A 54,812-nucleotide genomic window follows, 5' to 3' on the forward strand; every position below is an offset into this window, starting at 1 on the left:
CGACTTTTAGTTAAATGCGGATTAAGTTCGGGCAGATGTGAGGCATCGGGTTAACGCTGTCCCATTTCGAGAAAAAGGCCCGCAGAATTACGGACTTAGGCGAAGCTGTTAACCATAATTCTCGCCCGGTTCAGCACGGTCAGCGGACGTCTCCGGCCGCATCTCTAAACGCACCAACCAAGTCGTTTTCGTGGTCTTCGATACCCGGACGATAACGGGGAAGCATTGCGTGACGCTGGTGCGCAATAGCCTCCCTCCACCTCTCGAGGCACGCGTGGCGGGCCACTCACACACCGCACGGGGCGCTCACGCCGTGCGGCGCCGTGAGTGAAAGTTGATCGCGCCGGTCTGGAAAATGCCGCAGCGAGGAAATAGCTGCGGAAGCGGCACTGTTCAGCAGCCTCTGCGTGTGATACGGTACCGTATCAACATCGCCTTGAACTGTGCCGGGCACGCTAACGGAGGCTGGCATGAGAGAGTTCGCGCGCGCAGGGTTTTTCGCTCTGGCGGGGTCGTTTCTGTTGATCGGACATGCGATTGCCCAGCCTGCAGCCAATGTGGGCTGCACGGCGTCGCCGTCTGCCGCCGGAACGCAGACCTGGCGCTGCGACAACGGCATCACGATCGTTGCCGAAAGCGGCGCCAGATTTGAACTTAAGGACGCCAACCGCGACGGACATATAGACTCCGTGGAGTTGAGCAGCAGAGCGCTGCTGGTCGAGGTGCCCAAGAAGCCCGGCGGCAACCGCTTCAAGGTCCTGACGCCGCAAGCGATCGCCGCGGTGCGCGGCACGAAATGGGCGATCGATGTCGCGGAGGCCAAGACGTCCGTGTTCGTCGCCGACGGCCGCGTCGGGGTGAGCCGTAGGGCTCGTGGACGCGGCGTCGTTTTGGGCCCCGGCGAAGGCGTCGATGTCGAGGCAGCCGGCCCGCTGACCGTCAAGACATGGGGCCAGCCGCGCGTCGACGCGCTGATGGCAAGACTGGGCCAGTAAAACTTGGCCGGTAAGACTGGGCCAGTAAGACCAGGCCAGTCAGGCGGGGTCAATAAGGCCCGGACGACAGCATTTGGACGATAGAAGAGATTGCAAAACGACCGCATGAGTAGCCGACGCGTTCAGATCCTGGTGGCACTCGTCCTCACCGCGCTGTGGGGCGCGGGCATTTATGCCGGCCACGCCAACGGCCATCTGCGCTTTCTCGATCGCCTCGAGGCAGCACTGACTGATTGGCGGACGCAGGTCCGCGGCGTGCAGGCTCCGCCCGATCTCGTCACCATCGTCGCGATCGACGACACCGTCGTGAAGCGCGGCGGCAGCTATCCGCTGCCGCGCGCCGATCTCGCCCGCGTCGTCGACACCATCGTGCAATTCAAGCCGAAGGTCGTCGCGATCGACCTGCTGCTGGTCGACCGCAGCGCCGCGATCGGCGACGCCACGCTCGCCAACACGCTCGCCACCGGCCCCATGGTCCTCGCCGCCGCGGCGATTTTCCCGTCGGCCAGCGAAACGATAGAGCCCGGCAGCCAGGGCGCCCTCGCCGCCCTGCCGCAGGCCGAGCGCTTCCTGCTGCCCCTGCAGGCCTTCGCCGACCATGCCGAGGTCGGCGTCGTCAACGTGGCAACCGGACAATCGGGCTCGCCGCTCTCGGTGCCGATGCTGTTCCGGACACGCGACAAGCTCGAGCTGTCATTCCCGTTGCGGGTCGCGGCGCGCGCGCTCGACAAGCCACTGACGATCGCGCCGGATCACCTGATGCTCGGCGACCGCGCGGTGCCCACCGATACCGACTTCGCGCTGCCGATCACCTATTACGGCCCGCGCCGCACCATCCGCACCGTCAGCGCGCAGAGCATCTTCGACGGCACGCTCAATCGTGCGGCGATCGAGAACCGGATCGTCGTGATCGGCGCCTCGGTCGCGGGCGGCGGCGACTTTTATCCGACGCCGTTCGATTCCCTGATGCCCGGCGTCGAGGTGGTCTCGACCGCGATCACCCATCTCGTCGCCGGCGACAGCATCGTGCGCGACCGCAAGGTCCACATCGCCGACGCGCTCATCGCGATCCTGTTGCCGATGCTGCTGGTGGGCCTGCTCGCCTGGCGGCGCAGCGCGCTCGGTATCATGGCCGCGGCGGCGGTCATGATCGCCTGGGCCGGGTTCAATCTGTTCGCGTTCACGCACGGCATCTGGCTGAACGGTGCGACCACGCTCGCTGCAGCATTGCCGCCGGTTGCGGTCTTTGCCGGCGTGCAGTTGTGGGCGGGAGGCCGCCGCACGCAATATTTCGCAGACAAGAGCCGGTCGCTCGCACAATTCCAGGCGCCGGCGGTGCAGGAGTGGCTGGCGCGTGATCCGAATTTCCTGTCCAAGCCCGTCCGGCAAGATGCCGCAATCGTCTTCATCGACCTCTCCGGCTTCACGGCGCTCAGCGAGCGGATCGATCCAAACCAACTCCAGGACGTCCTGAAGGCGTTTCACGCCCTGATCGACAAGGTCGCGGTCGATTGCGGCGGCATGATCACCGGCTTTCTCGGCGACGGAGCCATGATCCTGTTCGGCCTGCCCGGCGCGATGCCCGATGACGCCGCACGCGCGCTGAAATGCGCGATCGACCTGCATCGCGGCATCGAGCGCTGGATCGTGTCGCTGCCGTCTGCGGTCAGGGATCAGCTCGGTTTCAAGATCGGCGCGCATTTCGGTCCGATCGTCGCCTCCCGCCTCGGCGAAAGCCATCAGCACATCACGGCGACGGGTGACACCGTCAACGTCGCGAGCCGGTTGATGGAGGTCGCCGTCCAGAACGGCGCGCGGCTCGCGCTCAGCGATACGCTGCTGGATACGGCCGACTTCCACGGCGCGCCCGACGGCGTCCTGTCGGGCCCGCTGCTCACGCAGGTCCGTGGCCGCTCCGGCGTCGTGACCGTCTGGTTCTGGCGTGACCGGAACAGGCCAAGCCAGGCCGCGACCAAGGCCGAGATGATCGACTAAGACGTCTACTCATCAACGTCGGCCCTTGCCTCAAAAACGGAAGTCTCCCGCTCTCGGCGTTATCGGCGCTTGTGACCTGGAACAGACATCGGATCGGAAAACCAACCGAGCGCATCCACCTCACAGCTACGTCGATGCTTTTGCATCCGGTCGCCTTGCGACGAGAACACTGCCGACGCACTGCAGCACCGACTCTCGTCTTTGGTTGTGCAGGTGGACTTGGACGCGAAGGATTCCCGTATCGGGTCTCGACTTCGACTCGCGCTTCTCTAGGACAGTCGACTCATAGTCGAGTTCGTCGCCCGGGCGTACCGCATTCGGCAGCCTCAGCTCTTCCCAGCCCAGTCCGGCAAGTGCACGGAGCGGAGGCTGCCCTTTGTCGGTTAGAAAGATGAAGATCGCGAACGTGTGGGCGGCAGATGCCGACAGTCCTCCAAAGACGGAACGAGTGGCAGCTTCCTCATCGATATGGAAAGGCCGGGGGTCGTACTGCTTGGCGAACTGAATGATTTCAGCCTTGGAGACTAAATAGGGACCAGCCTTGCGGCTATCGCCGACTTCGAAATCTTCAAAATATCCGCTGGTCATCGGGTCAATCCTCCACGCGGTTTAACGAAGGGGACGGCATGAAACGGCTGACTTTCGGCCACTATATCCAGTGCCGATCAATATCACCACGTCCCCTTCTGGCACGAACCGTCAAGTTTGCGCGGTGCAAGGCCACGTCCGCAGTTGGGGGCAAAGCCGATCTGCCGGTTGAACGCCCAGACTCATCACTCTGACCCGCAACGGACATCTATCAAATCGTCCATTTCTGCCTTGACCCCTTCTGGTATTGTCTGTTGACCACAGCCGGTGGAGGCATCGATGGCCAACCTCTATTTCGAAGAACTGCAGATCGGAGGCCGCAGCACGGCTGGGCCCTATCTGGTCTCGAAGGAGGGTATTATCCGATTTGCGAAGGAATATGATCCGATACCCCGTCACGTCGACGAAGAAGTCGCCGCGCGCTCAGCCTTCGGAGGGCTGACTGCATCAGGTTCACATACCTTTGCGATTTACATCCTTTTGACTGGTCAGCTTCAACCGCATTTTCAAGTGCTCATGGGATTGGGTTGGGACGAGGTAAAACTGCCGAACCCGGTGCGCCCGGGTGATGAGCTCGATTTGGAAATGACGGTTCTGGAGATACGCGAATCGAAATCCAGACCTGATCGAGGGATCGTTCGAAACCGAAATATCTTGCGCAACAAAAAGCGCGAAACCGTTCTCGAATGCATCTCCAACATATTCGTTGAGCGGAGACCGAACGCGAGTGTGTAGGACTCGGTTGCACAGGGCGACTTCTGCTGATTGGCCCAACGCGGAAGTCCCGCTATGCCCGCTTTCCCGCCGTTGTCAGGGGCATAGCAGACATCAAGCGGCGTCCCCTGCTTGTGAGTACACGCCCTAGCCGCGGCTGCCCGCCCAATAGTCGCTGCCGTTCCAGCGAACGCACGCGTTCGCTGGAACAACGAAGAACTACCGCGCTTCCGGCGGCGGCGAGCGGTCGAGGACGTCGCCGTTGGGATGTTCGAGCAGATCGATGCCGTAGGTCTCGACCACCAGCGGCCCGCGCTTGCGCTGCAATTGTGCGATTCGCGTCACCTTCGCAAAGAGGTCGTGGACGGCGGGACCGCCGTCGCTGCGCAGCTCGTCGACATAGAGCAGCTTGCCCGCAAGCAGCTTTGGATCTGGCTCGGGCATGTTGACCCAGCGGATGCGCTGGTTCTGCTGCACCACGCAGGTGCCGCGCGGCAGATAGAAAGCGAGCCAGCCGGTGGTGCCGTAATCCGGCGCAAGTACGCAGGTCGCACCGTTGCGCGCGCGGACCGCTTCGATCTCCGCGGCGAGCTCGCGCCAGCCGACGCCGACGCTGCGCACGGTCGCATCGCGGCGGTACCCAGACAGCCAGCCGGTGTTGGCCTGCACGATCAGCGCTGCGAACATCACGATGCCGACCGGCGCGGCCCAGCGCAGGCAGAAGTCAGCGAGGCGCCGCTGGCGCGGCTTCCACTGCACGAGATTGGCGGCAGCCGCCGCGGCGACCACGAAGGGCGGATAGACCGGCGCGAACCAGTTGGCCTCGACGCGCGCATGCAGCGAATGCCAGATGAAATAGGCGACGATGGTCCAGAACATCGTCTCGATCAGCACGCGCGAGGCCAGCGCGCCGGCGCGGCGCCAGGTCAGCGCGTGCAGCCCCATCGCGCCGAGGATGAAGACCAGCGGCGTTGCGAACGCGATCTGGGTCGGCACCAGTTCGGCGATGAAGACCGGACGGAAGTCCTCGATCCTTGCCCGCCCGAGCTGCTTTGCGAACGAAACCCATTGATGATCGGCATTCCAGAGGATCACCGGCGCGAACAGCGCGAGCGCAACGAGGCCGCCGAGATATGGCCAGGGCGAGAGAAACCAGCGCCGCAGTTTCGGCACGGCCGCGAGCCAGATCAGGATCGCCGGGCCGAAGAACATCGCAGTGTATTTCGACAGCAGCGCCGCACCGACGGCCGCGCCGACCGCGAGCCACCAGACGCCGCGGCCGGTCTCCAGCACTTTTGCGAGCAAGAACAGCACGAAGCTGGAGGCAACGAGCAGCGGCGCGTCGGGCGTGACGATCAGCGTGCCGACCGAGGCCATCATCGTGACATTGAGCAGGATGGCGCTGGTCGCCGCCACGCGCGCGCCGCCGAACAGGATCGCCGCGGAGCGATAGACCGCATAGCTCATCGGCAGCGCGAGCAGGATCGAGACCAGGCGGACGCCGAACTCGGTGTCGCCGGCGATCAGGGTGCCGGCGCGGATCACATAGGCGACCATCGGCGGGGGGTCGTAATAACCGCCCGCCAGATGCTTCGACCACATCCAGTAATAGGCTTCGTCGAAGGTGATCGGCGTGAACGCGGCCGCGACCAGCCGCAGCACCACGAGAGCAACAATCACCAGCGCGGTGTTGCGGACGATCCGCGCGTCAGCCCCGCCCATCGTGGGTTATTTCTTGCGCCAGACGAACAGTCCGGACATCGCGTAGTTCCACACCACGCCCATCAGCGCACCGGCCATGCCGGCCAGCCACCAGATCGGCTCCTGGTCGTAGACAGAGAAGGCGACGCCGACATTGGCGAGCAGGCCGACGCTGCACACGATGTAGAAGGCAATCAGGCCGCCCAGCAGCGCAAAGCCCTTCAGCCGCTGGTCGCGATAGGTGAGAAAGTTGTTGAGAACGAAATTGCTGGTCATGGCGACGACGGCGCCGGCGGCCTGCGCCTCCGCGAACGGCGCCTTGAACAGCTGAAGCGCGATGAAGAGCGTCGTCAGATGCACCACGAGGCCGATGCTGCCGACCATCGCGAACAGCAGGAAGCGCAGCGAGACGGCATCGTTGGTGAACTTCGCCAGCACCAGGCCGAGAAAATCCAGCGCGACCATGGAATCGAGCTTGCTTTCGCCGTGCTGGCGCTCGCCGAACGTGTAGGGGATTTCGACGGCGCGCAGGCTGCCATGCGCACTCGCGACCAGGTCGAGCAGGATCTTGAAGCCGTGCACGGAAAGCTTCGGCGCGAGCTGCTCGAAACGATCGCGGCGAACCATGAAGAAGCCGCTCATGGGATCGGCGATCTCGACCCGCAGCATCTTCTTGGCGACCTCGGTCGCCAGCGCGCTGGCGCCGGCGCGCTGCTTGTTGAAGCCTTCGCTCTTGTAGCCCTCGATGTAACGGCTGCCGACGACGAGGTCGGCCTGCCCGCTTGCGAGCAGCGAGAGCATTTTCGGCAGCTGCGTCTCGTCATGCTGGAGGTCGGCGTCGATCACGGCCGCATAGGGCGCACTGGAGGCCAGGATGCCCTCGATACAGGCGCCCGACAGGCCGCGGCGGCCGATGCGACGGACACAGCGCACGCGGCTGTCGCGCTGGGCCAGCGCGCGCACGACGTCCCAGGTGCCGTCAGGCGAATTGTCGTCGACGAAGACGACCTCCCAGGCTGTGCCGGCCAGCGCCGCCTCCAGCCGCCGGTACAGCACCGTGACATTGTCACGTTCGTTGAAGGTCGGGACGACGACCGACAATTCCGCCGACGGGGACGCCGCCTGCGGGGCTTGCGGCGGGTTGTCGGAGCCCGGTCTGATCGCTTCATTCATGACGGCAGCGTATATCCGTCGCGTGCTGCGCTGCCAAGTTCTTGCGCAGCCAGGATCTTGTGCCGACGATTCGGGGGCGGGGAACGGCCCAAAGGGGCCCTAAAATGCCAACGACCCCGGAACGGCGGACCGCGCGTACATCCGGCGCAGGCCATCTATTCCAAGGTCGTCCCAGCGCCGGAGTTTTTTGCTCAACGTCGCCGTTAAAAGTTAGATAGGAACGACAAAGCCGCATCGCAAGGGGCGAAAGACGCCTTTTCAGCCCCTATTGGTTCGGGACTTCCTTGATCACCGGCCCTCGGGGCGCCGGGGCTGCGGGCACCGCAGCGGGCGCCGGCTCGACCTTCGCGGGCTTGGGCGGCTTGCCGTACTGGCCGATCGGCCCGAAGACGACGGCGACCGCAAGCACGATCGCCGCGACGATCGCCCCCAAAATGCCACCCACCGACTCAGACGACATCGAAGCCCGTCCCTGTTCCCGTTGCGCCCAGTGATATCACGGATGAGCGCGGAGCCGGAAGGGCCTGCCGAACCGCAACGGTCAACGGGGGCTATTTCTGTGGCGGCCTGTGCTTGACGAAAGCCGTCACGATGTCCTTCTGCGCCGACTCCACCGCCCTGTTCGCAGTCGCGAGATGGGCGTCGGCATCGATGGCCGGATATTGCGTGGTGAGATAATCGAGCAACGCCACCCGGTAATATTGTCGCTCCGAGGGACAGGCGCCCGCGACCGAGCGGCCGAAGTCCTGTTCCGACAGACCCTGATTGCTGTCGCGCGAATATTCCCGCGCCAGGCAATGCCAGTAATCGTCGCGGCCCTGCATGGCGAGCTTCTGCGCGCCCTTGGAATCGTCGTCATCCGCCATGACTGAAGAGGTCATGGCAGCAGATGTCATCATGAAGAGCGCCGCTCCCAGCATCACCATCCGCATCTTGTTCTCCTTTTTCGCGGGTCCCGCCTGCGAGCTTAGACGGGACGTCGCAACTGGCCAATCACAACTGGTTTGATTAGGATCAGGGCCTCCCCTCCTCGTCGATGCGAGATTCCCCGTGGCCAAAGCAAAAACCGCGTCCAAAAAATCCGGCAACATCTTCATCGGCATCGGCGGCTGGACGTTCGAGCCCTGGCGCGGCGTGTTCTATCCGGAGAAGCTGACGCAGGCGAAGGAGCTGTCCTACGCCGCCTCGAAGCTGACCTCGATCGAGATCAACGGCACCTACTATGGCTCGCAGAAGCCGGAGAGCTTTCGCAAATGGGCGAGCGAGGTGCCTGATGGTTTCGTGTTCTCGGTGAAGGGGCCGCGCTTCGCCACCAACCGCCGCGTGCTCGCCGAGGCCGGGGATTCCATCAAGCGGTTCTATGATTCCGGCGTGCTGGAACTCGGCGATCATCTCGGGCCGGCGCTGTGGCAGTTCGCGCCGACGAAAAAGTTCGACGGCGCCGATTTCGGCAAGTTCCTCGAGCTGTTGCCGCGCAAGCTCGACGGCCGCGCGCTGCGCCATGTCGTCGAGGTTCGCCACGACAGTTTTTGCACGCCGGACTTCGTCGCGCTGATCCGCGAATTCGAGACGCCGGTCGTGTTCGCCGAGCACGGCAAATATCCGGCGATCGCCGACGTCGCCGGCGATTTCGTCTATGCCCGACTGCAGAAGGGCGATGACGAGATCAAGACCTGCTATCCGCCGAAGCAGCTGGATGCCTGGGCCCGACGCTTTCAGGACTGGGCCTCGGGCAGTGAACCCGACGATCTTCCGAAGGTTGACAACACCAAGCCGAAGAAGGAGCCGCGCGACGTGTTCGCGTATGTCATCCACGAGGGCAAGGTGCGGGCGCCGGCCGGCGCCATGGAACTGATCGCACGGGTGAGCTGAGGGTCGCTCATGGCAAAGGCGAAGAAGCTCTTCACCATCGGCTACGAGCAGACGCCGCCCAAGGCGGTGCTGGACGAACTGGAGCAGGCCGGCGTCAAGCTCGTGGTCGACGTGCGCGCGGTGACGTCGTCGCGGCGGCCGGGCTTTTCCAAGAAGCAGCTATCCGCCGGACTCGACGAGCGCGGCATCGCCTATGTCCATCTCGCCGCGCTCGGCACGCCGAAGGAAGGTCGTCTCGCCGCGCGCAGCGGGCAATACGACGTGCTGGAGAAGATCTACGCACGGCACCTGAAGACGCCGCAGGCCAAAGAAGAGATGGACGAACTCTCGGCGCTGGTGAAGCAGGCCGGTCCCGTCTGCCTGCTCTGCTACGAGCGCGACCACACCCACTGCCACCGCCAGATGATCGCGGAGGTCATCGAGGAGCGCGATGGCGTGGCGGTGAGGAATCTTGCTGGGCGGCAGGTCTAGCCTACCCTTCCCCCGCCAGATTGAACGTCCCCTCCATCATCTGCACGCAGCTGCCGCCGACATGGGCCGAGACGATCTTGCCGTCCTGTTTGCGCGCGCGGGTCAGCAGCAGGCTCGGCCGGCCCATGTCGAAGCCCTGGCCGACCGTCAGCTTCAATTCGCCATCGCGCGTGGGATCGAGCTCGGCGAACAGCGCGGCGGCGGCGACCGTGGCGCTGCCGGTGGCGGGATCCTCGATCAAGCCGCTGGCGCCGGGGAAGAACATCCGCGCCTGGCGCTCGCATGGCGCCTCCACCGAAGGCACGTCGCGCGTGTAGAAATAGACCGAGAAGGCGCCGTCCCGCGGCAATACCCTGCCGAAAGCGGTCGCATCGGGCTTTGCGCGTCGCACGGCATCGCGAGAGCGCACTTCCGCCACCACGAAAGGCGTTCCGACGCCGACGACCTGCGGCGCGTGGTGGTCGGTCACGATGTCCTCCGCAGTCAGGGAGATGCAGGCCGCGACCTCGGCGGTGGAAAGCTGCGCAAGCCGCGACAATTGCTGGGGCGCCGTCAGCTCCGTGCTGACCACCCGGCCCTGCACCCTCACGATATCGACCGGCACGAGCCCGGCCTTCTCCTCGAACAGCAGGCGCGGCTTCGGTTCTTTCGCGAGGCTCGCCAGCACGAAGGCAGTACCGACATTGGGATGGCCGGCGAAGGGCAGCTCCCTCACCGGCGTGAAGATGCGCACCTCGGCGTCATTGGCCTTGTCGCGCGGCGGCAGCACGAAGGTGGTCTCGGAATAGTTGAACTCGATCGCGATCGCCTGCATCTGCGCGGTCGAAAGCCCGCCGGCATCGAGCACGACGGCGAGCTGGTTGCCGCCGAAAGCGCGGTCGGTGAACACGTCGACGGTGATGTAGCGGCGCTGCATCGTTCGCTTCCTCTTCACACAAGTCGCGGCCACGAGCGCGCCGCATCGCCGGCACTCTACAGGCCGTCGACATCGCTCGTCATGCCCCAAAATTCGGAGCAATCGGAGCAATCGCGCAAAGCGAAATTCAGAAGCGGAAGAGCGGACGCGGCGACGCCAGCACTTGCGCGCGCTCGCTTTGATCGGCGATCAGCGCGTCGAGAAATTGCCGGTTATTCGCGTAAGCCTGCGACGCCTCGAACTGCGTGTGCGGCCAGTCGCTGCCCCACAACAGGCGATCAGGTCCGTAAGCGTCGCGCAGCAGCGGATAGGCCGCCTTCGCAAGGTCTTCGCCGGCCGCGCCGTTGCGATACGGCGCGGAAATCTTGACCCAGACGTTCCGCGTCGCACCGAGCTTCAGCACCGAGCGAAAGCCGGAATCGTCGACGCCGAGCTTCGGATCGGGCAGCGCATAGTGATCGAGCACGACGGAGACGCCGCGATCGAGAAGCTGCGGCGCGAGCACGGCGAGATCGGTGGCATTGCGCTGGATTTCGACCTGCCAGCCCATGGTTTTCACCTCTGCCAGCAGCGCCTTCCATTCGGCAGCGCCTAAATCCGGCAGGGGCTGGCCGACGAGATTGAGACGGATGCCGACCACGCCGGCGCGGTCGAGCGCGCGCAGTTCGTCCGCGGTGATCGTGGGATCGATCACGGCGATGGCGCGCAGGCGGCCCCCCGCCTGTTTCAGACATTCGACCAGGTAGGAATTGTCGGTACCGAGAAAGCTCGGCTGCACCAGCACGCCATGGGTCATGCCGTTGCGGTCGAGCTGCTCCAGATAAAGCGCGAGCGGCGCGTCGTAGTCAGGCGCATAGCGCCGGCCCGGCGCGAGCTTGAGGCCGCGATGGAAGGCATGGGCGTGGGTATCGATCGTCGGCAAGGCCGCCTTACTCCTGGGTGTGGTCGCGGCCATCGTCACGAGCGATGCGAGGCCCGCGGCAAACCGGCGGCGCGTGAGGTGGCGCTGGCCGAGTGCCATGGCAGATCCTCCCCATTCCGCGTCAGGCGCGCGTCGCGGCGGTCTGTTCAAAGACCTTGCCGCGGGTCTCGGGCAGCAGGACCACCGCGATCAACACCAGCGAATAGGCGAACGCCGCATCGATGCCGATCGCCGGCCCGAGCCCGATACGGTCGCTGAGGAAGCCGACCAGGAACGGGAACGCGGCGGAAACGATGCGGCCGAAATTGTAGCAGAAGCCGACGCCGGTGCCGCGCACGCCGGCAGGATAGAGCTCGCTGAACAGCGCGGCCATGCTCGCCGGGATTCCGGCCGAGAAGAAGCCGAGCGGAAATCCGAGCACCAGCATCTCGCCGTTGGTCAGCGGCGCGAAGATATAGACCAGCACGGTGACGATGCAGGCGCTGGCGAACAAGGCGACATTGGCCCTGCGGCCGATCCGATCGCTGACGATTCCGCTGGTGACGCAGCCGCAGAAGAAAGCGACGATGATGACGGCGAGATAGCCGCTGGAGCCCAGCACCGACAGATGCCGCACCTCGCGCAAGTAAGTCGGCAGGAAGGTGGTAAGCGCAGCGTAGCCGCCATGGGCACCGATGCCGAACAATCCGCCGATCAGCGTCGCGCGCAGGACGTCGCGGTGGAAGATACCCGACAGCGTGGCGAAGAACGGCGTTTTGTCGGCTGCGACGGCACGTGGCGGCTCCTTCAAGCCGCGACGGATGAAGATGATGAGGAGCGCGGGCAAGAGTCCCAGCGCGAACAGCAGCCGCCAGCCGATGTCGGCCGGCGCATAAGTGAAGGCCAGCGCCGACAGCAGCACCGCCGCGCCCCAGCCGACCGCCCACGCGCTCTGCACCGAGCCCAGCGCCTTGCCGCGATGCTCGGGGCGGATGATCTCGGCCATCAGCACGGCGCCGCAGGCCCATTCGGCGCCGAAGCCGAGCCCCTGGATCGCCTTCAGGACCAGCAGCTGGGTGTAGGTCATCGCGAACGCGCAGGCGAAGGTCGCGAGCGCAAAGGTCAGAACCGTGATCTGGAGCGCCTTGACGCGGCCGAAGCGGTCGCCGAGTGCGCCGCCGAGCCAGCCGCCGAACGCGCCGAAGAACAGCGTGACCGAGCCGAGCAGGCCCGCATCGGCCTTGCTGATGCCGAACGCCGCGATCAGCGCGGGAATGGCGAGGCCGAACATCTGGACGTCGAGCGCATCCAGCGCCCAGCCGCCAAAGCTTGCCCAGAACGTGCGCCGCTCCAGCGGCGAGCTTTCGCTGTACCAGTTTGACATTGTTTCCCCCTGTACTCGTTTATTTGTTGATGTGGTTGAAAGGCCGCTTCACCTGATCTCGGCGTGGTAGCGGAAGCGGTCGGCCGGCCCGCGCGACCGGCGCCATTCGATCGGCCGTCGCTCGAGGTCGAGCGCGAGGCGCTCGATCACGATCAGCGGCGCATGGGCCTCGAGCCTGAGCAGGCGCGCCTGCATCTCGTTGGCGGTCTCGACCGTCAGAATTTCCTCGGCGGAGACAACGATCTCGCCGCAGCGCTCCTCGTAGAGCGGATACAGGAGGTCGCCGAATTCGGCGGTGTCGATCTGAAGGATCGGCGCGAAGCGCGACTGCTGCAGCCATATCTCTTCGGCGAGCAGCGGCACATCGTCGATCAACCGCAGGCGCGACAGGCTGATCACGGGCTCGCCGACCGGAATGCGCAGCGCGGACGCGACAGCCGAGGTCGCCGGCACGCTCTTGCGCCTGATGATGCGGCTCTTCGGTACGCGCCGCTCGCCGCTTTCGGACTGGAAGCGGAAGAAGCGGAACAGCGAGGAGTTGAAGCGCGCGCGGCGCACGAACGTGCCGCGGCCCTGCTGCCGTTCCAGCACGGTATCCGCGACGAGCTGGTCGATTGCCTTGCGCACGGTACCGATCGCAACGCCGTAATGCGCAGCCAACTCGGCCTCCGACGGGATCGGCTCGCCCGGCCGCCATTCATTGCGGTTGATCCGCGCGGCGAGGTCGTCGCGCAGGCGCTGGTAGCGTGGCAGGCGGTCGTCGCGCGGAGCTGAATTCATATAGTCATATAGATGACTAGATGACAACCGAGTCAAGCGCTACGTAAATACCTCCGGCGGACGCCGGACCGGCGAACTTCACCAGCCCGGCGTCGTCTGCCCCGATCGTTAGTACGCGTACGAGTACGTCGTGCTCGGCAGGCAAGGCGGCTGCTTGTAGGGCGCAGTGGCATACGCGCCCACCGCCGGAGCTCTGACGCAGTCCGCCATCGCCTGGGTCGCGGCACGCCGCGGGGCGATGTCGCGCGCGGCTGCGGCCTCGGTCTGGGTGACGGCGGCGGCGATCAGGGCGGCCGCAATAAAGGGCAATCTAGTCATTGGCTTTCTCCAGGTGACAAAGGGACGCCGAGACGTTTCGGCTTCCACAGTGCAAGACGCCAAAGCTAGCAGGGATATTTCATCACGCGCCTTCAACGGAACGCGACCTGCTTCAACGAACCGCGACTCGCATTTGAACGCGCGCTACCCCAGTTGAAACACCGCGACCTTCTGCTCGTAGCCGCGCACCTCGACCTCGCCCAGCGCGACGGCATCCTTGCCGTCGTCGCCCAGCACCTCGCGCACCGACGCGGAGATCAGGAACTGCGAGCCGAACTCCTTGTTCAGCGCCTCCAGCCGCGAGGCGAAGTTCACGGTGTCGCCAATGACGGTGTATTCCTTGCGCCGGGGCGAGCCGATGTTGCCGGCGACGACCTCGCCGAAATGAATGCCGATGCCGATTCTGAGCGGCCAACTCGTCTTTGCATTGATGCGATCCATCGCGGTCAGCATCTCGCGGCCCGCGGCGACCGCGCGATGCGCGGCATCGGAGGCCTCCAGCGGCGCACCGAACAGCGCGAGGAAGCCGTCGCCCAAAAACTTGTTCACGATGCCGCCCTGGCGGTCGAGGATGTCGACCAGCACCGCGAAGGCGCCGTCGAGCCGGTCGACCACCTCCTGCGGGGTGCGCGACTGTGCGCCGGCGGTGAAGCCGCGAAAATCGACGAACATCACGGCGACGCGGCGCAGGTCGCCGGCCGCGCTGGTGCCCGCCGCCATCAGCCGCTCGACCACCTGAGGTGAAACGTGCTGGCCGAACAAGTTCGTCACCCGGTCGCGCGCGGTGGCCGCGGCAATGCTCGCCGCGAATTGGCGCCGGAGTTGCGCGCCGACCGCGCCCGCGAGCACGCCGCAGACCAGGATGATGGTGCTGCGCACCGCGTGGAAATAGGCCTGCGGCTCGCCGGCGCCGCTGGCGGGATCGTAAATCAGCGCCACGACGAGCAGTTCAGCCGCGGCGATAAAGCCGGTGAAGGTCGAGAGCCGAAAATCGAGTCGCAGGGTCGAGAGAATAATGAAGATGAAGTACATCAGCGGTACGGCGAAGCCGAGCGCCTGGCTCGCGCCGATGGTCCGGATCTGCAGGATCAGGATCACCGTCGGCAGCGACGTCTCAATCAGCGCACCGATATAGCGCCGGGTCACCGGCAGGTCGCGATCGAGCCGGAGGTTCTTCCTTATCTGAGTGTGGACCCAGACCTCGAACAGGATGAAACCGACGAGCAGGCCGTAGACCTCGGCAAGCCCTTCCGTCCCGCGCCAGACCCGGTTCACGACGACTGGATCGATCAGATAGATGGCGGTGAGAGACACGGTCATGACGCAGCCCGTCAGGATCAGCGTCCGCACCCGCAACAGCTCGGTGCGAAGCACTTCCCGCGTCAGCTCGCGCTCGAAATCGCCCGATAGCACGGCATGCTGCCGCGTCTTCCTGCTCGCAAACCTGGCCATCTGCCCCTCGATTCCGGGGGCATCTTGCCTCAATCCAGCGTGCGGCGGAAGCGCGTCACGGCGACGGTCATGGCGAGCAGCATCAGGGTCGCCAGCGCCAGCGTGTCGAACTGCAAATTCTGCATGCCCGCGCCCTTCAGCATGATGGCGCGGACGATGCGCAAGTAATGCGTCAGCGGCAGGCATTCGCCGAGATATTGCGCCCAGGCCGGCATCCCCGCGAACGGGAACATGAAGCCGGACAGCAGGATGCTCGGCAGGAAGAACATCATCGACATCTGCATGGCCTGGAGCTGGTTCTGCACCAGCGTCGAGATCGTGTAGCCGATCGCCAGGTTGGTGGTGATGAACAGGGTCGAGAGCAGCGCCAGCAGGAACAGGTTGCCGAGCACGGGCACGCCGAACAGGCCGACGCCGATGCCGATGATGAGGAACGCCTGCAAGAAGCCGACCAGCACGTAAGGGATGATCTTGCCGAACATCACCTCGACCGGCCTGATCGGCATCGACAGCAGGCTCTCCATGGTACCGCGCTCGATCTCGCGCGTGACCGAGAGCGCGGTGAAGATCAGCATGGTCATGGTCAGGATGGTGCCGACGAGCCCAGGCACGATGTTGAGGCTGGAGACGGCGGCCGGATTGTAGCGGGCATGCGCGCGGATCTCGAAGGGCATCTCCGGGGGATCGCCGATATAGAGATCGTGCTTGAGCGCGGTCTGCACCAGCATGCCGAGCGATCCCATCGCCGCGCTCGCCGCGACCGGATCGGTGGCGTCGGCCGCGACCAGCAGCGCCGGCTTGTCGCCGCGCCGCACCGCCCGTTCGAAGCCGCGCGGAATCTCGACGCCGAACAGCACCTTGCCGGACTTCAGCAAATTGTCGAAATCGTCGACGTCGTGCACCTCGTAGATGAAGCGGAAATAGGCGGTGTTCTCCAGCGCCTTCAGGATCGAGCGGGCGAGATCGGAGTCCTCCTGGAGCAGCACCGCGCTGGGCAGATTGTGCGGCGTGGTGTTGATGGCATAGCCGAACAGGAGGAGCTGCATCACCGGCAGCATCACGATCATCGCGAACGACACGCGGTCGCGCCTGAGCTGGATGAACTCCTTGATCAGCATCGCATAGGAGCGCTTCCAGAAGCCGAAACGCTCCCGGAGCTCGTGCAATGGAGAGGGACGATCGACGGCGCTCATTGGAAATTATCCTTGGAACGGCTCATCAATTCGATGAACACGTCCTCCAGTGACGGCGACGTCTTGTGCCAGTGCAGCCCGCTTTTCTCGCGCCATGGTGCGATGCTGGCTTCGAGCGCGGCGACGTCGCGTCCTGAAACGTGCAAGGAGGTGCCGAACGGCGCGACCATGTCGACGCCCGGCTTGCCGGTGAGCGCGGCGGTGAGACCGTTCAGATCCTCGCCCGTCACGGTGTAGGTCGTCAGCGCGGATTTCGCGATCACCTCCTCGACGGTGCCGTGCACCAGCAGATGGCCATAGGCGATATAGGCGATCTCGTGGCAGCGCTCGGCCTCGTCCATGTAGTGGGTCGAGACCAGCACGGTGAGACCGTCGGCGGCGAGCGCATGGATCTCGTTCCAGAAATCGCGCCGCGCCTTGGGATCGACGCCGGCGGTCGGCTCGTCCAGCAGCAGCAATTTCGGACTGGGCAGCGTGCATGCGCCCAGCGCCAGCCGCTGCTTCCAGCCGCCGGAGAGTTCGCCCGCAAGCTGCTCCTCGCGGCCCGAGAGCCCGAGCCGTTTGATCATGTCGCGCGCGGCGCCGCGCGCATCGGCCAATCCATAGAGTCGCGCGACGAATTCGAGATTCTCGCGGACAGAGAGATCCTGATAGAGGCTGAAGCGCTGGGTCATGTAGCCGACCTGGCGCTTGATCTTCTCGGCATCACGGCGAATATCGTAGCCGAGGCAGGTGCCCTCGCCGCTGTCGGGCGTGAGCAGGCCGCAGAGGATGCGGATGGTCGTGGTCTTGCCCGAACCGTTCGGGCCGAGGAAGCCGTAGATCGAGCCGCGTTTCACCTGCATCGACAGATCGTGCACGACCTCGCGGCCACCGAACGATTTGGTCAGGCCCTTGACGTCGATCGCGATGCCGTTGCCGCCGTTCATCGCTTGTCCGCCACCGGAGTCTTTGGATTGAGATGGACGTCGATCGGCTGTCCCACCCGCAGGGCGTCCGGGCGCGAGGGTCGCGCCTGGATCAGATAGACGAGCTTGCTGCGTTCATCGAGGCTGTAGATGACAGGCGGGGTGTATTCGGCCGAGGTCGCGATGAAATAGATCTTTGCGGTGAGATCGGCGGCGCAATTGTCGCAAACGACCCGCACCGTGTCGCCGATCGCAAGCTTCGGAAGCTCGGTCTCGGGCACGAAGAAGCGCAGCTTCATGTTGCCGGGCGGCATGATCGAGAGCACCGGCCGCTGCGCCGCCACCATCTCGCCCTCGCGGAAATAGATCTGCTGGATGGTACCGGCGACGGGCGCAAAACCCTTGCGCCGCGCCATCCGCGTCTCCGAGGTCGCCACCCGTGCCTCGGCAACGCGCAAGGCCGACACCGCGGAATCGAGATTGGCCTGGGTGCCCGAGCCGGTCTTGCTCAGCGAGGCCGCGCGGTCATAGGTCTGCTGCGCATTCGCCAGCGTCGCCTTGTTCTGGTTGAGGTCGGCGAGTTGAAGATCGTCGTCGACGGAATAAAGGTTATCGCCGACCTTGACCTCGTCTCCTTCGCGGACGCCGAGCTTCGTCACCCGGCCCGATTCGTCCGGGCTGACATAGATCATGTCGGCCTCGACCCAGCCCTGGAAACCGGCATCGCGCTTCTCCTTGCAGCCGGCAAGGCCGGTTGCGAGCACCAGAACCACGATCGAACAGAGGCGCGGCAGATACTGCTGTCGAACCCTCACCCTGAGGAGCCGCAAAGCGGCGTCTCGAAGGGCGAGGAGCCGCAGCCGGGCCTGCAATCTTCGAGACGCGCGTTCCGCGCTCCTCAGGATGAGGTGAGAGATGTTCTGCGACGGCGTCATGTCGTGCTCCGTTCGCCAAAGATCAAATCGAGATGGACACGCAGCATGTCCTGCGCGTCGAGCGGCGCGTGCCGCTCGAACAGGCTCTGCCAGATCACCGCGATCATCGCGGGCGCGACCAGGATCTGCGGATAGCGCGCGAGGTCCTTCTCGCGGATCTCGCCGCGGGCAATGCCGAGCTCGATCAGTGCGCGCATGCCGGCGATCCCGCGCGAGACGACCTCGCGGTAGTAGAAGTCGGCCACGGACGGAAAGCGCGGCCCCTCCGCCACGATCAGGCGCACGAGATCGCCGCGCCTTGTGCCGATCACCTCTTTCAGGAAGTTGCCGGCAAACGCCTCGACGAGATCGCGCACCGAGCCCGCCGGCAGCGGCAGTGCATTCAGCTTCTCCACCACCGGCACGATCACCGTGCGCACCAGCTCCTCGAACATCGATTCCTTGTCCTTGAAGTGCAGGTAGATGGTGCCCTTGGCGACACCGGCGCGCTTGGCGATGTCGTCGAGCCGCGTCGCGGCAAAGCCGCGCGCGATGAATTCCTCCATCGCGGCGTCCACGATCGCCGTGCGCCGCTCCGCTGCGCGAATGGCGCGGTTCGAGGCGGGGGCGGCAGCCTCCCGGTCAGCGTCGGGCGAACGGTCCCTTGCAGGGGGCGTGACGGGCTTCTTTGTCATTTCTCATATCTGACTGACTAGTCAGTCATTGTCAATTGCAGAATCGGATATCCGAAGACTGAGACGAATTAGCATTGACTAATGCATTAGCCTTCGCTAATTTGTTGACATGATCGAAGCAGCCCCGAATGCCGTCACCACCGTGATGCGCGCCCTCGCCGATCCCACCCGCCGCGCGGTGTTCGAGCGCGTGTTCGAGAGCAAGGAGATCAGCGTTGCCGAACTGACGCGCGGCAGCGGCGTGACCCAGGGCGCGATCTCGCAGCACCTGAAGTCCCTCAGGCAGGCCGGCCTCGTCGCCGAGCGCGCCGAGGGCCGCAATGTCTATTACCGCGCCGCGCCGCAAGGACTTGAGCCTCTGGTCACCTGGATGGACCATTACGGGGTGTTCTGGCGCGAGCGTTTCCAGAATCTGCGTGACCTCTTGAAGGAGATCGATCCGTGAGTGCAGCCGAATTGAAAGCCGAGACCCAGGAAAACTTTCGCGACATCGTCATCGACGAGGTCTTCCCTCACGCAACGGAAACGATCTGGAAAGCGCTGACCAGCGCCCAGCTCGTTGCGCGCTGGCTGATGCCGCCGTCCGGTTTCGAGGCCGTCGAAGGCAACACTTTCACGTTCAAGACCAATCCGGCCGGCGCATGGGACGGCACGATCCATTGCCGCGTTCTGGAGGTCGTACCGAACCGGCGCCTCGCCTACGCCTGGAAGGGCGGCGACGCGGGCAATACCGGCTACGGCTCGGCACTCGACACCGTCGTCACCTGGTCCCTCACGCCGGTCGAAGCAGGGACGCGCGTGAGTGTTGTGCATTCGGGCTTCGTAACGCCGAAGAACGACACCGCTTATCAAAACATGAGCGACGGTTGGGTCAAGGTGATGCAGCGGCTCGATGCCGTCACCGGCGAAGGCAAGTGAGGAGGCGTCACGATGGACAAGCCCTATACCGGCGGCTGCGCCTGCGGCACGATCCGCTATTCGATTGCCAGTGAGCCGCTGTTCAGCAATCACTGCCAGTGCCGGGACTGCCAGCGGGAAAGCGGCAGCGGCCACGGCTCGTACATGACCTTCGCGCGCGCCGGTGTCACGGTGACGGGTGAGGCCAGGCACTGGGACATGGTCGGCGACAGCGGCAACGTGAAGACGCGCGGCTTCTGCATTCAATGCGGCCTGCCGGTCTATATGACCTTCGCCGCAATGCCAGACATCTTCACGATCCGCGCCGCAAGCCTCGACGAGCCCGCCCGCTACAAGCCGCAAGTCGTCACTTACGCCGCGCGCGGACATGATTGGGATCGTCTCGATCCCGACCTGCCGAAATTCGCCGGCATGCCGCCTGGGTGAGTTGACGTTTTCTTGACGCGAACCGGTATCCACTTCGCTCGAAAACGCTTTAGCCAAAATCCAGCACCATGCGGCCGTCGATCTTGCCGGCCTTCATCCGGTCGAATACGTCGTTGATTTGCGCAAGTGGCACCTTCGTCACCTCGGCCTTGACCTTGCCGTCGGCGGCGAACGCGATGGCCTCGTCGAGATCCCGCCTCGTGCCGACGATCGAGCCGCGCACGGTGATCCGCTTGAGCACGACGTCGAAGATCGGCGTCGGGAATTCGCCCGGCGGCAGGCCGACGAGACTGACGGTGCCCTTCCGCCGGACCATCTTCAGCGCCTGGGCGAAGGCGGCGGTCGATACCGCGGTCACCAGCACGCCATGGGCCCCGCCCCCGGTTGCCGCCAGCACCTTGTCCACCGCATCGCCAGCAAGCGCGTTCACCGCAAGATCGGCGCCCGACTCGCGCGCGAGCACAAGCTTGTCCTCGGCGATATCGACGGCGGCGACCTTGAGTCCCATCGCCTTGGCATACTGGACAGCAACATGGCCGAGCCCGCCGACGCCTGAGATGACGACCCACTCGCCGGGCCTTGCCTCGGTCTCCTTCAATCCCTTGTAGGTGGTGACGCCCGCGCACAGGATCGGCGCAATGGCGGCAAAATCGACCGTCGCCGGCAGCTTTGCAGCGAAGGCGGCGGAGGCGATGACATATTCGGCAAAGCCGCCGTTCACGCTGTAGCCGGTGTTGTGCTGGTGCTCGCACAGCGTTTCCCAACCGGTCTCGCAATATTCGCAGGACATGCAGGCGTCGTGCAGCCACGCGACGCCGACGGCATCGCCGACCTTCAGGTTTTTCACGCCGGGCCCCAGGGCCGCGACGATGCCGGCGACCTCGTGACCGGGGATGAAGGGCGGCACCGGCTTCACCGGCCAGTCGCCGGAGGCGGCGTGCAGATCGGTGTGGCAGACGCCGCACGCTTTCACCTTGACCAGGACTTCGCCGGGACCGGGCTGCGGCACCGGCACGTCCTCGATCGCCAGCGGCTTGCCGAACTGTCTGACGATGGCGGCTTTCATGGTCGGCATTGGTCTGCTCCGTTGCATTGCGGATGCAGACTAGCGAGGCCCGCGCAGCGCTCCCTTGATGGGAGTCAAACAGCACAAAGTTTGCGCAGGCAGGCTCAACAATGACAACGCGCTGACGGCACAGCGCCAAGCGCCGTCAGCTATGGAACTTCAGCCCGTCGACGATCTTGTCGATCACCTTGCGCTCGGCGCGCATGGCGATGCCGACGAGATTGAGGTCAGTGCGTGCCACCGCTTTCACCGCCTCGCGATTGGCGGCGTCGTGCGTGGTCCTGAACATGTCCTCGGTGTAGACCGCAGGCGTCACGTTGCGCGTGAGCGCGCGATCGAGCGCGCGCGTCAATGCGGGACCGTCGGCGCCGTAGATCAGGATCGGCTGGCCGATCAGCGCCTGATATTTGGTCCCCGTGGCGTCCTCATAGGGCTCGCCGATGCATTCCCGAAAGGCCGCGGCGATGCCGCTGGTGAGGAAGGCCGCGACGTTGAGCTTCTGCCAGGCCTGAAGATCGGTGCGGATCACGACGGCGATCTTGGTGTCGAACTGCATGCAACTCCCCAAATGTCATTCCGGACTCGATGCTACGCATCGCCGAAATGACAGCAAGAGGAATCAACCCTTGGCGTCGCAGGCCCAGGCGCGGATCACGCATTCCTTGCCGCCGTATTTGTAGCATTCGCGGGTGGCGGCGTTGAGAGAGGCCGAGATCTTCGGCTTGACGGCATAGCCATAGGCGCCGCAAGGATTTGACAGATCGACCGACATCGCGGCGCAGGCGCGCTTCATCGTCACGGTCGTGCAGTCGCCCTTGCACTGCTTCTGCGCCGCGGCGCGCGCCTCGTGTTCGGCGACGTAGTCAAACGCCTGGCCATAGGCGCCACACTTGCCGACCGCAATCGCACCGGCGGCATGCGCATCCGTGATGTGGCGGGCACCCGTCACACAAACCGACAGCGCAAAGAAAAACATCGCGCAACGGCGCGCGACGATGGTCGAAGCCATGGAAAAACCCCTCCCCCCAAGGCAGGTGGGAGCGACTCTAAGCGGCGGTCGTTTCCAGATGGTGAACGGGGAGTTGAAATCGTTGGAAAGTGCTTCGTAGGGTAGGCAAAGCGAAGCGTACCCACCGATCGCGGATCATCATGTGGAGAAATGGTGGGCACGGCGCTACGCGCCTTTGCCCACCTACGGCAGCGTCATCCCCGCCGCGCTGCTTCAAGCGCCTGCGGCGTGTCGATGTCGAGGAAGGCACTCTCGCCATCGACCGGCACTTCGGACACAGCTTCCGTGTGCTTGGCAATCAAGTGCCGCGCGCCGATGTCGCCGTCGAGCGTCATCAGCTCCCTGAAGAAGCGGCGCGACCACAGCACGGGATTGCCGCGGCGGCCCTCGCTGACGGGCACGACGATGAGGTTGCCGCGGTCCGGTGCAAAGCCGTCGATGAGGCGGTCGATCAGGCCGGCATCGATCAGCGGCATGTCGCCGAGACAGACGACTGCGCCGTCACTGGTCTCGGACACGGCCGCGATCCCGGCCTTGACCGAGCTTGCGATGCCGCCGGCGAAATCGGGGTTTTTGACGAACCGCACCTTCAGGCCCTGCAGCGCCTGCTCGACCAGCTCGGTCTGATGGCCGGTGACGACGATGACCTCGGAAGCCTTCGAGGCCAGCGCCTGCTCGGTCGCGATCCGCACCAGCTTCTTGCCGTCGAGCTCGGCGAGCAGCTTGTTCGGTCCGCCCATCCGGGTCGAGCGGCCCGCCGCGAGCACGATGGCGGCGACCTGGCTGTTACCCTCGATCTCCGGCTTTGCGCGCGGCTGCGGCCGCGTCACGATCTCCATCAGGAGGCCGCCGACGCCCATGCCCATCAGCTCGGCGCGCGTCACCTTGATGCCGGCAAGCAGCCGCATCAGCACCCAATCAAAACCGTTCTCGACCGGCGAGCGCGCGCAGCCCGGCGCGCCCAGCACCGGCACGCCGCCGGCACGCGCGATCAGAAGCAGATTGCCCGGATCGACCGGCATGCCGAAATGCTCGATCTCTCCGCCGATGCCGGTGACGGCCGCCGGGATCACGTCGCGCCGGTCCGCGATCGCGGACGCGCCGAAGACGATGACGAGCTCGGCGCCAAGTCCGAGCAATTCCTTGATCGCGGCCGACAGCGCATGCTCGTCATGCTGGACCCGCCGCTCCGCGATGATGCCGGCGCCGGCCGGCGCGAGCCGCTCGGCGGTGACGCGCAGCGTCTTGTCGATCACCTTGGAGGACAGGCCCGGCAGCAGCGTCGACACCACGCCGACCCGCTTGATGACGTAAGGCGCGACCTTCAGGACGTCCGTGCCCGCCGCCTCCACCGCGGCATCGCGCAAGCTTCCTTCGACGCCAAAGGGAATGATCTTGACGGTGCCGACCATCTCACCCTCGACCACCGGCTTGAAGGCGGTGAGCGTCGCAAAGGTGATGGCCTCGTCGATGTTGTTGATGCGGTCGACCGCCGCGCGGTCGATCACCAGCACGCCGGGGCGCGCGGCGAACAGGTTGGCGCGGCCGGTGAAAGCGCGCTCGACATGGATGCCTTCGCCGCCGACGGCGAGCGCGATGCTGGCGGCCGCGACATCCTCGGAGACGTCGCCCTCCTCCATCCGCACCACGACGACGTCCTTGATGCCGGCGCGCTCCAGCGCCTCGACCTCGGCCGGCCCGATCGTCGTGCCTTTCTTCAGCACCAGCGGCCCCTGGCGCAGGGTGTGGACGGTCACCCCGCCAATCGCATCCCTGGGGCTCGCCGGACCGAACTTCATGCCGCTTCTTCTTTTTCTTTGGGTGGCAGCCGAAGCACCGCCGTGATCTCGGCCATGATCGACACCGCGATCTCGGACGGCGAGACCGCGCCGATCGCAAGGCCAATGGGCGCGTGGATGCGCGCGATGTCGCTGTCCCTGGCGCCTTGCGCCCTCAACCGGTCGCCGCGTTTGGCATGCGTCTTCCGCGAGCCGAGCGCGCCGATATAGAAGCAGTTGCGCTCCAAGGCGTGGAGCAGCGCGGGATCGTCGATCTTGGGATCGTGCGTCACTGCGACGAAGGCGGTGTAGGCATCGACGTTGAGCGGCGGCAGCGCGGTTTCGGGCCATTCCGCGACCAGCGGAATGTCGGGGAAGCGCTCGGGGCTTGCAAAGGCCGTACGCGGATCGACGACCGTGACGTCATAGCCGAGCGAGCGCGCCAGCGGCGCCAGGGCCTGGCTGATATGGACCGCGCCGACGATGACGAGCTTCGCCGTGGGCGCGTAGACGTTGAGGAACAGCTTCTTGCCGCCGGCCTCGACATTGGCGCTCTTGCCCATGCGAAGCTGTTTTTCAAGCTCCGCGCCCAGCGGGTCTTTCGCGAAATCCTTCGCCTTCACCAGGCGCTGCTCGCCGCTCTCGGTGTCCGTCACCAGGATCACCGGCCGGCGCGCGGCGCGCTCGGCATTGAGTTCGTGCAGGATATCGAGCTTCACGGCTAACCGACTTTCTCGACGAAGACGCGAATGGTTCCGCCGCATGACAGCCCGACATTCCAGGCGGTCTCGTCGGCGACGCCGAACTCCAGCATTTTCGGCTTGCCGCTCTCGATCACGTCCATGGCCTCGGTGACCACGGCACCCTCGACGCAGCCGCCGGAGACCGAACCCAGGAACGTGCCCTCGTCGTTGATGACGAGGCTGGAGCCCGCCGGGCGCGGAGCGGAGCCCCAGGTCTCGACAACGGTCGCCAGCGCGACGCCACGGCCGGCCTTCTGCCAGTCCTCCGCCGCCTTCAGGATATCCTCGTCGCGATCGAGCATGGTGGACCTCTCAGGCTGCGGAGCGGATCAGGCTGCGGTGATGCGGCGGCAGCGGCCGGGAGAGCGTGGCGATCAGCTCCTGGATCGAACTCAAATTATGTACCGGGCGGAATTCGTCAACGTGCGGGAGCATCATTTTGATGCCCTGCGCCTTGGCCTCGAAGCCGCCGAACCGCAGCAGCGGGTTGAGCCAGATCAGCCGCCGGCAGGAGCGGTGCAGCCGGTCCATCTCGAAGGCGAGCTTGGAATCGGCCTCCCGCTCCAGCCCGTCGGAGATCAGCAGCACGATGGCGCCCTGGCTGAGCACGCGCCGTGCCCACAATTTGTTGAAGTTGTGCAGCGAGGCCGAGATCCGCGTGCCGCCGGCCCAGTCCTCGACCGAGGCCGAGCAGCTCGCGAGCGCCTCGTCCGGATCACGCTGCCGCAGCGCCCGGGTGACGTTGGTCAGCCGGGTGCCGAACAGGAACACCGAGACGCGCTTTCGCGCGTCCCCGATGGCGTGCAGGAAATGCAGGAACAGGCGGGTATACTCGCTCATTGAGCCCGAGATGTCGAGCAGCGCGACGATCGGCGCCGGCTTCTCGATCCGCCCGAGGCGATGGATGTCGATGATTTCGCCGCCGGTGCGGAGCGATGCGCGCAAGGTGCGGCGCAGATCGAGGCGAAGCCCGCGCGGATCGGGCCGGTGCCGGCGTGTCAGGAGCTCGGCCTGCGGCAATCGCATCCGCTCGACGGCGCGGAGCGCCTCGGTGATCTCCGCCGCGCTCATCTGCGCAAAATCCTTCTTCTGAAGGATCTCCTTGTCGGAGACCGACAGGCGCAGATCCTGCTCCTGGTGCTGCGGCGTCTCGGTCATGCGCGGCTGCGACATCGCCTCCTGCACGCGGCGCGAGCCGGCCTGCGGCTTCTTCTTGGCCTGTTCCGGCAGCGGCACCGAATCCAGCATATGCTTCCACTCTTCCGAGGCGCGGAAGAACAGGTTGAAGGCCTGCTTGAAGATCAGCGCATGCTCGTGGCGCTTGACGAAGATCGCCTCCAGCGTGGTGAATACGTCGGCGCGCTTGCCGATGTCGATCACCTGCAGCGCGCTCATGGCATCGATGACGGCGCCCGGCCCGACCGGCATGCCGGCCGCGCGGAGCGCGCGGGCAAAGCCGACGATGTTGTCGGCGAACTGCTCGGTTTGCTCGGGCGCAAGGTGGTTGATGGCCATGATCGTACCAATCTTCCCGTCATTCCGGGGCGATGCGCAGCATCGAGCCCGAAATGACGGACTCGATTTGACGCGAGATCAATCCTCGCTCGTCGCTTCCTTCAGCACCTTCTGCAGGGTGTCGCCCTGCATCCGGGTGATGTCGTCCTGGTACTTGAGCAGCGCGCCCAGCGTGTCGCCGACCACTTGCGGGGTCAGCGAGCGGGCGTCGAGCTCGGACAAAGCAGTCGCCCAGTCGATGGTCTCGGCGACGCCCGGCGATTTGTAGAAATCCTGGTTGCGCAGCGCCTGCACGAAGCGCACGACCTGCTGCGACAGTTTCGCGGAGATGCCGGGCACGCGCGACTTGACGATCGCGAGCTCGCGCTCGGCGGCGGGATAATCGACCCAGTGATAGAGACAGCGCCGCTTCAGCGCGTCGTGGATCTCGCGGGTGCGGTTTGAGGTGATGATCACGATCGGCGGACTCGGCGCCTTCACGGTGCCGAATTCGGGGATCGTCACCTGGAAGTCGCTGAGGATTTCAAGGAGGTAAGCCTCGAACGCCTCGTCGGCGCGGTCGAGCTCGTCGATCAGAAGCACCGGCGGGCCGGCAACGTCGGGCTGCAGCGCCTGGAGCAGCGGCCGCTTGATCATGTAGCGATCGGCGAAGATGTCGCTCGAGAGCTGATCGCGGTCGGTGTCGCCGGCGGCCTCCGCCATCCGGATCGCGATCATCTGCGCGGCGCTGTTCCATTCGTAGACCGCCGAGGAGACGTCGAGGCCTTCGTAGCATTGCAGGCGGATCAGCTTCCGCCCCAACGCTGCCGACAGCACCTTCGCGATCTCGGTCTTGCCGACGCCGGCTTCGCCCTCCAGGAACAGCGGCCGGCCCATGCGCAGCGACAGATAGGTCACCGTGGCCAGCGACCGCTCCGCGAGGTAGCCGCGCGACGTCAGGAGTTCGAGCATCGCATCGACCGATGCCGGCAAGGCCCCGGAAGTATTGGCCGTGAGAGTCATGAAAGAGCCAGTCTCGCTAAGCCCTTACCGGGGGCAGGTGTCGGGCCAGTCGATCCGGCCCGCTCATTCCTTGGCATTGGCGGCATCGAGAGCGCGGCGCGTCAACACCCCGATCAGGTGTGCGCGATATTCGGCGCTGCCGTGGATGTCGCTGTTGAGGCCTTCCGCGGGCACCTCGATGCCCTCGAGCGCCTTGGCGGCGAAGCGCTTCTTCAGCGCTTCCTCGAACGCGGCGACGCGGAACACGCCTTCGGAGCCGGCACCGGTGACGGCGACCCGCACATCCGACGGACGCCGAGCCACGAACACGCCGACCAGCGCGTAACGCGAAGCCTGGTTGCGAAACTTGATGTAGGCCGCTTTCTTCGGCAGCGGGAACATCACCTTGGTGATGATCTCGTCGGCTTCCAGCGCCGTCGTGAACAGGCCCTGGAAATACTCCTCCGCCTTGAGGCGGCGCTTGTTAGTGACAATGGTGGCGCCGAGCGCGAGCACCGCAGCCGGATAATCGGCGGTCGGATCGTTGTTGGCGAGCGAGCCGCCGATCGTGCCCTTGTGGCGCACGGCAGGATCGCCGATCTGGCTCGCAAGATTCGCCAGCGCCGGGATCGCTTCGCCGACGATGGCCGAGCTTGCGACCTCCGCATGCCTGGCGGTGGCGCCGATCACCAGCGAGCGGCCCTTCATCTCGATCGTGCCCAGTCCCTCGATATGGGAGAGGTCGACCAAATGCGGCGGGCTGGCGAGACGCTGCTTCATGACGGGTATCAGCGTGTGGCCGCCGGCGATCACCTTGGCGTCTTCGTTCTTCACCAGGAGGTTGGCGGCCTGCCGAACGGTCCCGGGGCGATGGTATTTGAATTCGTACATCTGAATGTCCTGATCGCGGGATGCGCGTTACGCGAGGTCGGATTTCGCCATCGCCTTGGCGCCGGCGGAGATCGAGGCGACGATGTTCTGGTAGCCGGTGCAGCGGCACAGATTGCCTTCCAGCTCCTCGCGGATGGTGTGGTCGTCGAGCTCGTTGCCCTTGCGATGGACGATGTCGATCGCGGTCATGATCATGCCGGGCGTGCAGAAACCACACTGCAGACCATGGTGCTCGCGGAAGGCCTCCTGCATCGGATGCAGCGGCGCGCCGTCGGCGGCCAGTCCCTCGATCGTCTTGACCTCGTGGCCGTCGGCCATCACGGCCAGCGTGGTGCAGGACTTCACGGCCTTGCCGTCGAGATGCACGACACAGGCGCCGCACTGCGAGGTGTCGCAGCCGACATGGGTGCCGGTCAGGCGCAGATTCTCGCGCAGGAACTGCACCAGCAGGGTGCGGGGATCGACGTTGGCCGTGACAGGATTGCCGTTCACGATGAGGGAGATTTTTGCCATAAGCACTCTCTAATCAGCGCCCCGACGGGTCCCGTCGAAGCGGTTCTTATAATTATTCCAACCCATCATATGGACCATTATGCCCCGGGGCAACATCACCCGGAACGCAAGGCGCCATACCGAAAGGCGATAGCCTTCAGCCCTGTACCGCCTTGGCGAAGTTCGCGAAAAATTCGTCGGCCAGTTTCTTGGCGGTGCCGTTGATCAGGCGCTGGCCGAGCTGCGCCAACTTGCCGCCGATCTGGGCCTCGACCTCGTAGGACAAAAGCGTGCCGCCGTCCTTCTCCGCAAGCTTGACCACAGCGCCGCCCTTGGCGAAGCCGGCCACCCCGCCCTCGCCCTCGCCGGAAATCTTGTAGCCGTTCGGCGGGTCGAGATCGGAGAGCGTCACCTTGCCCTTGAAGCGCGCCGACACCGGGCCGACCTTCATTTTCGCGGTCGCACGAAAGCCGCCGTCCTCGGTCTTCTCCAGCTCCTCGCAGCCGGGGATGCAGGCCTTCAGCACCTCGGGATTGTTGAGCTTCTCCCACACGGCCTCGCGCGGCGCCGCAAGCTGGACTTCGCCGTTCATCGTCATGGCCATGGGTGCCTCCCGGGAATCTTGCTTGGATCACGTCAGTATAGCGCAGCTCAAGTAACGCAGGGAGGCGGCAAAAGAAAGGGCGGACCCCGATCATGTGCAATGCATATTCGCAACTGCACAAGGCTTTGCGCGGATGGTTTGGGATTGGCACAGGCGGGTCATGGTGGTTAGGTCCCGCCCAAGATGAGCACATCTCTGTCCCCCCTTCTCGCGCCGATGCTGTCGAGCGCGGCCATGCGCACGGTCTGCGACGACCGGTCGACCCTGCAGAACATGCTCGATTTCGAGGCAGCCCTGGCGCGCGCCGAAGCGGCCATGGGTGTGATTCCGGCGTCCGCGGCGGCCCCGATCGAAACCGCGTGCAAGGCCGATACCTTCGACATGGCCGCGCTGGCCGAGGCCGCGACGCGATCCGGCAATCTCGCGATCCCCCTGGTCAAGACGCTGACCGCCAATGTCGGCAAGGCCGACGCGGAGGCCGCACGCTATGTGCATTGGGGGGCGACCAGCCAGGACGTCATCGACACCGCGACCATGCTCGCGCTTCGCGCCGGCATCGACGCGCTGGACGCCGACCTCAGCCGTGCCATCAAGGGCTTTGCCGCACTGGCGCGCAGCCATCGCAACACGGCGATGGTGGCGCGGACCTGGCTCCAGCACGCGCTGCCGATGCCGTTCGGCCTCAAGGCCGCCGAATATGCGGCAAGCCTCGCCCGCGCCCGCTGCCGCCTGCGGCGGCTCTCCCGCGAGGGCCTCGCGCTGCAATTCGGCGGCGCGGCCGGCACGCTCGCCGCGCTCGGCGACAAGGGGCTCGCGGTGGGCGAACGGCTGGCGCAGGAGCTGAACCTGCCGCTGCCGGAGGCACCCTGGCATACCCATCGCGACCGCATCGCGGAAGCCGCATCCGGCTTTGCGATTCTCGCCGGCAGCTGCGGCAAGATCGCGCGCGACGTCTCGCTGCTGATGCAGACCGACGTCGCCGAGGCGTTCGAGCCCGCCGGCGAAGGCCGCGGCGGCTCCTCGACCATGCCGCACAAGCGCAACCCGGTTGCGGCCGCAAGCGCATTGGGCTGCGCGACCATGGCGCCGCAGCTGGCCGCGACAATTTTTGCAGCGCAGGTGCAGGACCACGAGCGCAGCGCCGGCCCGTGGCACGCGGAATGGCCGACGCTGCCGCAATTGATGCTGGTGACCTCCGGCGCGCTCGCTGCGATCGTGGACATCGCGGAGGGCCTCGACGTCGACGCCGCGCGCATGCGCAGCAATCTCGATGCGACCCACGGGCTGATCATGGCCGAAGCAGTCACCTTTGCGCTGGCCGAGACGATCGGCAAGAGCGATGCGCACCATCTCGTCGAAGCCGCGAGCAAGCGCGCCGTCGCCGAGAAGAAGCATCTGCGCGACGTGCTATCGGCCGATTCGCGAGTTACCGCGCATCTGACGTCCCAGAAAATTGCGGCATTGTTCGAGCCGATGGCCTATCAAGGGGTTTCCCAAGTCCTGATCGACCGGCTGCTCGCTTCACTGGATCTCCCTTGATGTCACTGCCGGGCTTGACCCGGCAATCCATCATCTTGGATAGATTCACTTTTTGGATGGATGCGCGGGTCAAGCCCGCGCATGACGAGGAGTAACCCATGCCCATGATCGATGCCGACGGTTGCCTGATCAACGTCTCCGTCGAGGGCCGCGACGGCGGGCCGACGCTGATGCTGTCGAACTCGCTCGGCTGCACGCTGCAGATGTGGGAGCCGCAGATGAAGGCGCTGACGCAGGTGTTCCGCGTCATTCGCTACGACCGCCGCGGTCATGGCAAGTCCAACGTGCCGCCCGCCCCCTATACGCTGGAGCGCTTCGGCCGCGACGTGCTGGCGATCCTCGACGACCTCAACATCGAGAAGGTGCATTGGTGCGGCCTGTCGATGGGAGGCATGGTCGGGCAATGGCTGGGCGCCAATGCGCCCGACAGGTTCGGCAAGCTCATCCTCGCCAACACCTCCTGCTATTATGCCGAGCCGACCAAATGGCTGGAACGCATCGACGCGGTGAAGAAAGGCGGCATCGCGGCAGTCGCCGACGCCGTCATCGCCGGCTGGCTGACCCAGGATTTCCGGGAGCGCGAGCCTGACATCACCGCCAGGATGAAGTCGATGCTGCTTGCGACCCCGGTCGAGGGCTATCTCGCCTGCTGCGAGGCGCTGTCGACGCTCGACCAGCGCGCGCTGCTGCCCAAGATCAAAAGCCCGACGCTGGTGATCGCCGGCCGCCACGACATGGCGACGCCGATCTCGGCGGGGGAATTGATCCGCTCGAGCATTCCCGGCGCGAGCATGACCATCATCGACGCCGCCCACATTTCCAATGTCGAGCAGCCGCACGCGTTCACCGATGCGGTGGTGGGATTCTTGACGCAGCGCTGATCTCACAACGCGTCATTGCGAGCGCAGCGAAGCAATCCGGAAAATCCCTCCGCGGCGACAGACTGGATTGCTTCGCTGCGCTCGCAATGACGAGAGGAGGAAAGAACATGGACGACCAGAAACGCCGCGATGCCGGCATGAACGTGCGCCGAAAGGTGCTGGGCAATGCCTGGGTCGACAAGTCGATCGCGAACCGCAATGCCTTCAACACCGACTTCCAGGACATGATCACCCGCTATGCCTGGGGCGAGATCTGGACGCGGCCGCATTTCGACGAGCGCACGCGCCGGGTGCTGGTGATCGGCACCATGGTCGCGCTCGGGCAATGGGACGAGTTCCGCCTGCATGTGCGCGCGGCGCTCGCCGAGGGCGGCTTCACGCCGGACGACATCAAGGAAATTCTGCTGCAGCAGGCGATCTATTGCGGCGTGCCGGCGGCGAACCACGCCGTCAAGGAGGCCTCAGCGATTGTGCAGGAGCTCGGCCTGCTCAAGCCCTAGCGGCGGCGCAGCCTCGACGGTCTTCGGCGCCGGCGCGGGCCGTTCGATCACGATCACGATGGCAGCGCCAAGCAGCAGCAGGAGCTCGGTGGCGTGGAGCCGCAGGGCGGCCATCTCGCCGACCTTGGAGGCCATCACCATGCTGGCAAACGAGATGATGCTGCCGATCGCCAGCGCGATGCCGAGCGCCTCGTCGCTGCCGCCATTCTTGCGGACGCGCGGGATGCAGAGCAGCGCCAGATAGATTGCGAAGAACGCCACCACGGTCAGCCGGCCCAGCGCCAGCAGCCAGGCGGCACGCACGGTGTCCATCCCCGCCATTTGGAGATGGTCGCTGAGGAACAGCGCCACGGCGACGCTCGGCCGCTCGTAGAGGCCGTGCACCGGCGCCACCATGATGTTGAAGGCGACGAGGATCCAGGCCGGAATGAAATAGGCCGCCAGCAGCACGCCGTTGACCGAGCCGATCCGCCAATTCCTGAACATGCCGCTTCCCGCTTCACCTGCCGCGCCTTCGATGGAAGGCTTTGCCGGGAGCTAACTCGCATCAGACTGTGGCGGCAATTTAAACCCTTTGTTTACCTTAATCGCCTGACCGACCGGCCGAGCGCCCAAAGGAAAAGGCCCCGCCTTCCGGCGGGGCCCTCCTCACTACCCTTGGTTCACTACCCTTGTTCTTGGGCTCCCCAAATTCCCGGGCTCCCAAACTACTTGTTGTCCTGACCGTGCTGGCCGCCCTGCTGCTGGCCGGGACGGTCGCCCTGGCGCATCGGATCGTTCTGCTGCTGCTGTCCGGGCTTCTGACCACCGCCCTGCTGCCCTGGCTGTTGACCTGACTGTTGACCTGGACGCTGCTGGCCGGGGTTCTGACTCTGCTGACCCGGATTCTGGTTCTGCTGCTTCGTCATTCGGGGAAACTCCCTTGTTGGACAGAGCAGAGACAACGGCCGGCATCCACTTTGGTTGCCTCCCGGAACCCGGTTCCGCCGCTCGCGGGAACCGGAGCGCCAAATGATCTCTGTACAATCCCCCCGGGGTAAGGCCGGGACAGTTGCGGCCGCCAGTTCCCTCCTGTTACAAAACCAGAAGAAATGCTCAAGGGCTGCCAGGGCCCAAGAACTCTCTCTCGAAGAGCTCCCTTTGAGCCCGCGTCAGGTTTGGTAACGGCAGCCTATGGATTATTTCGCCCAGCAGCTCATCAATGGCCTCGTGCTCGGCTCCATCTACGGACTGATCGCGATCGGCTACACGATGGTCTACGGCATCGTCGGCATGATCAACTTCGCCCATGGCGACGTCTTCATGATCGGCGGCTTCATCGCCCTGATCACCTTCGTGCTCCTGATCTCGACCGGCCTGACCGCGATCCCGGTGATCCTTCTGGTGGTGTTGCTAGTCTCGATGGCGATCACGGCGCTCTACGGCTGGACCATCGAGCGTATCGCCTACCGGCCGCTGCGACACTCTTTCCGCCTCGCTCCAATGCTGTCGGCGATCGGCATGTCGTTCGTGCTGACCAACTATTCGCAGGTGGCGCAAGGCGCGCGCGTCAAGCCGATCCCGCCCTTCATCACCGGCGGCTACACGCTGCATGAGAGCCAGGACGGCTTCGTCATCCAGCTCTCCAACATCCAGATCATGGTGGTCGTCACCACCATCGTGCTGCTGGCGATCTTCACCTGGCTGGTGTCGCGCACCCGTCTCGGGCGCGACATGCGCGCCTGCGAGCAGGACCAGACCATGGCGGCGCTGCTCGGCGTCAACGTCGATCGCACCATATCGATGACCTTCGTGATCGGTGCCGCGCTCGCCGCGGTCGCCGGCCTGATGTACCTGCTCTATTACGGGCTGGTCGATTTCTTCATGGGCTTCGTCGCCGGTATCAAGGCGTTTACCGCGGCCGTGCTCGGCGGCATCGGCTCGCTGCCGGGCGCGATGCTTGGCGGACTTGCGATCGGGCTGATCGAGACATTCTGGTCGGCCTATTTTTCGGTCGAGTACAAGGACGTCGCCGCGTTCTCGATCCTGATCGTCGTGCTGATCTTCATGCCGACCGGCCTGCTCGGCCGTCCCGAAGTCGAAAAAGTCTGACGGGCCGGCCGCGTGACACCCATTCCGCACGAGACCACGCACGCAAGCCGCACCGCCGGCATTTCCGCCCTTCTGAAGACAGCCTTCATCAACGCGCTGATCGCGCTGGTGCTGTTCTCCCTGATGGTCGGCATCCGCACCGAAGCAGGCTCCGACGGCCAGCTCACTTATTGGACACGCTTCGGCGACCTCGCATCCCTCGTCGCCGCGGTGTTCGGCGGCTCGATCTTGATCGAGCTGCTCCGGCAATGGATCGGCTCGACCGGAACCGAGAAGCTGGTGCCGCCGGCGGTGAAGAGCGGCATGTCGTTCGTCGGCCACTATCTCGCGCCCGCGCTCCTGATCTTCACGCTGCTGGTGCCCGTGATCTTCTATAACCAGCGCTACATCCTCGACCTCGCCATCCTCGTGCTCACCTATGTCATGCTGGGCTGGGGCCTCAACGTCGTGGTCGGCCTCGCGGGCCTGCTCGATCTCGGCTACGTCGCCTTCTATGCGGTCGGAGCCTATTCCTACGCTCTGCTTGCCACCAATTTCGGCTGGTCGTTCTGGGTCTGCCTGCCGCTGGCAGGCATCCTCGCCGCGTTCTGGGGCGTGCTGCTCGGCTTTCCCGTGCTGCGTCTGCGCGGCGACTATCTCGCGATCGTGACGCTCGCCTTCGGCGAGATCATCCGCCTCGTCATCATCAACTGGCAGGAGCTCACCGGCGGTCCCAACGGTGTGTCCAGCATTCCCCGCCCCTCCTTCTTCGGCATCCCGCTCGACAACAGCGACAGCGGACTCGCCGCCAGGCTCGGCATCGAATACTCGCCGACCCACCGTATCGTCTTCCTGTTCTATCTGATCCTCGCGCTTGCGCTGCTCACCAACTGGGTCACGATCCGCCTGCGCCGCCTGCCGATCGGCCGCGCCTGGGAGGCGCTCCGCGAGGACGAGGTCGCCTGCCGCGCGCTCGGCATCAACACCACGACCACCAAGCTGACGGCGTTCGCGACCGGGGCGATGTTCGGCGGCTTTGCCGGCGCGTTCTTCGCGACACGTCAGGGCTTCATCAGCCCGGAATCCTTCACTTTCCAGGAATCGGCGCTGGTGCTCGCCATCGTCGTGCTCGGCGGCATGGGCTCGCAGCTCGGCGTGGCGCTCGCCGCGCTCGCGATGATCGGCGGCTTCGAGCTGTTCCGGAGCCTCGAGACCTACCGCATGCTGGTGTTCGGCATGGCCATGGTGCTGATCATGATCTGGCGGCCGCGCGGCCTGATCGGCCATCGCGCGCCGACCGTGTACCTGACCAAGGCACAGGCGATCTCATCCGACCTGGTCAAGGAAGGCCACGGATGAGCCGCGACGAGATTCTCAGCGTCGACCGGCTGACCATGCGCTTCGGCGGCATCGTCGCCGTGCAGGACCTGTCCTTCGCGGCCGAGCGGAAAAAGATCACCGCGCTGATCGGACCGAACGGCGCCGGCAAGACCACGGTCTTCAACTGCATTACCGGCTTCTACAAGCCGAGCGACGGCACCATCCGCCTCGCCCATGACGACGGCAAGGTGATCGCGCTGGAGCGGCTGAACGATTTTCGCATCGCCAAGCAGGCCAAGGTGGCGCGAACATTCCAGAACATCCGGCTGTTTCCCGGCATGACGGCGCTGGAAAACCTGATGGTGGCGCAACACAACGCCCTGATGCGGGCCTCCGGCTTCACCTTGCTCGGGCTCATTGGCGCGCCCGGCTATCGCGACGCCGAGAAGCGCGCGATCGGTCTCGCCACCGACTGGCTCAGGCGGGTCAATTTGCTCGATCGCGCCGACGACGCCGCCGGCAATTTTGCCTATGGCGACCAGCGACGGCTCGAGATCGCACGCGCGATGTGCACCGAGCCCGCGCTATTGTGCCTGGACGAGCCTGCAGCCGGCCTCAATGCGCGCGAGAGCGCCGCCCTGAGCGAGTTGCTGCTGTCGATCCGCAACGAGCTCGGCACCTCGATCCTGCTGATCGAGCACGACATGTCCGTGGTGATGGAAATCTCCGACCACATCGTGGTGATGGACCATGGCGTGAAGATTGCGGAAGGCTCCCCCCGCGAGGTTCGCGATGACCCCAAGGTGATCGCCGCCTATCTCGGCACCGATGAGGAAGAGGCGGTGGCCGTGATGGAGGGCGGGTCGTGACCGCGGCGCCCGTTCCCATGCTCGCGATCCGCGGCCTTCGCGCCGCCTACGGCAAGATCGAAGCGCTGAAGGGCGTCGACGTCGAGATCAATGCCGGCGAGATCGTGGCGTTGATCGGCGCCAACGGTGCCGGCAAGTCGACGTTGATGATGACGATCTTCGGCAAGCCCCGCGCCCGCGGCGGCCAGATCCTGTTCGAAGGCCGAGACATCACCGACGTTCCCACCCACGAGATTGCGCATTTGCGCATCGCGCAATCGCCGGAAGGCCGCCGCATCTTCCCGCGCATGAGCGTGGCGGAAAACCTCCAGATGGGGGCGGACGCCACCGACTGCACCGAGGCGGAGCGCAACGCGACGCTGGAACGCGTGTTCACGCTGTTTCCGCGGCTGAAGGAGCGCTACGCCCAGCGCGGCGGCACCCTGTCCGGCGGCGAGCAGCAGATGCTGGCCATCGGCCGCGCCTTGATGAGCCGTCCCCGCCTGCTCCTGCTCGACGAGCCCTCGCTCGGGCTGGCGCCGCTGATCGCGCGCCAGATATTCGACGCGATCCGCACTCTCAACCGGCAGGACGGCCTGACCGTGCTGATCGTCGAGCAGAACGCCAACCATGCACTCAAGCTCGCCCATCGCGGCTATGTCATGGTCAACGGCCTGATTACGCTGGCCGGGACCGGCGCCGAGTTGCTGCAGCGCCCCGAGATTCGCGCCGCCTACCTGGAAGGCGGCCGGCACGGCTGAGGCCGTCCAAGAACGAACCCCAAGAACGAACCCCAAGATCGAACCCTGCGGACCGGCGTGCGGCCGAATATGGCGAGATATCTCCGCCAATGCCCGTATTTTGCCGGTGACTTCTCCCCGAATTCATTCAAGAATGGCGCCGGTTTGGACCGGGCGTACCCGGCAACTTCCACAGGCGACCACCCACGAGGTATCTCATGAAATCACTGAAGCTCATCGGTCTGGCATTCGGCGCGTCGATTGCGCTGTCGAGCGCGGCATTCGCGCAGGATGTCACCGTCGCAGTCGCAGGTCCGATGACCGGCGGCGAGTCCGCCTTCGGCCGCCAGATGAAGAACGGCGCCGAGATGGCCGTGGCCGACATCAACGCCGCCGGCGGCGTCAACGGCAAGAAGCTCGCGCTGTCCATCGAGGACGACGCCTGCGATCCGAAGCAGGCCCGCTCGGTCGCCGAGAAGATCGCCGGCGCGAAAATTCCGTTCGTGGCCGGGCATTATTGCTCGTCGTCGTCGATCCCCGCTTCGGAAGCCTATGCCGACGGCAACGTCCTCCAGATCACGCCGGCCTCCACCAATCCGAAGTTCACCGATAGCGGACTGTGGAACGTGGCTCGCGTCTGCGGCCGCGACGACCAGCAGGGTTTGGTCGCCGCCCAGTACATCGCCAAGAACTTCAAGGGCAAGAACATCGCCATCCTCAACGACAAGACCACCTACGGCAAGGGTCTTGCGGACGAGACCAAGAAGGCGCTTAACAAGGCCGGCGTCACCGAGAAGATGTACGAGTCCTACAACAAGGGCGACAAGGACTTCAACGCGATCGTCTCGCGGCTGAAGCGCGACAACATCGATCTGGTCTATGTCGGCGGCTACCACCAGGAGAGCGGCCTGATCCTGCGCCAGATGCGCGACCAGGGCCTCAAGACCGTGTTGATGGCCGGCGACGCGCTCGCCGACAAGGAATACGCCTCCATCACCGGCCCGGCCGGCGAAGGCACGCTGTTCACCTTCGGTCCCGATCCGCGCAACAAGCCGACCGCGAAGAAGATCGTCGAGGCCTTCAAGGCCAAGAGCATCGACCCCGAAGGCTACACGCTCTACACCTACGCGGCGATGCAGGTCTGGTCCCAAGCGGCCAAGAAGGCCGGCACCACCGACGCCAAGAAGGTCATGGCGGCGATCAAGGCCGGCAAGTGGGACACCGTGATCGGGCCGATCGAGTATGACGCCAAGGGCGACATCAAGCAGCTCGACTACGTCGTCTACAAATGGGACGCCAAGGGCGGCTACGCCCAGATCAGCGGCAACGGCACGTAAGCGCGCTTGCCTGAAGGCCGCGTCCAAACATCCCGCGCCCCGGCTTACCCCCGGGGCGTTTCTTCTTGCGGCAGGGTCAGACGGCTGCGGGCAACTCGCCGTCCGCCGCGGCCTGGGCCTTCCGCAAGGCTTGAAGAAGATCGTTCGGCCGAAACGGCTTTTGCAGGCAGACGACGTTGCCGAGGTGGGGCGATTGTTCCATGAAATCCAGCGCCGTCATTCCCGACACGGCAACGATCGGGAGGCTTGGGGCCAGCTCGCGCAGCGTCGCGATGACTTCGACGCCGCTGGTGTCGCCGAGGAAAATGTCCACGATTGCCGCATCGAAGGGGGCCTCGGCGAAGGCGTTCACCCCGCCCGCGCCGCTCTCGGCCTCGACGACTTCGTACCGGTTGACACGCAGCACGATCGCAAGCATCGCCCGGACGTCCTTCTGGTCGTCGATGATGAGAATGCGAGGCATGGGGAACAACTCCCGGATCTCGAAGTCAAAATCGCCTGATTCAAACCTGGAACCCGAAGCATCGGGAGGGCATTATGGCACCGTCCAGTAAAGCGCATCTTACCCGATCCCCAGTGCGCTCCCAGCAAAATTAAGTAATCTGTAACCTTCGGTTGAGTCGCGGCGGGTTTTGTCATGATGCGTGCCCGGAACCCGCTACCATGGACGGAAACCAATTGGGCCAAATGAGATTGGCGGAGATGCTCAAGACCGATCTGCGAGAGCTGGACGTCGGCGCGACCACCGATCGAAGCACATTCCTGTCGACGTTGCCTGCAACCCCGACAGACCGCGCCGCAGCATTTGCGATCGTCGGCGTCTCCGCGATCGTGTTCGCGTTGGCCGTCCCCTTCGCTGGTATCCCGCTGCTGCCGGTGCCAGCCTTCGTCGCGAGCTATCAATCCGCCCTCGCCGTCGCAGACATCGTCACCGCGGTCCTGCTGCTGTCGCAATTTGCGGTGCTCCGGACCCGTGCGCTGCTCGTGCTCGCGACGGGCTATCTGTTCACCGCCGCGGCCGCCATACTCCATGCCCTCACCTTCCCCGGACTTTTTTCCCCGACTGGATTGCTGGGGGCCGGCCAGCAGACCACCGTCTGGCTCTACATGATCTGGCACGGCGGCTTCCCGCTCTGCGTGCTCGCCTATGCCTGGCTGAAGGAGGCCGATGGCGGTGCCCGGATCGCTGGCTCGGCAAGCAGGGCGATCTACGCCAGCATTCTCGGCGTCGTCGCGGCCATGATCGTTTTCGCCTGGATCGTCACCGCCCAGCACGATTTGCTCCCGGTGCTGCTGCGCGATGGCCGTTACACGCAGATCATGATCGGCGTGGTATCCTTCGTTTGGTCCCTGAGCTTCGCCGCGCTGGTCTCGCTGTGGTTCCGGCGGCCGCACTCGATCATCGACGCCTGGCTCATGGTCGTGATGTGCGCCTGGCTGTTCGACATCGCGCTGTCGGCGATCGTCAACGTCGCGCGCTTCGATCTCGGCTTCTACGCCGGCCGCCTTTACGGCCTGTGCGCGTCGACCTTCGTGCTTGCGGTGCTTCTGATCGAAAACGTCCGCCTCCAGGCCCAGACGGTGGGCCTCGTCGGCAAGCTGCGTCAGCAGTCGGCGCTCGATCGCGACTATTACGGCAAGCGCCTTGCGCTATACGGCGCCGTCGTCGAATCAGCCAATGACGCCATCATCACGAAGACGCTCGACGGTATCATCACGGGCTGGAACAAGGCCGCCGAACATCTGTTCGGCTTTTCCGCCGCGGAGGCCGTCGGCCAGCCGATCGACATCATCGTCCCGGAGGACCGCAAGGCCGAGGTCAGGGGCATCCTGAACCGGGTCGGCGGCAACGAAACGATCGCCCAGCACGAGACGGTCCGCATCCGCAAGGACGGCCGCCCGCTCGACGTGGTTCTCAATGTGTCTCCGCTCAAATCAGACAACGGAAAGATCATCGGCGCGTCCAAGATCGCCCACGACATCACGGAAGAGAAGCAGGCGCGGGAGAAACTGCGCCGCGAGATCGAGGAGCGGGAGCGCATCTTCGAGACCTCGCAGGACCTGATCCTGGTCACCGACGGCTTCGGCAATTTCATCCAGGTCAGCCCGAGCGTGAAGACCATCCTCGGTCTCAACCCGGACGACATGATCGGGCACAGCGCGACCGAGTTCATTCATCCCGACGACCTCGAGAAGACACGGGACGAGATGCGCGCGGCGCGGCGTGGCGCGGTCAAGCGCAGCTTCGAGGCGCGCTACTACCATGACGATGGTCACGAGGTCACGCTGAACTGGATGGGCACCTGGTCCGACCCGGTGAAGCGGCATTTCTTCATCGGCCGCGACCTCACCGAGAAGCAGGCCGCCGAGGCCCAGTTCAGGCAGGTCCAGAAGATGGATTCCATCGGTCAATTGACCGGTGGTGTCGCCCACGACTTTAATAATGTGCTGACCGTCATCACCGGCACGATCGGCATTCTGTCGGACGCGGTGGCCGACCGTCCTGAGCTCGCCGCCATCACCAAGCTGATCGACGACGCCGCCGAGCGCGGCGCGCAACTGACCAAGCATTTGCTCGCCTTCGCCCGCAAGCAGCCGCTCCAGCCGCGCGAGATCGACGTCAACGCATTGATGCTCGAGGCCGCGAAGCTGCTGCATCCGACGCTCGGCGAGCAAATCACCATCATGCCGCAGCTTACCGAGGATGCGTGGCCGGCATTGGTCGACCCCGGTCAGCTTTCCACCGCGATCCTCAATCTTGCGCTGAACGCGCGCGATGCCATGCCCGACGGCGGCACGCTGGTGCTGGAGACCCGTAACATCTTCCTCGACGACGGCTATGCCAGCATGAATCCCGACGTGCTCGCCGGCAACTACGTGATGATCGCCGTCAGCGACACCGGCTCCGGAATCCCGACGGGGTTGATCGACCGCGTGTTCGACCCCTTCTTCACCACCAAGGAGGTCGGCAAGGGGACCGGCCTCGGGCTCAGCATGGTGTTCGGCTTCGTCAAGCAATCCGGCGGCCACATCAAGATCTACAGCGAGGAAGGCCACGGCACGAGCGTGAAGATCTACCTGCCGCGCTCGAGCGGCGTGCAGGAGACCGAGTACGAGGTGCTCCAGAACGTGCCCATCACCGGCGGCAACGAGAAGATTTTGATCGTCGAGGACGACGCGCTGGTCCGGCAATACGTCGTGACCCAGATCAAGAGCCTCGGTTACGCCGCCCTCGAAGCCGCCAACGCGGCCGAAGCCCTCGTCATCATCGACGCCGACAAGGACATCGACCTGCTGTTCACGGACGTCATCATGCCGGGCAACATGAACGGCCGCCAGCTCGCCGATGAGGCGGCTCGGCGCCGTCCCGACCTGAAGACGCTGTTCACCTCGGGCTATACCGAAAATGCCATCGTCCACCACGGCCGGCTCGATTCCGGGGTGCTGCTGCTGGCAAAGCCCTACCGCAAGTCCGAACTCGCCAAGATGCTCAGGACCGCGCTCGCCGGTTGAGCCTGCGGCATCCCTGCGCTATCGCTGAAGCGAGCTCCTTTCAGCCGGCGAGGCCAACCTTGAAAAATCTGCTCACCGATATCGCCGGCGTCCGCGTCGGCCATGCCGAGGATGCGAAAGCGGCCACCGGCACGACCGCGATCGTCTTCGATGCGCCTGCGGTTGCGGCGATCGACGTTCGCGGCGGCGGACCCGGCACGCGCGAGGACGCATTGCTCGACCTTGCCAGCACGCAAGAACGGGTCGATGCGATCGCACTGTCCGGCGGCTCCGCCTATGGCATCGAGGCCGGGGGCGGCATCCAGGCCTGGCTTGCCGAACAAGGCCGCGGCTTGCGGATTCGCGAGGCGGTGATTCCGCTCGTGCCGGGTGCGATCATGTTCGACCTGCTCAACGGCGGCGACAAGGCCTGGGGACGCTTCGCGCCCTATCGCGATCTCGGTTACGAAGCGGCCGCAGCAGCAGGCCACGACTTCGCGCTGGGCAGCGTCGGCGCCGGCCTCGGAGCCACCACCGCGACCTTCAAGGGCGGGCTCGGGTCGGCTTCGGCAGTGCTGGCCAACGGCATCAAGGTCGCCGCGATCATCGTCGTCAACGCGGTCGGCAGCGCAACCGTCGGCGAGGGACCCTGGTTCTGGGCGGCGCCGTTCGAGGAGAATGGCGAGTTCGGCGGGCGCGGCCTGCCGCCCGCCTTCACCCCGGACATGCTGGCGATGCGCATCAAGGGCGGTCCCGCCGCGAGTGCGCGCGAGAACACCACGATCGGTCTCGTCGTCACCGACGCGACGCTGACCAAGGCTCAAGCCAAGCGGCTTGCGATGATCGCGCATACAGGGTTTGCCCGCGCCATCTATCCGGTGCATGCCCCGACCGACGGCGATGTGCTGTTCGCCGCGGCGACCTGCGACAAGCCGATCGAGCCGCTGGTCGGCCTCACCGAGCTCGGCACCGTCGCCGCCAACGTGGTCGCGCGTGCGATCGCGCGGGGCATCTACAGTGCAAGCGCGCTGCCGTTTGCGGGCGCGCTGCCGGCGTGGAAGGACCGGTTCGGCTAGCGCGTGATCCGGAGAAGTGCGACGCGGTTTTCCGAACAGATCATGCTCAGACTAGCCGCAGGCAAGGCTAGACGCTCATCGACATCGATGAGGCCGTTGATCCCGCTGAAGCCTGCGCCTGGCGCTGCATCATCTGTCCGAACCAGTCGTAGGGCGAATTGCCGCCGCCGTTCGCATTCGAGGAGCTGGAAGCGCCCGGGACGGTCGTCGACATCTTGAAGCCGTCGGCATAGGTGACGGTGGTGGTGGTCGAGCCGTCGGCACCGGTCGTCGTGGTCGAGGTCGATCCGCCGCTCGATGACGAAGAAGAATCCGAGCCGCTGCCCGATCCGCCCGCACCTTGCGCGTGGTGGCCGTGATGGCCGTTCTTCAGCGCCTTCGACATCTCGTCCAGGCTGACGCTGCCGTCGGAATCCTTGTCCAGCTTCGAGAACACGTCGTCGGCCTGCGCCACATTGGTACCGCCGGCGCCGAGTGCATTCTCGAATTCGGACTTGGTGATGCTGCCGTCGCCGTCCGCATCGATCTGCGAGAACAGGTCCTTGAGCGCAGCATCCCGGCTCGTCGAGGCCGAGGAGGTCGAACTCGCCGAGGTCGAGCTGGTGGCGCTGCTGGTGCTGTTCGAGGACTGGCTTTGCGCCGCGAGCAGCGCGCTCATCGTCTCCGGCGCGATCTGCGGACAATTGCCCGAATTGACCGACGAGGTCGCGCCGCTGGTCGTGCTGCTGCTGCTGCTGCTGCTGCTGCTGCTGCTGCTGCTGCTGCTGCTGCTGCTGCCGCTGTCGATCGCGAACGGATTGGTCGCGCCTTGCGAAGTCCCGGTCTTATGCGTCGCCGACGACGATTTCGAATTCGTCAGCGACTGGATCGCGTCGAGCGCGCTCGATACGGCCCCAAGAGCGAACAACATTGCACAAACTCCAAACGATGCGGCGCGCCGCAGCCAATGTTCTGGCGGTAAAGTCAGCAAGCACCGTGCCAGCGCAAAAAGCTCAATGAAATCCGCCTTCACCGCGCTTGATGCGTCCCGGAAACACCGGCAATTCATGCCGGTCACGGCAGAAATTTCCGCCCACAGGAAGCACGCCTGCCCTGCATTGCCCGGCTGAGAGGCCCATGTTAGGCGAGGTTCATCTTTCACGGCCGCCACGGGAAACCGCGCCATGACCCAAGCCTTCAGCCCCCGCCCCCTGGCAATCGCGCCCTCGATCCTGGCATCGGATTTCTCGAGGCTCGGCGAGGAGGTGCGCGCGGTGGACGCCGCCGGCGCCGACTGGATCCATCTCGACGTGATGGACGGGCATTTCGTTCCCAACATCTCCTATGGCCCGGACGTCATCAAGGCGATGCGCCCGCACACCAGGAAGATCTTCGATGCGCATCTGATGATCTCGCCCTGCGATCCCTATCTGGAGGCTTTCGCGAAAGCCGGCTGCGACCACATCACGGTGCATGCGGAGGCCGGTCCCCACCTGCACCGCTCGCTCCAGGCGATCCGCGCGCTCGGCAAGAAGGCCGGCGTCTCGCTCAATCCGGGCACGCCGATCAGCGTGCTCGAATACGTGCTCGACCTGGTCGACCTCGTGCTGGTGATGTCGGTCAATCCCGGCTTTGGCGGCCAGGCCTTCATCCCCTCCGCGATCGGCAAGATCCGCGACATCCGCGCGATGACGGCGGGCCGTCCGATCGACATCGAGGTCGACGGCGGCGTCGGTCCCGACGTCGCGGCTTCGCTGGCGGCGGCCGGCGCCAACGCCTTCGTCGCCGGCACTTCCGTGTTCAGGGGCGGCACGCAGGACGCCTACAAGACCAACATCGCCGCGATCCGCAACGCCGCCGCCGGCGCGCGCGGCGAGGCGATCTGAGGCCTCACGCGCAGCTCCGCAGAGGTGCGGCTTCCACGGGCGTTGCGGCGCGCAATGCCTAAAATTGCAACCTTGATCCGTACTCCTCCGGACTTCCCTGATTCGCGCAAATCACCGCTAGTGATTCTTGCCTGTTTTCACGGGAGCACATCATGACGACGACCCTGGTTTGGACTGGCGTGGCGTTGTGGATCGGTTTTTGTGCGTTTGTTGTGTTTGGCCCATCGGCCGGACCGGTGAAGGCCCCGGCGCGTTCCGCCCGCATCTCTCACGCGCGACTCCGCCGGGGTTGATGCCATGGAAATCTCGCTCGTGAAGCGTCAGCCGAAGCGCAGGTGTCGCATCCCGCGGCGCCCGCATCCGAGCCTCGACTATTTCTTCGGTCGGCTCGAACGCACCGAAGGCGAGATGCGCGACGACACCGGGCCGGAAACGGCGGATCCGGATCACCCGCTCCGGTCGCCGCGCCGGCATTGAAATCCTTTCTGGACCAAGCCCGATGAAACCGCATTGCCCGAACTGCCTGAAGGAAATGACCAAGGCATCCGCGTCGCGCAACCTCTTCAATTGCGAGCCCTGCCGCGAGATCATCCAGTATTTCGGCGGCAGCGCCGATCACGGCGAGCCGGGCCCGCAATTCTCCTGGCCGATCCGCCGCAAGCGCTCCGTTCACGCCGCCCACGCGGCCTGATCCCTTCCAGGATCCGGAACCGGCCCCTACCCGGCCTCCTCATCGGCGTCCGCAGCCATCCGCGGCGGCCGCACCACGGTGACGGTGCAGGCCGCTTCCGCAGCCACCTTGGCCGAAACGCTGCCGAGCAGCGTGCGCCTGAACGAGCCCTGCCGCGCCCCGATGATGAGGTGGTCGACATGGTTGACCTCGGCGAATTCCAGGATCGCCGCGGCGGGATCCACCGCCTCCAGCACATGAGCCGACAGCCGGCTCTCGTCCAGCTTCAGCGGCGTGGCCCAATGCCGGAGCGCCACCAGGCGGTCGATATGCTTGTTGGAGCCCTGCTCGTCCAGGGTCCGGTCGATTGCGATGCGGTTGAGCTTGAGCACGTTGAGGCAGGCAAGCCGCGCCGACGGCAGCGTGGCGAGAATGCGCTCGGTGGTGACACGCAGCGCCTCGTTCAGCTCGGGCTCGCCTTCCGCCGTGTCGAGCGCGACCGCGAGGATCGGACTCGATGCGATCTGGGCTGCGACATCTGATTTCGCACGCGGCGCCATGACGCCCTGGTTGAAGCGCCGCCGCCAGGCGATGCTGAGGGGATCGCGCTTCATCCGCTCCGAGCGCGTCGTGAGCCTGATTTGGTCCGGATGGGTCAGATCGAAGGCGAGCTGGGACGCAGTCGGATAGCGCCGCACCGGCTCGATCTCGAGGCACCGCAGCCCCACCTCCTGGAGCCAGGGCGGATAATCGGCGCGAAGTGCGCGCGGCGGATGCGGATCGCGCCACAGCCGGCGCCGCATCGCGCGCAGCGTCTCGCCCTCTCCGAACGGCCGCTCGCCCGTCGTGAAGAAATAAAGCAGCACGCCGAGCGAGAACAGATCGCTGCGCGGATCGTCCCGGACGCCGAGCAGCCGCTCGGGTGCCATGTAGGGCGCGGTGCCGTAAGGCAGGCGGAATTCCTCCTGCAGCAGATCGGGCAGATGGTTGTGGTGCGACAGGCCATAGTCGATCAGCACCGCCTCGCCGCTGTCGCGGAACATGATGCTGCTCGGCTTGATGTCGTGATGGATCACGTTCTGCCGGTGCAGGTCGGCGAGCCCCGTCGCGATCCTGGCAACCAGCAGCCTGGCCTCGTCATACGGCAGCGGCAGGTCTGGCAGCCGCTTGTAGAGCGTGGTCCCGGGGATGCGCTCGATCACGGCATAGGCCTGGTGGGCGAAATCGCCGGTGCCGAAACACGTGGGCACGTGCGGCCCCGCAAGGCGCGGCAGGATCATCATCTCCATCTCGAAGGAGACGATCGCGGCGGGGTCTTCGCCCTCCGACACCCGCGGAATCTTCATCAGCAGCGGCACGTCGATACCGGGATGGGTGACGGTCCACAGCGTCGCCATGCCGCCGGCATGGACGCATTCGCCGATGGTATAGCCGTCGATCTTGGCGCCTGATTTGACCAGGGGTTTGGGCATCGGCCTCTAGCGCCCCTGCGACAGCCGGTCGGCGAGCCAATGCGGCAGGCCGTTCTCGCGGATCCGGTTCGCGGCCGTCTCGATGTCATAGGGCGCGCGGCAATAGGTGATCTGGCACGAGACCGTGTCGAACAGCACGAAGGCCGCGGATGGATCGCCATCGCGGGGCTGGCCGACCGAGCCGAGCACCGCAAGCCATTGCCGCCCGCGCAGGAGCTGCACCGGGACGTCGGTCTTGGGCACGAAGCTCGTCATCTTCGCCGTCACCGACATCGAGTAGAGCGCCGGACGATGGATGTGGCCGCAGAACGTGACATGGGCGGGCGTCGCGATCAGGCTCTTGGCGGCATCCGCCGTCGATCGGACATAGTGCCAGCGCTGCGGGCTGGAGGCTTCCGAATGCACGAACAGACGGTCGCTGTCCTGCACCAGCATCGGCAACTCCGCCAGGAACCGCCGCTGCACGGCATCGAGCCGGCCGCGGGTCCATTCGATCGCGACTTGAGCCTCCGCATTCATGGTCTCGGCCGAGGAATTGACCGCCTGGTCATGATTGCCGCGCACGGCGACGGCGCCCTGCGCAACCAGCTCCATCGCGGTATCCACGACCCATTCCGGATCGGCGCCATAGCCGACGAAATCCCCGAGCAGGATGAATCGCTCCGCCCCTCTCGCCCGTGCGAGCTTCAGGCACGCCTCGAGCGCCTGCCGGTTGCCGTGGATATCCGAGAAGACCGCGAGAAGCACACACCCTCCACCCTCAGGTTCTTATCGAAAGCCGATAAGGCCAAATTGAGGGAGGTCAACATGCGCCAGCGCGGCGCGGTTTTCCAGCGCGCCTCTGCGGCGATGGTGAAGAGCCTATTGCTCGTCCTTCGGCGGCATCCGGGGCGGCGGCAGCGGGGTGAACGCGATGCCTTGCGCGCCGGCGGGCGGAGCGTTGAATTCGCCGGTCGAGGAATCGCCGCCACTGGTCTCCAGGATGGTTTTTGGCGTCACGTATTCCCGGACCATGTCGATCAGCGAGCCCTCGCCGCCACCGAAATCTGCCGCGCGGCCGCCCTGCAGATGGCCGGCCGCGATCTCGTTTTGCGCGGCGTGGGTCTTGTCGGCCAGCCTGTCGTCGTAGGGCACGCGGAACGCCCGGGGGATGCCGCTGGGGCGATTGTCCTCATCCAGCTGTTCGACCCACAGATAGATCGAGCCGGGATCGCCCTCCAGCGAATGCGGCTCGACGATGCGGGCCTGCAGCAGCTTGAACGAGGTTGGCAACCGGTCGGCGCTCGCCCAGCCGAGCAGCCCGCGCATTTCGGTGAAGCTGACGACATAGAAGGCGCTGGTCACGACCACCGCGACCGCCTTCAGCGACCAGTGCAGCCGCGCATAGACCAGCACGACCAGCAGCAGCGCGCCGATCACGGCGTAGGCGATCGACAGCGTCAGGATGACCGTCTGCAGACTAGTCACGGCGCACCCTCGCAGCGTTCCTGCTCACCCCGGTGTTCGGATCGAGATCGGCGCCGTTGCGCCAGCCGCTGCGGAACGTCTCCAGCAACGATTTCGGCCGCTGGTCCACATTGACGACCTTGCCCTCGGCATCGAGCCGGAACCGCACCGCGGTCTTCTCGTCGCCGGTGTGGTCGAGCGTGAACTTGTTGTCGAACACCACCTGCGCCGTCGGATTGAGTTTTTGTACTTTCACATTGGCCGTCACAGGCTCGCCGGTCGTTGCGGCGAAATGCGAGACGTTGACGGTGTATTCGCCCGGCACGATGCCGCGCACCGTGACGATCTCCTCGCGGATGGGGGAAGCGATCTTCTTGCCGGCGACCATGATGAAGTCGTTGGCCCCGCCGCGGTCGTCGCGGTCGAGGGTCAGGAAGCCGGCCTCGCGGTGGCGATACCAGGCGATGTTGCCGGCGGGATCCTGCACGAACAGGTCGAGATCGTCGGGGTGACTGTCCGGCCAGTCCAGCGTGATCATGAACTCCGCCTTGGAATCGATCTTGCCGTCCTTGGCGTCCGGGGAGACCGCGAGCAGTGCCAGGAAGAACAGGAACGCGATCACCTGGAGCGCCTTGAACAGCATCACGCCCAGCGGATCGAACGGCTCCTCGCGCGGATAGAGGCCGAAATCATCCATCATGACGGGGTTCCGGCGCCCTTGATTCCAGCCCCCTTGCGCTCCAGCTCCGGGGTCACATAGGTCTCGGTCAGCACCACCGCATCCGAGAACACCCGCTGGGTCGCGGCATCCAGCATGTAGTACTGGATGCGAACCAGGATCGAGCCGACGAGGCCCGCGAGCGTCGTGTACATCGCGACCGCCATGCCATCGCTCATCAGCCCCATCGAGGAACGCATCGCGACCTTATCGGCGGCATCCAGCCCCGCGATCGGCGCCAGCATGATGATGAAGCCGATGATGGTGCCGAGCAGGCCGAGCTTCATCAGCGTATCCGAGACGAAGGCCCCGAAGCCGTTGGAGCCGCGCAGCCGATCGGCGAGCGTCCGCAGCAGCAGCGTCTGGTCGACCGGCCGGAAATCCTGCGCGGTCGCTTTCGTCACGAGGCTCTCGATGTGGTCCCGGACCAGCCCGCGCGGCAACACGTTCGCTCCGGCATCGAGCGCCTTGCTGCCGTCGGGTGCCGCGAGCACCGCGCGGCAGCGCCGCGCCGCCGCGCCTTCACGGGCGATCGCCCGCGTGCGCAGGAAGCAGTGGCCGCAGGTGAGGACATAGAGCAGCGCGATCACGCTGGAAATGTAGGTCCGGTCCGAGGTCAGCATCAGACGGATCAGGCCGAACCGCCACAGCAGCACGACGGCGAAGATAGAAAGCCCGGTGAAGATCATCCAGAACAGCAGCGCGCTGCGCTCGGATGGGTCGGCAGCAGGCCCCGCGATCGGTCCAATCGTCATCGAACTCATGCTGCGCTGCTCCCGGCTTGCAGGGACTGGTCCCGCAACGATTCCACATCCAATAGATCAAAGCCGCCGCACCCGGTCCAAAGAGCCATGCCCAATCCGGCTTGGGAAATTTGCCCGAGCTGCCACTCTGCCAAACCCTGCAATTGGCAAGGCGCAGCGGCGTTGTTAGGCTGACCCTACCAAATGTCGGGGATGATCGCATGCGCCTCGTGCTCCAGCTTGTCGCCCGTCTGCTTCTCATCGTCGCGCTCTGTCTTGGCGCTGCGACCGTCTGGGCCACGTTCGACGCCTATCGCAGCGTCGACCGGGCGACTGCGGCTTCGGCGCAGCGGGTCGCGCAGGCGCTTCAGGCCCTGTACTGGCGCGAATTCTTGTTGCGCAGCAGCAGAACACGCGAGCAGCTTTTGCCGGTTCCGGAGTGGCGCACGCTGGAGACCATGAAGCTGATCTCGGCCGGCGTTTGCGTCGAGTTCCAGCCGACCATTGCATTCGAAAGGCCGCTGTGTGGCCAGAGCGAGGGGCTGGGCAAGACGCCGCCGCGCTGGTTCGCATCGATCGTGCCGACTTTCCTCGGCAGCCACGCCGAAGTCATACGGCCGGTCAGTCCCCGGGCGGCGGCCGCCGGAACGGTGGTCGCGACGCCGGATGAAGCAGCAGCCATCTTGCTCGCCTGGGAGTACATCCTCAACGTGATCGACGTCGCGCTTTTGATGGCGGCGGCAATCGCGCTCCTGGCTTCGCTTGCGATCGCGCATGCACTGGCGCCGGCGCGCACGATCGTGATCGCATTGCAGCGCATGGCGCGCGGCCAGTACCGCACCAAGCTGCCGCGCTTCCGCTCGATGGAGCTTGCGATGATCGGGGGCGCCGTCGGCGAGCTCGGCGGCCGGCTGGAGGAAGCCACCGAACAGCGCGCGGCACTCACAAGACGCCTGATCGAGATCCGCACCGACGAACGCCGCGCGCTCGCCCGCGAGCTGCACGACGAGTTCGGGCAAAATCTTTCCGCGATTCTCGCTTTCGCCAACACCATCGAGACCGCGATCACGAAGCAAAGCCGGGACAACGACATTGCGCAGGATGCCCGCATGATCTCGCAGGCGACCCATCATCTGATGGCCTCGCTGCGCGATGCGCTGAAGCGGCTGCGCAATCCCCTGCCCGAGGAGCTCGGGCTCGAGGCAAGCCTCGTCAATCTCGTCGACAGCTGGCGCTCGCAGAGCGCGGCGCGGCCGACGATCCAGCTCGATCTCAGGGGCGACCTCACCGACATCAGCGGCCCGGCCGCCGTCACCGTCTATCGCGTCGCGCAGGAATGCCTGACCAACGCGCTCCGCCACGGCGCGGCGCGCGAGATTTCCCTGCGCGTCGAGCGGCGCACGGGCGAGGACGACATGCTCCTGGTCCACGTCGAGGATGACGGTGGCGGCGATGCGGCGCGCGTGGCGCAGTCGGCCGGCTTCGGCCTCACCGGCATCCGCGAGCGGATCGCGGCGGCGGGCGGATCGCTGTCGATCCTGCCTGCGAGAGGCGGCCTCAGCGTTGCCGCCACCATCCCGCTCGCCGCGTGAGGCCGGGATGAGCGAAGTTGCGGCAACAGGAATCTCCGTGCTGCTGGTCGACGACCATCCGATCGTACGGCAGGGCTACCGGCGCGTGCTGGAGAGCCAGGGCGATCTGCGCGTCGTGGCGGAAGCCGACAACGCCGCGGATGCCTACGTCGCCTTCAAGGCCCACGATCCCGATGTCGTCGTGCTCGATATCTCGATGCCCGGCGCGAGCGGGCTGGAAGCGATCCGCAACATCCGCGCGCGCAGCCCGCGGGCGCGGATCCTCGTCTTCACCATGCACAACGAGGCCGTGCTGGTGAAAGCCGCCTTCAGTGCCGGTGCCTCCGGCTTCGTCACCAAGAGCAGCGAGCCGTCCGCCGTCGTGACCGCGATCCGCAGCGTTGCCCGCGGCGAACGCGCCATGAGCGACGACATCGCGCATATCCTGGCCGAGGACAGCCTGTCGGCGGGTTCAGTGCTGGATCAACTCGGTGAGCGCGAGATCGAGATCGTGCGCCAATTCGCCGGCGGCGCGACGACCGAGCAGATTGCCGCGCACCTCAATCTCAGCGTCAAGACGGTGCAGAACTATCACTATCTGATCAAGACCAAGACCGGCGCGCGAACGGACGCGCAGCTCGTGCGGCTGGCCGCGGCTTGCGGGCTCACGAAGATTTAGCTGGGAGCGTCAAGCCTTCAACCCGCGCAGCACCAGCGCCAGCGTCGCATCGACGCGTGCCGGCAAGTCCGCATCCTTCCACTCGTCGGCATGGGCCGGATGGTGGAAGCGGACGGTGGCATCGAAGATCGCGCGCGCCGTGACCTTGGCGTCGTCCACGGCGAACACGCCCTGCTTCACGCCGTCGGACAGGATCGCCCCGATCTGGTCGATCATGGTGTCCTTGTGGCACTTGACCGCCGCGCAGGCCTCGCGCGCCAGCGTCAGATAGGTCTCGAACATTTCGGGGTCGTCGAGCACGCGCGAACGCTTGGCTTCGAACAGCGTGCGGAGCCAGCGGTCGAGGCGCGCCGGTGCCGGCCCCTGCTCCTCGGCGATCGCCAGCAGCGGCGCATCGATGCGATCCAGCCAGCGTTTGGCGACGGCCTCGCGTAGCGAGGCCTTGCTCGGGAAATGGCGATAGACGCTGCCGTGGCTCACATCGAGCGCACGGGCAACGTCGACCACGGTGGCCTTGGCAAGTCCGTAGCGCCGCAGCACGTCCTCGGTGACTTCGAGGATTCGCTCCGGCGTCAGGATAACGGCTTCATTCATGCCAGCACCTTGTTCCCGTTGAGGGCCCAGTTACCCGGCGATGGAGCTGCTTCCGAAGCGCCCGTGCCGGTCGTTTCGGAAAGCTCTCGCCTTAATGAGGCAGTTTTGCAGCCTGCGCCGCGATCTGGCGCGCGACCAGTAAATTGAGCCAATGCCCAATCGTCCCGGTCAGATTGATGATTTCGGTCGTCATTGTCTTAAGTCTCCATTCGTCCGCGGTCCCCTCTCTTCAATTTCGCCCTTCGAACCGTATTTGTTTCGGATCTCGGGGCTTCCGGGGGTGGCCGCGGGACGCCCAATCGGAGCGTCCGGGAACGGATATACACGTCTCGCTGACAGATTTCAATATCTGTCAGTCAATGATCCGTGATTGACAGTTAATTTTTGAGACCCGGAGCTGGTGGCCCGCTTGCCGTGCCGCGCCCCGGGTCATGCTGCGGGCTGGTGCACCTCGCCGGCCTGATCGACAAGTTCCTGTGACACGGCGGAGGGTTACGGTACGCTCACCCACCTTAGAAGCTCATCATAAGAAACGGACCCTCCCCATGCCCATCGTCAACCGCATTGCCGCCCTCTCCGACGAAATGGCCGCCTGGCGCCATGACTTCCACGAGAACCCGGAGCTGCTCTACGAGGTCCACCGCACCGCCGGCATCGTCGCCGACAAGTTGCGCGAATTCGGCTGCGACGAGGTGGTGACGGGCATCGGCCGTACCGGCGTGGTCGGCGTGGTCCGCGGCCGGAAATCAGCCTCCGGCAAGACCATCGGCCTGCGCGCCGACATGGACGCGCTTCCGATCATGGAGACCTCGGGCGTGCCCTACGCCTCCAAGGTCGCCGGCAAGATGCACGCCTGCGGCCATGACGGCCACACCGCCATGCTGCTCGGCGCCGCCAAATATCTCGCCGAGACGCGCAATTTCGACGGCACTGCGATCATGATCTTCCAGCCCGCCGAGGAAGGCGGCGGCGGCGGCAAGGCCATGGTCGAGGACGGGCTGATGACGCGCTGGAACATCCAGGAAGTCTACGGCATGCACAACATGCCGGGCCTGCCCGAGGGCCATTTCGCGACCACGCCCGGCGCGATGCTCGCCTCCTCCGACAACATCCAGATCACGGTCCACGGCAAGGGCGGCCACGCCGGCGCGGGTCCGCACAAATCGGTCGACAGCGTGCTGATCGGTTCGCAGATCGTGGGCGCGCTGCAATCGATCGTCGCGCGCAACGTCGATCCGCTCAAATCGGCCGTCATCTCGATCACGCAATTTCATTCCGGCACGGCCTTCAACATCATTCCGGAGGTCGCCGAGCTCGGCGGCACCGTGCGCACGCTCGATCCCGAAGTGCGCGATCTGGTCGAGCGCCGCATCGGCGAGGTCGCCGAAAGCGTGGCGCGCGCCTATGGCGGCTCGGCGGAAACGAAATACACGCGGATGTATCCGGTGACGATGAACCATGCGCGCGAAGCCGGCCTCGCCGCCGACGTCGCCCGCGACATCGTCGGCGCCGAACGCGTCAACGACAAATTCATTCCGATGATGGGCGCCGAGGATTTCTCGTTCATGCTGGAGGCACGTCCCGGCGCGATGGTGCTGGTCGGCATGGGCGACGGCAACGAGTGCCACCACCCGGCCTACGTCTTCAACGACAACATCCTCGGCCACGGCGCGTCGTTTTGGGTGCGGCTGATCGAGACGCGGATGCCGACGGGGTAGCGCGGGTTGCAGGGTGGTACGCTTCGCTACGCCACCCTGCAATTCTCTATAGCGCTTACCCCTGCACCACCTCGTGCCGCATCACGAACGGGTCGAGCAGCGTGTGCACCTCGCCCGCGACGACCTCGCGCTGGTCCGGC

General features: G+C 65.3%; 61 protein-coding genes (1 of these 61 cut by a window edge). 24 read left to right on the forward strand and 37 right to left on the reverse strand.

Annotated elements, in window-relative coordinates:
- Window positions 1-470 precede the first annotated feature (470 nt).
- Both OC450_RS24910 and OC450_RS24915 read left to right on the forward strand, forming a co-directional pair.
- Window positions 471-995: a FecR domain-containing protein gene (locus OC450_RS24910; RefSeq protein WP_262048848.1), complete on the forward strand. Its 525-nt coding sequence runs from the start codon at window positions 471-473 to the stop codon at window positions 993-995.
- Window positions 996-1,100: 105 nt separating this feature from the next.
- Complete coding sequence (locus tag OC450_RS24915; protein WP_262048849.1) at window positions 1,101-2,990, forward strand: CHASE2 domain-containing protein; 1,890 nt, start codon at window positions 1,101-1,103, stop codon at window positions 2,988-2,990.
- 126 nt (window positions 2,991-3,116) lie between these two features.
- On the opposite strand, the gene OC450_RS24920 is transcribed toward OC450_RS24915, so the two are convergent.
- On the reverse strand, window positions 3,117-3,578 hold the full coding sequence (locus tag OC450_RS24920; protein WP_211385169.1) for a MaoC/PaaZ C-terminal domain-containing protein: 462 nt from the start codon (window positions 3,576-3,578) through the stop codon (window positions 3,117-3,119).
- 279 nt (window positions 3,579-3,857) lie between these two features.
- Between OC450_RS24920 and OC450_RS24925 the strand changes: the two genes are divergently transcribed.
- A complete protein-coding gene (locus OC450_RS24925) occupies window positions 3,858-4,313 on the forward strand; it encodes a MaoC/PaaZ C-terminal domain-containing protein (RefSeq protein ID WP_211385170.1) in 456 nt (151 codons plus the stop codon).
- A gap of 198 nt (window positions 4,314-4,511) precedes the next feature.
- Here the strand turns inward: OC450_RS24925 and OC450_RS24930 are convergent, their stop codons facing one another.
- The 4 genes from OC450_RS24930 to OC450_RS24945 all read right to left on the reverse strand — a co-directional run bounded on the left by OC450_RS24930 (window position 4,512) and on the right by OC450_RS24945 (window position 8,098).
- Window positions 4,512-6,014: a glycosyltransferase family 39 protein gene (locus OC450_RS24930; protein WP_262048850.1), complete on the reverse strand. Its 1,503-nt coding sequence runs from the start codon at window positions 6,012-6,014 to the stop codon at window positions 4,512-4,514.
- Between the two features lie 6 nt (window positions 6,015-6,020).
- Window positions 6,021-7,166, reverse strand: coding sequence for a glycosyltransferase family 2 protein (locus tag OC450_RS24935; protein ID WP_211385172.1), 1,146 nt, complete (start codon window positions 7,164-7,166; stop codon window positions 6,021-6,023).
- 265 nt (window positions 7,167-7,431) lie between these two features.
- Window positions 7,432-7,626, reverse strand: coding sequence for a hypothetical protein (locus tag OC450_RS24940; protein ID WP_211385173.1), 195 nt, complete (start codon window positions 7,624-7,626; stop codon window positions 7,432-7,434).
- A gap of 91 nt (window positions 7,627-7,717) precedes the next feature.
- Entirely contained in the window at window positions 7,718-8,098 is a 381-nt protein-coding gene (locus OC450_RS24945; RefSeq protein WP_211385174.1) for a hypothetical protein, read from the reverse strand.
- Window positions 8,099-8,216: 118 nt separating this feature from the next.
- On the opposite strand from OC450_RS24945, the gene OC450_RS24950 reads away from it, so the two are divergent.
- Together OC450_RS24950 and OC450_RS24955 are read left to right on the forward strand one after the other, a co-directional pair.
- Window positions 8,217-9,038, forward strand: a complete 822-nt coding sequence (locus OC450_RS24950) for a DUF72 domain-containing protein (protein ID WP_262048851.1) — start codon at window positions 8,217-8,219, stop codon at window positions 9,036-9,038.
- A gap of 9 nt (window positions 9,039-9,047) precedes the next feature.
- Complete coding sequence (locus OC450_RS24955; RefSeq protein WP_211385176.1) at window positions 9,048-9,509, forward strand: DUF488 family protein; 462 nt, start codon at window positions 9,048-9,050, stop codon at window positions 9,507-9,509.
- Window position 9,510: 1 nt separating this feature from the next.
- Here OC450_RS24955 and OC450_RS24960 read toward each other — a convergent pair whose 3' ends face one another.
- From OC450_RS24960 to OC450_RS25005, 10 genes are all read right to left on the reverse strand, one after another.
- Complete coding sequence (locus OC450_RS24960) at window positions 9,511-10,425, reverse strand: PhzF family phenazine biosynthesis protein (protein ID WP_211385177.1); 915 nt, start codon at window positions 10,423-10,425, stop codon at window positions 9,511-9,513.
- Window positions 10,426-10,552: 127 nt separating this feature from the next.
- Window positions 10,553-11,446 (reverse strand): amidohydrolase family protein, encoded by an 894-nt coding sequence (locus tag OC450_RS24965; RefSeq protein ID WP_211385178.1) that lies wholly within the window; start codon window positions 11,444-11,446, stop codon window positions 10,553-10,555.
- A 22-nt stretch (window positions 11,447-11,468) separates the two neighbouring features.
- A complete protein-coding gene (locus OC450_RS24970) occupies window positions 11,469-12,710 on the reverse strand; it encodes an MFS transporter (protein ID WP_211385179.1) in 1,242 nt (413 codons plus the stop codon).
- A 48-nt stretch (window positions 12,711-12,758) separates the two neighbouring features.
- Window positions 12,759-13,490, reverse strand: a complete 732-nt coding sequence (locus OC450_RS24975) for a GntR family transcriptional regulator (RefSeq protein ID WP_211385180.1) — start codon at window positions 13,488-13,490, stop codon at window positions 12,759-12,761.
- Between the two features lie 108 nt (window positions 13,491-13,598).
- Entirely contained in the window at window positions 13,599-13,808 is a 210-nt protein-coding gene (locus OC450_RS24980) for a hypothetical protein (protein WP_211385181.1), read from the reverse strand.
- Between the two features lie 144 nt (window positions 13,809-13,952).
- Window positions 13,953-15,260 carry an adenylate/guanylate cyclase domain-containing protein gene (locus OC450_RS24985; protein ID WP_211385182.1) on the reverse strand — a complete coding sequence of 436 codons (1,308 nt, stop codon included), beginning with the start codon at window positions 15,258-15,260 and terminating at the stop codon, window positions 13,953-13,955.
- A gap of 29 nt (window positions 15,261-15,289) precedes the next feature.
- A complete protein-coding gene (locus OC450_RS24990) occupies window positions 15,290-16,453 on the reverse strand; it encodes an ABC transporter permease (RefSeq protein ID WP_256808250.1) in 1,164 nt (387 codons plus the stop codon).
- Window positions 16,450-17,382 carry an ABC transporter ATP-binding protein gene (locus OC450_RS24995; protein WP_211385184.1) on the reverse strand — a complete coding sequence of 311 codons (933 nt, stop codon included), beginning with the start codon at window positions 17,380-17,382 and terminating at the stop codon, window positions 16,450-16,452. Before OC450_RS24995 ends, OC450_RS24990 begins: the two co-directional genes overlap by 4 nt.
- The gene (locus OC450_RS25000; protein WP_262048852.1) at window positions 17,379-18,296 is read right to left on the reverse strand and encodes an HlyD family secretion protein; all 918 of its coding nucleotides are present in this window, start codon (window positions 18,294-18,296) and stop codon (window positions 17,379-17,381) included. The genes OC450_RS24995 and OC450_RS25000 overlap by 4 nt, the downstream gene beginning before the upstream one ends.
- Window positions 18,293-18,970 (reverse strand): TetR/AcrR family transcriptional regulator, encoded by a 678-nt coding sequence (locus tag OC450_RS25005; RefSeq protein ID WP_249129214.1) that lies wholly within the window; start codon window positions 18,968-18,970, stop codon window positions 18,293-18,295. Before OC450_RS25005 ends, OC450_RS25000 begins: the two co-directional genes overlap by 4 nt.
- A 109-nt stretch (window positions 18,971-19,079) precedes the next feature.
- Between OC450_RS25005 and OC450_RS25010 the strand changes: the two genes are divergently transcribed.
- The 3 genes from OC450_RS25010 to OC450_RS25020 are packed head-to-tail and all read left to right on the forward strand — an operon-like array spanning window position 19,080 to window position 20,314.
- A complete protein-coding gene (locus OC450_RS25010; RefSeq protein ID WP_211385185.1) occupies window positions 19,080-19,415 on the forward strand; it encodes an ArsR/SmtB family transcription factor in 336 nt (111 codons plus the stop codon).
- Window positions 19,412-19,888 carry an SRPBCC family protein gene (locus tag OC450_RS25015; protein WP_211385186.1) on the forward strand — a complete coding sequence of 159 codons (477 nt, stop codon included), beginning with the start codon at window positions 19,412-19,414 and terminating at the stop codon, window positions 19,886-19,888. The genes OC450_RS25010 and OC450_RS25015 overlap by 4 nt, the downstream gene beginning before the upstream one ends.
- Before the next feature lie 12 nt (window positions 19,889-19,900).
- Entirely contained in the window at window positions 19,901-20,314 is a 414-nt protein-coding gene (locus OC450_RS25020) for a GFA family protein (RefSeq protein WP_256808246.1), read from the forward strand.
- A gap of 49 nt (window positions 20,315-20,363) precedes the next feature.
- On the opposite strand, the gene adhP is transcribed toward OC450_RS25020, so the two are convergent.
- The 11 genes from adhP to OC450_RS25075 form a co-directional block, all read right to left on the reverse strand.
- Window positions 20,364-21,389: an alcohol dehydrogenase AdhP gene (gene adhP, locus OC450_RS25025; protein ID WP_211385188.1), complete on the reverse strand. Its 1,026-nt coding sequence runs from the start codon at window positions 21,387-21,389 to the stop codon at window positions 20,364-20,366.
- Between the two features lie 136 nt (window positions 21,390-21,525).
- Window positions 21,526-21,936 (reverse strand): DUF2000 family protein, encoded by a 411-nt coding sequence (locus tag OC450_RS25030; protein ID WP_211385189.1) that lies wholly within the window; start codon window positions 21,934-21,936, stop codon window positions 21,526-21,528.
- 63 nt (window positions 21,937-21,999) lie between these two features.
- Window positions 22,000-22,389, reverse strand: a complete 390-nt coding sequence (locus tag OC450_RS25035; RefSeq protein ID WP_211385190.1) for a DUF4189 domain-containing protein — start codon at window positions 22,387-22,389, stop codon at window positions 22,000-22,002.
- A 194-nt stretch (window positions 22,390-22,583) separates the two neighbouring features.
- Entirely contained in the window at window positions 22,584-24,188 is a 1,605-nt protein-coding gene (locus OC450_RS25040; RefSeq protein WP_256808245.1) for an NTP transferase domain-containing protein, read from the reverse strand.
- A complete protein-coding gene (locus OC450_RS25045) occupies window positions 24,185-24,886 on the reverse strand; it encodes an XdhC family protein (protein ID WP_262048853.1) in 702 nt (233 codons plus the stop codon). The genes OC450_RS25040 and OC450_RS25045 overlap by 4 nt, the downstream gene beginning before the upstream one ends.
- A 2-nt stretch (window positions 24,887-24,888) precedes the next feature.
- A complete protein-coding gene (locus tag OC450_RS25050) occupies window positions 24,889-25,212 on the reverse strand; it encodes an XdhC family protein (protein WP_008564652.1) in 324 nt (107 codons plus the stop codon).
- Between the two features lie 10 nt (window positions 25,213-25,222).
- Window positions 25,223-26,425, reverse strand: coding sequence for a vWA domain-containing protein (locus OC450_RS25055; RefSeq protein WP_262048854.1), 1,203 nt, complete (start codon window positions 26,423-26,425; stop codon window positions 25,223-25,225).
- Between the two features lie 78 nt (window positions 26,426-26,503).
- Entirely contained in the window at window positions 26,504-27,427 is a 924-nt protein-coding gene (locus OC450_RS25060; RefSeq protein ID WP_211385194.1) for an AAA family ATPase, read from the reverse strand.
- A gap of 63 nt (window positions 27,428-27,490) precedes the next feature.
- Window positions 27,491-28,297, reverse strand: a complete 807-nt coding sequence (locus tag OC450_RS25065; protein WP_211385195.1) for an FAD binding domain-containing protein — start codon at window positions 28,295-28,297, stop codon at window positions 27,491-27,493.
- Between the two features lie 27 nt (window positions 28,298-28,324).
- Entirely contained in the window at window positions 28,325-28,810 is a 486-nt protein-coding gene (locus OC450_RS25070; protein WP_008137528.1) for a (2Fe-2S)-binding protein, read from the reverse strand.
- Between the two features lie 136 nt (window positions 28,811-28,946).
- Complete coding sequence (locus OC450_RS25075) at window positions 28,947-29,393, reverse strand: SRPBCC family protein (protein ID WP_211385196.1); 447 nt, start codon at window positions 29,391-29,393, stop codon at window positions 28,947-28,949.
- A gap of 183 nt (window positions 29,394-29,576) precedes the next feature.
- On the opposite strand from OC450_RS25075, the gene OC450_RS25080 reads away from it, so the two are divergent.
- The 3 genes from OC450_RS25080 to OC450_RS25090 all read left to right on the forward strand — a co-directional run bounded on the left by OC450_RS25080 (window position 29,577) and on the right by OC450_RS25090 (window position 32,313).
- Window positions 29,577-30,932 carry a 3-carboxy-cis,cis-muconate cycloisomerase gene (locus OC450_RS25080; RefSeq protein WP_211385197.1) on the forward strand — a complete coding sequence of 452 codons (1,356 nt, stop codon included), beginning with the start codon at window positions 29,577-29,579 and terminating at the stop codon, window positions 30,930-30,932.
- 98 nt (window positions 30,933-31,030) lie between these two features.
- The gene (gene pcaD / locus OC450_RS25085) at window positions 31,031-31,813 is read left to right on the forward strand and encodes a 3-oxoadipate enol-lactonase (protein WP_211385198.1); all 783 of its coding nucleotides are present in this window, start codon (window positions 31,031-31,033) and stop codon (window positions 31,811-31,813) included.
- A gap of 107 nt (window positions 31,814-31,920) precedes the next feature.
- Window positions 31,921-32,313, forward strand: coding sequence for a carboxymuconolactone decarboxylase family protein (locus tag OC450_RS25090; RefSeq protein WP_135169198.1), 393 nt, complete (start codon window positions 31,921-31,923; stop codon window positions 32,311-32,313).
- Here OC450_RS25090 and OC450_RS25095 read toward each other — a convergent pair.
- Both OC450_RS25095 and OC450_RS25100 read right to left on the reverse strand, forming a co-directional pair.
- Window positions 32,275-32,799: a hypothetical protein gene (locus OC450_RS25095; RefSeq protein ID WP_262048855.1), complete on the reverse strand. Its 525-nt coding sequence runs from the start codon at window positions 32,797-32,799 to the stop codon at window positions 32,275-32,277. The two genes, OC450_RS25090 and OC450_RS25095, sit on opposite strands and share 39 nt — an antisense overlap.
- Before the next feature lie 221 nt (window positions 32,800-33,020).
- Window positions 33,021-33,221, reverse strand: coding sequence for a hypothetical protein (locus OC450_RS25100; protein ID WP_262048856.1), 201 nt, complete (start codon window positions 33,219-33,221; stop codon window positions 33,021-33,023).
- Between the two features lie 265 nt (window positions 33,222-33,486).
- On the opposite strand from OC450_RS25100, the gene OC450_RS25105 reads away from it, so the two are divergent.
- From OC450_RS25105 to OC450_RS25125, 5 genes are all read left to right on the forward strand, one after another.
- Window positions 33,487-34,404: an ABC transporter permease subunit gene (locus OC450_RS25105; RefSeq protein WP_256808233.1), complete on the forward strand. Its 918-nt coding sequence runs from the start codon at window positions 33,487-33,489 to the stop codon at window positions 34,402-34,404.
- A 12-nt stretch (window positions 34,405-34,416) separates the two neighbouring features.
- A complete protein-coding gene (gene livM / locus OC450_RS25110) occupies window positions 34,417-35,742 on the forward strand; it encodes a high-affinity branched-chain amino acid ABC transporter permease LivM (RefSeq protein WP_256808232.1) in 1,326 nt (441 codons plus the stop codon).
- The gene (locus tag OC450_RS25115; RefSeq protein ID WP_211385203.1) at window positions 35,739-36,572 is read left to right on the forward strand and encodes an ABC transporter ATP-binding protein; all 834 of its coding nucleotides are present in this window, start codon (window positions 35,739-35,741) and stop codon (window positions 36,570-36,572) included. Before livM ends, OC450_RS25115 begins: the two co-directional genes overlap by 4 nt.
- Before the next feature lie 17 nt (window positions 36,573-36,589).
- Complete coding sequence (locus tag OC450_RS25120) at window positions 36,590-37,312, forward strand: ABC transporter ATP-binding protein (RefSeq protein WP_262048907.1); 723 nt, start codon at window positions 36,590-36,592, stop codon at window positions 37,310-37,312.
- A 197-nt stretch (window positions 37,313-37,509) separates the two neighbouring features.
- Window positions 37,510-38,628: a branched-chain amino acid ABC transporter substrate-binding protein gene (locus OC450_RS25125; RefSeq protein ID WP_211385204.1), complete on the forward strand. Its 1,119-nt coding sequence runs from the start codon at window positions 37,510-37,512 to the stop codon at window positions 38,626-38,628.
- A 76-nt stretch (window positions 38,629-38,704) separates the two neighbouring features.
- Here OC450_RS25125 and OC450_RS25130 read toward each other — a convergent pair whose 3' ends face one another.
- Window positions 38,705-39,091 (reverse strand): response regulator, encoded by a 387-nt coding sequence (locus tag OC450_RS25130; RefSeq protein ID WP_211385205.1) that lies wholly within the window; start codon window positions 39,089-39,091, stop codon window positions 38,705-38,707.
- A 239-nt stretch (window positions 39,092-39,330) separates the two neighbouring features.
- Here OC450_RS25130 and OC450_RS25135 point away from each other — a divergent pair, with 239 nt between their 5' ends.
- Together OC450_RS25135 and OC450_RS25140 are read left to right on the forward strand one after the other, a co-directional pair.
- Window positions 39,331-42,141 (forward strand): PAS domain S-box protein, encoded by a 2,811-nt coding sequence (locus OC450_RS25135; protein WP_262048857.1) that lies wholly within the window; start codon window positions 39,331-39,333, stop codon window positions 42,139-42,141.
- A 59-nt stretch (window positions 42,142-42,200) separates the two neighbouring features.
- Window positions 42,201-43,196: a P1 family peptidase gene (locus tag OC450_RS25140; protein ID WP_211385207.1), complete on the forward strand. Its 996-nt coding sequence runs from the start codon at window positions 42,201-42,203 to the stop codon at window positions 43,194-43,196.
- Between the two features lie 67 nt (window positions 43,197-43,263).
- Here the strand turns inward: OC450_RS25140 and OC450_RS25145 are convergent, their stop codons facing one another.
- Window positions 43,264-44,106, reverse strand: coding sequence for an EF-hand domain-containing protein (locus OC450_RS25145; protein ID WP_262048858.1), 843 nt, complete (start codon window positions 44,104-44,106; stop codon window positions 43,264-43,266).
- A 253-nt stretch (window positions 44,107-44,359) separates the two neighbouring features.
- Here OC450_RS25145 and rpe point away from each other — a divergent pair, with 253 nt between their 5' ends.
- From rpe to OC450_RS25160, 3 genes are all read left to right on the forward strand, one after another.
- Window positions 44,360-45,061 (forward strand): ribulose-phosphate 3-epimerase, encoded by a 702-nt coding sequence (gene rpe / locus OC450_RS25150; RefSeq protein WP_211385209.1) that lies wholly within the window; start codon window positions 44,360-44,362, stop codon window positions 45,059-45,061.
- Window positions 45,062-45,358: 297 nt separating this feature from the next.
- Window positions 45,359-45,538, forward strand: coding sequence for a hypothetical protein (locus OC450_RS25155; protein WP_211385210.1), 180 nt, complete (start codon window positions 45,359-45,361; stop codon window positions 45,536-45,538).
- 22 nt (window positions 45,539-45,560) lie between these two features.
- Window positions 45,561-45,752 carry a hypothetical protein gene (locus OC450_RS25160; RefSeq protein WP_211385211.1) on the forward strand — a complete coding sequence of 64 codons (192 nt, stop codon included), beginning with the start codon at window positions 45,561-45,563 and terminating at the stop codon, window positions 45,750-45,752.
- Window positions 45,753-45,778: 26 nt separating this feature from the next.
- On the opposite strand, the gene OC450_RS25165 is transcribed toward OC450_RS25160, so the two are convergent.
- The 5 genes from OC450_RS25165 to OC450_RS25185 all read right to left on the reverse strand — a co-directional run bounded on the left by OC450_RS25165 (window position 45,779) and on the right by OC450_RS25185 (window position 50,131).
- On the reverse strand, window positions 45,779-47,203 hold the full coding sequence (locus tag OC450_RS25165; protein WP_262048859.1) for a serine/threonine protein kinase: 1,425 nt from the start codon (window positions 47,201-47,203) through the stop codon (window positions 45,779-45,781).
- A 6-nt stretch (window positions 47,204-47,209) separates the two neighbouring features.
- The gene (locus OC450_RS25170; RefSeq protein ID WP_211385213.1) at window positions 47,210-47,950 is read right to left on the reverse strand and encodes a metallophosphoesterase family protein; all 741 of its coding nucleotides are present in this window, start codon (window positions 47,948-47,950) and stop codon (window positions 47,210-47,212) included.
- A 114-nt stretch (window positions 47,951-48,064) separates the two neighbouring features.
- On the reverse strand, window positions 48,065-48,670 hold the full coding sequence (locus tag OC450_RS25175) for a hypothetical protein (RefSeq protein WP_211385214.1): 606 nt from the start codon (window positions 48,668-48,670) through the stop codon (window positions 48,065-48,067).
- On the reverse strand, window positions 48,663-49,349 hold the full coding sequence (locus OC450_RS25180; RefSeq protein ID WP_211385215.1) for a hypothetical protein: 687 nt from the start codon (window positions 49,347-49,349) through the stop codon (window positions 48,663-48,665). Before OC450_RS25180 ends, OC450_RS25175 begins: the two co-directional genes overlap by 8 nt.
- A complete protein-coding gene (locus OC450_RS25185; RefSeq protein ID WP_211385216.1) occupies window positions 49,346-50,131 on the reverse strand; it encodes a MotA/TolQ/ExbB proton channel family protein in 786 nt (261 codons plus the stop codon). Before OC450_RS25185 ends, OC450_RS25180 begins: the two co-directional genes overlap by 4 nt.
- 200 nt (window positions 50,132-50,331) lie before the next feature.
- On the opposite strand from OC450_RS25185, the gene OC450_RS25190 reads away from it, so the two are divergent.
- Together OC450_RS25190 and OC450_RS25195 are read left to right on the forward strand one after the other, a co-directional pair.
- Entirely contained in the window at window positions 50,332-51,702 is a 1,371-nt protein-coding gene (locus tag OC450_RS25190; protein ID WP_262048860.1) for a sensor histidine kinase, read from the forward strand.
- Between the two features lie 7 nt (window positions 51,703-51,709).
- Complete coding sequence (locus OC450_RS25195; protein ID WP_211385218.1) at window positions 51,710-52,360, forward strand: response regulator transcription factor; 651 nt, start codon at window positions 51,710-51,712, stop codon at window positions 52,358-52,360.
- A gap of 9 nt (window positions 52,361-52,369) precedes the next feature.
- Here the strand turns inward: OC450_RS25195 and OC450_RS25200 are convergent, their stop codons facing one another.
- Window positions 52,370-52,954, reverse strand: a complete 585-nt coding sequence (locus tag OC450_RS25200) for a TetR family transcriptional regulator (RefSeq protein ID WP_211385219.1) — start codon at window positions 52,952-52,954, stop codon at window positions 52,370-52,372.
- Window positions 52,955-53,499: 545 nt separating this feature from the next.
- On the opposite strand from OC450_RS25200, the gene OC450_RS25205 reads away from it, so the two are divergent.
- Complete coding sequence (locus OC450_RS25205) at window positions 53,500-54,672, forward strand: M20 aminoacylase family protein (protein WP_262048861.1); 1,173 nt, start codon at window positions 53,500-53,502, stop codon at window positions 54,670-54,672.
- A gap of 55 nt (window positions 54,673-54,727) precedes the next feature.
- On the opposite strand, the gene OC450_RS25210 is transcribed toward OC450_RS25205, so the two are convergent.
- Window positions 54,728-54,812, reverse strand: partial view of an acyl-CoA synthetase gene (locus tag OC450_RS25210; protein WP_262048862.1) — the end only. It continues 1,823 nt past the right edge of the window; the window shows 85 of its 1,908 coding nt (coding positions 1,824-1,908); the start codon falls outside the window, past its right edge; the stop codon is at window positions 54,728-54,730.

Source organism: Bradyrhizobium sp. Bra78 (assembly GCF_024519855.1).
In the GTDB taxonomy this organism is placed as follows: Bacteria; Pseudomonadota; Alphaproteobacteria; order Rhizobiales; family Xanthobacteraceae; genus Bradyrhizobium; species Bradyrhizobium japonicum_G.

Bases quoted from the DNA above. Each gene is read 5' to 3' on its own strand.
- OC450_RS25185 (WP_211385216.1), bottom strand. From the start codon at position 50,131: ATGAGTTCGATGACGATTGGACCGATCGCGGGGCCTGCTGCCGACCCA.
- OC450_RS25180 (WP_211385215.1), bottom strand. From the start codon at position 49,349: ATGATGGATGATTTCGGCCTCTATCCGCGCGAGGAGCCGTTCGATCCG.
- OC450_RS24990 (WP_256808250.1), bottom strand. From the start codon at position 16,453: ATGAGCGCCGTCGATCGTCCCTCTCCATTGCACGAGCTCCGGGAGCGT.
- OC450_RS25130 (WP_211385205.1), bottom strand. From the start codon at position 39,091: ATGCCTCGCATTCTCATCATCGACGACCAGAAGGACGTCCGGGCGATG.
- OC450_RS24915 (WP_262048849.1), top strand. From the start codon at position 1,101: ATGAGTAGCCGACGCGTTCAGATCCTGGTGGCACTCGTCCTCACCGCG.
- OC450_RS25145 (WP_262048858.1), bottom strand. From the start codon at position 44,106: ATGTTGTTCGCTCTTGGGGCCGTATCGAGCGCGCTCGACGCGATCCAG.
- OC450_RS25120 (WP_262048907.1), top strand. From the start codon at position 36,590: ATGCTCGCGATCCGCGGCCTTCGCGCCGCCTACGGCAAGATCGAAGCG.
- OC450_RS25070 (WP_008137528.1), bottom strand. From the start codon at position 28,810: ATGGCAAAAATCTCCCTCATCGTGAACGGCAATCCTGTCACGGCCAAC.
- OC450_RS25100 (WP_262048856.1), bottom strand. From the start codon at position 33,221: ATGACGAAGCAGCAGAACCAGAATCCGGGTCAGCAGAGTCAGAACCCC.
- OC450_RS24980 (WP_211385181.1), bottom strand. From the start codon at position 13,808: ATGACTAGATTGCCCTTTATTGCGGCCGCCCTGATCGCCGCCGCCGTC.
- OC450_RS25155 (WP_211385210.1), top strand. From the start codon at position 45,359: ATGGAAATCTCGCTCGTGAAGCGTCAGCCGAAGCGCAGGTGTCGCATC.
- adhP (WP_211385188.1), bottom strand. From the start codon at position 21,389: ATGCCGACCATGAAAGCCGCCATCGTCAGACAGTTCGGCAAGCCGCTG.
- OC450_RS25165 (WP_262048859.1), bottom strand. From the start codon at position 47,203: ATGCCCAAACCCCTGGTCAAATCAGGCGCCAAGATCGACGGCTATACC.
- OC450_RS25125 (WP_211385204.1), top strand. From the start codon at position 37,510: ATGAAATCACTGAAGCTCATCGGTCTGGCATTCGGCGCGTCGATTGCG.
- OC450_RS25050 (WP_008564652.1), bottom strand. From the start codon at position 25,212: ATGCTCGATCGCGACGAGGATATCCTGAAGGCGGCGGAGGACTGGCAG.
- OC450_RS25005 (WP_249129214.1), bottom strand. From the start codon at position 18,970: ATGACAAAGAAGCCCGTCACGCCCCCTGCAAGGGACCGTTCGCCCGAC.
- OC450_RS25105 (WP_256808233.1), top strand. From the start codon at position 33,487: ATGGATTATTTCGCCCAGCAGCTCATCAATGGCCTCGTGCTCGGCTCC.
- OC450_RS25080 (WP_211385197.1), top strand. From the start codon at position 29,577: ATGAGCACATCTCTGTCCCCCCTTCTCGCGCCGATGCTGTCGAGCGCG.
- OC450_RS24960 (WP_211385177.1), bottom strand. From the start codon at position 10,425: ATGCAGCGCCGCTACATCACCGTCGACGTGTTCACCGACCGCGCTTTC.
- OC450_RS25090 (WP_135169198.1), top strand. From the start codon at position 31,921: ATGGACGACCAGAAACGCCGCGATGCCGGCATGAACGTGCGCCGAAAG.
- OC450_RS25195 (WP_211385218.1), top strand. From the start codon at position 51,710: ATGAGCGAAGTTGCGGCAACAGGAATCTCCGTGCTGCTGGTCGACGAC.
- OC450_RS24985 (WP_211385182.1), bottom strand. From the start codon at position 15,260: ATGGCCAGGTTTGCGAGCAGGAAGACGCGGCAGCATGCCGTGCTATCG.
- OC450_RS25135 (WP_262048857.1), top strand. From the start codon at position 39,331: ATGCTCAAGACCGATCTGCGAGAGCTGGACGTCGGCGCGACCACCGAT.
- OC450_RS25060 (WP_211385194.1), bottom strand. From the start codon at position 27,427: ATGACTCTCACGGCCAATACTTCCGGGGCCTTGCCGGCATCGGTCGAT.
- OC450_RS25010 (WP_211385185.1), top strand. From the start codon at position 19,080: ATGATCGAAGCAGCCCCGAATGCCGTCACCACCGTGATGCGCGCCCTC.
- OC450_RS25200 (WP_211385219.1), bottom strand. From the start codon at position 52,954: ATGAATGAAGCCGTTATCCTGACGCCGGAGCGAATCCTCGAAGTCACC.
- OC450_RS24910 (WP_262048848.1), top strand. From the start codon at position 471: ATGAGAGAGTTCGCGCGCGCAGGGTTTTTCGCTCTGGCGGGGTCGTTT.
- OC450_RS25075 (WP_211385196.1), bottom strand. From the start codon at position 29,393: ATGGCCATGACGATGAACGGCGAAGTCCAGCTTGCGGCGCCGCGCGAG.
- OC450_RS24955 (WP_211385176.1), top strand. From the start codon at position 9,048: ATGGCAAAGGCGAAGAAGCTCTTCACCATCGGCTACGAGCAGACGCCG.
- OC450_RS24975 (WP_211385180.1), bottom strand. From the start codon at position 13,490: ATGAATTCAGCTCCGCGCGACGACCGCCTGCCACGCTACCAGCGCCTG.
- OC450_RS25095 (WP_262048855.1), bottom strand. From the start codon at position 32,799: ATGTTCAGGAATTGGCGGATCGGCTCGGTCAACGGCGTGCTGCTGGCG.
- OC450_RS24940 (WP_211385173.1), bottom strand. From the start codon at position 7,626: ATGTCGTCTGAGTCGGTGGGTGGCATTTTGGGGGCGATCGTCGCGGCG.
- OC450_RS25055 (WP_262048854.1), bottom strand. From the start codon at position 26,425: ATGGCCATCAACCACCTTGCGCCCGAGCAAACCGAGCAGTTCGCCGAC.
- OC450_RS25065 (WP_211385195.1), bottom strand. From the start codon at position 28,297: ATGTACGAATTCAAATACCATCGCCCCGGGACCGTTCGGCAGGCCGCC.
- rpe (WP_211385209.1), top strand. From the start codon at position 44,360: ATGACCCAAGCCTTCAGCCCCCGCCCCCTGGCAATCGCGCCCTCGATC.
- OC450_RS24920 (WP_211385169.1), bottom strand. From the start codon at position 3,578: ATGACCAGCGGATATTTTGAAGATTTCGAAGTCGGCGATAGCCGCAAG.
- OC450_RS24995 (WP_211385184.1), bottom strand. From the start codon at position 17,382: ATGAACGGCGGCAACGGCATCGCGATCGACGTCAAGGGCCTGACCAAA.
- OC450_RS24970 (WP_211385179.1), bottom strand. From the start codon at position 12,710: ATGTCAAACTGGTACAGCGAAAGCTCGCCGCTGGAGCGGCGCACGTTC.
- OC450_RS25040 (WP_256808245.1), bottom strand. From the start codon at position 24,188: ATGAAGTTCGGTCCGGCGAGCCCCAGGGATGCGATTGGCGGGGTGACC.
- OC450_RS24965 (WP_211385178.1), bottom strand. From the start codon at position 11,446: ATGGCACTCGGCCAGCGCCACCTCACGCGCCGCCGGTTTGCCGCGGGC.
- pcaD (WP_211385198.1), top strand. From the start codon at position 31,031: ATGCCCATGATCGATGCCGACGGTTGCCTGATCAACGTCTCCGTCGAG.
- OC450_RS25020 (WP_256808246.1), top strand. From the start codon at position 19,901: ATGGACAAGCCCTATACCGGCGGCTGCGCCTGCGGCACGATCCGCTAT.
- OC450_RS25160 (WP_211385211.1), top strand. From the start codon at position 45,561: ATGAAACCGCATTGCCCGAACTGCCTGAAGGAAATGACCAAGGCATCC.
- OC450_RS25030 (WP_211385189.1), bottom strand. From the start codon at position 21,936: ATGCAGTTCGACACCAAGATCGCCGTCGTGATCCGCACCGATCTTCAG.
- OC450_RS24935 (WP_211385172.1), bottom strand. From the start codon at position 7,166: ATGAATGAAGCGATCAGACCGGGCTCCGACAACCCGCCGCAAGCCCCG.
- OC450_RS25115 (WP_211385203.1), top strand. From the start codon at position 35,739: ATGAGCCGCGACGAGATTCTCAGCGTCGACCGGCTGACCATGCGCTTC.
- OC450_RS25190 (WP_262048860.1), top strand. From the start codon at position 50,332: ATGCGCCTCGTGCTCCAGCTTGTCGCCCGTCTGCTTCTCATCGTCGCG.
- OC450_RS25000 (WP_262048852.1), bottom strand. From the start codon at position 18,296: ATGACGCCGTCGCAGAACATCTCTCACCTCATCCTGAGGAGCGCGGAA.
- OC450_RS25205 (WP_262048861.1), top strand. From the start codon at position 53,500: ATGCCCATCGTCAACCGCATTGCCGCCCTCTCCGACGAAATGGCCGCC.
- OC450_RS24930 (WP_262048850.1), bottom strand. From the start codon at position 6,014: ATGGGCGGGGCTGACGCGCGGATCGTCCGCAACACCGCGCTGGTGATT.
- OC450_RS25035 (WP_211385190.1), bottom strand. From the start codon at position 22,389: ATGGCTTCGACCATCGTCGCGCGCCGTTGCGCGATGTTTTTCTTTGCG.
- OC450_RS24925 (WP_211385170.1), top strand. From the start codon at position 3,858: ATGGCCAACCTCTATTTCGAAGAACTGCAGATCGGAGGCCGCAGCACG.
- OC450_RS24945 (WP_211385174.1), bottom strand. From the start codon at position 8,098: ATGCGGATGGTGATGCTGGGAGCGGCGCTCTTCATGATGACATCTGCT.